This window comes from Rickettsia rhipicephali str. 3-7-female6-CWPP, assembly GCF_000284075.1.
Lineage (GTDB): Bacteria > Pseudomonadota > Alphaproteobacteria > Rickettsiales > Rickettsiaceae > Rickettsia > Rickettsia rickettsii.
The window spans coordinates 634,388-692,058 of sequence record NC_017042.1; the positions used below are offsets into that span (position 1 = coordinate 634,388).

Sequence of the window (57,671 nt, forward strand, 5' to 3'; positions counted from 1 at the left end):
GCTTATCGAATAACAGTATAATAGAGCTGATTAATGCTTATGCTTATCAAATCGATTTTCAGCGTCAAATAAAAAGCGGTGATACTGCAACCGTAATAACGGAAAAATACGTAACAGAAGACGGTAAATTTTCCCACCACGGTAAAATTCTATATGTTTCATTAAATCTTTCAGGGAAAGAATATAATATATATCGTTATTCTCATGACAATGACGCAAATAATCATGCATTTTTTTCCGAAGACGGTAAAAGCGTAAAAAGAAGCTTACTTAAAACTCCGCTAAAAGTTATAAAAGTTTCTTCACATTACGGTAATAGAAAGCATCCGATACTCGGTTATACTAAAATGCATAAGGGGGTTGACTTTGCAGCTCCAACCGGTACGCCTATATATGCCGCAGGAAACGGAGTTATAACAGAAATAGGTTGGAAGTCGGGTTATGGAAAATTTATTCAGGTAAAACATAGCGGTACGCTATCTACTGCTTATGCGCATGCTTCAAATTTTGCAAAAAATTTAAAAGTGGGAAGTATCGTAAAACAAGGACAAATCATCGCATATGTCGGAAGTACCGGCAGAGCTACAGCTCCACATTTACATTATGAAGTTAAAATTGATGGCAAACATGTTAATCCTATGTCAGTTAAAACAACACCGGGTATAGAATTAAACGGAAAAAATTTAGAGAAATTTAAACAATTTAAAAAAGAAATAAAAACTTTAAATGTTAAGCTTGATAAGGAATTGCAAGCTGATAAAGCAGCCACAGTTTCATTGTAGAGTGAATCCTTGTCATATCGTAATCAACTTGGTTGTTGTACGACTCTTATGTCATTGCCGCGAAAGCGGGAATTTAGTAAAATCTATAAAAAACTTGTTTTGTATAGGTTTATTTTATCAAATATATAATTTTGTATTAATATTAAGGTTGTTTTTTTCTGGATTCCCGCTTTCGCGGCAATGACATTTACAATTATGCTCCCACTACTAAAAAAACTATATCTCACATTTGCTCGTAGTAGTCGTATAATAATAACCTTAGTGATTATTGATCAGTTAAGTAAATGGTGGTTTATTGAGAATTTGAGATGGAAGCCGGGCTTAATGCTTAAGGTTACTTCTTTCTTAAATATGGTTTATACTTGGAATTACGGTATTAGCTTTGGTCTAATGCGTGAATATTATCAATATAGCAATGCTATTTTCTTAATAACGAACACGATTATTGTCTGTTATTTATATTATTTGATGATACGTTCAAAAACGATCGGAAGCTTTGCCGGTTATAGCTTTGTAATCGGCGGAGCTGTTGGTAATCTAATTGATAGATTTTTTAGAGGAGCAGTTTTTGACTTCATCCATTTTCATTATCAGAATTATAGCTTCCCCGTATTTAATTTAGCTGATTGCTTTATTACAATAGGAGTAATTATCTTAATAGAAGATTATTATAGTACTAAAAAAGTTATTGAAGAAAAGGCTAAAGGGAATTATGATAATGCTAAAATTGAAGCTATGGCTGAAAAAATTCGTAATACCGATAAGGGTGGTAACGATAAAATAGACTCCTTGCAAAATTAAACTTATAGAGAGGAATTTGAAGGAAACACGGAACGCAGAACCGTAGCGTAGTAGACCTACGTGAGGATTCGAGTACCGGATTGACGTACAAATTACCTCTAGAAGTTTATTTTGCAAGGAGTCTATTATAATTTAGATTTATAGGTGTTTAAGTGAAAAAAATTTTTTTATTATTTACTGTTTTATTAATTACTTCTGCTTGTAGTAAAAAGTTAAAAGAAACCGTAGGTATATCAACAGCTGGACCTAATGAGTATCAAGTACAGCGTGCTAAAGCACTAGAAGTTCCGCCTCATTATTATTTACCTGATCCTGGGCATAGCAAAACAACTTACAGTAATGTAAAAGGACAAGGTGAATTTAATGAAGGTGAACAAGCATTAATGCAGGACATGAATTAGTATACTCGATCAACTTCAAAAATTGGCTACGTCGTTTTACAAGATCTGCGGTGCTCACGTATTAAGTATACGCTCCGCTCCTCGAATTGTAAACTCCTTGCTCTTTTTGAAGTTGATCTTCATATACCTGTTCTTGAATACTAAGACTGCAATGTTCTTTCAAATTAATTCATGAATTCTCATACAAAACAAAAAATAGGTGTTTTTGGACTTGGTAAAACCGGTATATCGGTTTACGAGGAATTGCAAAATAAATATGATGTAATTGTTTATGATGATTTAAAAGCAAATAGAGATATATTTGAAGAATTATATAATAAAGCCGCTATCGCTGCTTTATCTGATTCAAGATGGCAAAATTTAGATACAATTGTCTTAAGTCCTGGAATTCCTTTAACGCATGAGATAGTCAATATTGCAAAAATTTTTAATATTCCAATCACTTCCGATATAGACTTATTATTTGCAAAATCAAAAAACTTAAAATTTATAGCTATAACTGGTACAAACGGTAAAAGTACTACTACTGCTTTAATAAGCCATATCTTAAATAGTAGCGGTTTAGACTATCCGGTTGCCGGTAATATTGGAGTTTCTGCTTTGCAAGCTAAAGCAAGTAAGGATGGATATGTACTTGAATTGTCTTCTTTTCAGCTAGATCTAGTCAAAACCTTTACAGCTAAAATAGCTGTGCTTCTTAATATAACTCCCGACCATTTAGATAGACATCAGGATATGACCTGCTATATTGCAGCAAAATCTAAGATCTTTGATCGAATGGATCAAGAGAGTTATGCGGTAATTAATATCGATAATGATTATTGTCGTGAAGTCTTTATAAAATTGCAGCAAGAGCAGCGTATAAAGCTAATTCCTTTTTCGGTTACTAAAATTCTTGAAAACGGTATTTCGGTAGTTGCTGATAAAATTAGCGCTAATTTTTTTGATGATATAAGTTTTGAATTACAGCGTAATTCAGAAAGTTTTAGACAAGATGAATTTCAAGGTGAGCCTGTAGAGCGTATAAAAATACGTGAACACAGGCGAGACCTACAAAATTCGCTTGTATCAAGCTTTATGCATTATGCTGTACCTTTTAATAAAAACCTGCAAGGAGTTCATAATTGTGAGAATATTGCAGCAAGTTATGCAGTAGCTAAAATAATAGGAGTAGAACCTAAAAAAATACTTGAATCTATAAGTAGTTTTCAAAGTTTACCTCATAGAATGCAATATATCGGTAGTATAAATAATATAAGTTTTTACAATGATAGTAAAGCGACAAATGCCATATCTGCCGTGCAATCAATTAAAGCACTCGATAATATTTACTGGCTTGCGGGAGGAATCCCTAAAGAGGGTGGTATTGAGGAAATAAAGCCTTATTTCAGTCAAATTAAGAAAGCTTATTTTTATGGTCAAGCTAAAGAAATATTTGCAAATACTGCTAAGAATATAGTAGATTTTGTAATATGTGATAATCTTGAGCAGGCTTTCGATCTTGCTTATAAGGATGCAGTAGGTGATAACGCGGAGGTAAAAAATATCTTGTTAGCACCTAGTTGTAGCTCATATGATCAGTTTAAAAATTTTGAAGAGCGTGGCGAGTTGTTTATAAAATTGTGTAGTATCCTGTCACCCTGTGGCTTGACCACGGGGTCTAGTTAAAAATACTAAATAATATTAGTATTTTTTATTGTTTTTCTGGATATCGTGGTCAAGCCACGGGGTGACATCGAGGGTGTTTTCCGATCCATGCAATAACATTATAAATATAGCCATAATTGCATAACTATAATATGAATAACGAAATATCTAATAACTTTATAAAATTATGGTGGCGGAGTACCGATAGGCAAATAATAATTTCTTTAATTATCTTATTTGCTTTTAGTCTAATGCTTGTTACTACCTCAGGTTCAGCAGTAGCAAGTAGAATAGGTCTTGAAGAAAGTTATTTTGCATCTAGACAAATATTTTATTTAGCTGCCGCTTCAGGACTTATATTATTATTTTCATGTCTTAATAAAAAATGGTTAAGGCGTTTTGCAATAGTTGGATTTATTGCTAGTATAGTTTTATTAATAGCAGTTAAATTTTTTGGCTATGAAGTAAAAGGCGCAGTGCGATGGATTAATATTCTAGGTCTATCTATTCAACCTTCGGAATTTATCAAACCGTTTTTTGCAGTTGTTACGGGCTGGATATTATCGCTAAAATTTAATGATGATTTTCCAAGTTTTACGATTTGTGTAATACTTTATTCTATTGTTGCTATTCTCTTGATTATTCAGCCGGATTTTGGAATGCTTGTAATGATTACGGCAGTTTTCGGTATTCAACTGTTTATTGCGGGTATGCCGATATTTTGGATTGTTTTAGCCGGTTTTTTAGGAATGATAGGAGGAACTATTGCTTATTTTTGGTTACCGCACGTAACGCAAAGAATTAATTCGTTTTTAGATCCAGATAGTAGCGAGAATTATCAAGTTAGTAAGTCTCTTAAGGCTTTTGAGCATGGCGGGTTATATGGACGAGGTCCAGGGGAGGGGGCAGTAAAGCAGGTACTACCTGACTCGCATACGGATTTTATTTTTGCTGTAGCAGGTGAGGAGTTTGGAGCTATTATTTGTCTTATTGTTATAGGTATATTTGCTTTTATAGTATTAAGAAGTCTTATTAAGTTATTAAACGAAACAGATAAATTTGTACAATTCGCTGCTAGCGGTATAATTGCACAATTAGGGCTTCAGGCAATAATTAATATGGGCGTGACTTTACATTTACTTCCTACTAAAGGTATGACATTACCGTTTATTAGTTACGGTGGTTCTTCAACGTTTGCAATAGCTATCGCTACCGGTATGCTTCTTGGCTTTACAAGACACCGAACGCCGTTAAATTCGTACAAAATTCGTAATATTGAAATATGAAAAAAATCATTTTGGTAGCAGGAGGGACGGGGGGACATTTTTTTCCGGCAGTTGCTCTTGGAGAAGAATTAATTAAACGTGGCTATGAAGTTCATTTTATTACTGATTTAAGATGCAAACAATATATAAAGCAGGATATGAAAGTAATTTTTCATATCCTAGATTTAAAACGCTCAGGTAATATTTTCTTGTTTTTACCTAGGTTATCAATTGCAGTTTTAAAGGCTATTAAATTATTATATAATATGAAGTCTGCCGTCACTGTAGGGTTTGGCGGTTATCCTGTTATAGCTCCAATGTTTGCGGCAATTTTTTTAAGAGTACCGATTATAATTCATGAACAGAATTCTTACCTTGGAAAAGTTAATAAATTTTTTGCAAGCTTTGCTAAAAAGATAGCTATTTCTTATGAAAAAATAAAGAATTTACCGGAATTTGCGAAAAGTAAAATAGTAGTTACCGGTGGGGTAGTTAGAGAGAATATTAGGGAATTAAAGGTTATAGAAATGTCGTCCTGTGGCTTGACCAAGGGGTCCAAAAAGTCTTTAATAAAAGCACTGGACTCCGTGGTCAAGCCACGGAATGATAAGCTTTTTACAATATTCATCTTTGGCGGTAGTCAAGGAGCTAAGTTATTTTCAGAGCTGATACCTGTAAGTATCCAAATTGTGATGCAAAAACAGCCAAGTCTTGAATTAAATATAATCCAGCAAGCAGCATTAGATGATCAAGTAAAAATAGAAGATATATACTCGAAATTAAACATTACTTATGAATTTGCTGAATTTTTTGATAATATGGCATTGCAATATAAAGAAGCCGATTTAGTGATTGCAAGAGCAGGAGCATCTACTATAGAAGAATTGACCTATATAGGGTTGCCGGCAATCTTTATTCCACTGCCTAGTGCTGCGGATAATCATCAATATTACAATGCAAAATTATTGGAAGATAAAAACGCAGGATGGTGTTTAGAGCAGAATAATATTTCTGCAGGAAAATTAGCAGATAAAATACTCGATTTGATAAGTAATCCAAAAATATTAGAGGATGCTTCACAAAATTTATTAAAAAGAAGAAAAGAAGGGCATAAGCTATTAAGTAACCTAATAGAAGAGGTGATTTAGATTTTGTTTTCCGTCATTGCGAGGAAAGATTGTAAGTTTTGACAAAGCAATCTCGTGCTAAAGTCCTGAGATTGCTACGCTCCTTTTAGTCGCTTGCAATGACAGGGTGGAAGACATATAACAAGACCAAAAATACCTCAGAATAACAATAATTTAATTAAGCACATAGCAGTTCGGCTCTTTATTCCTTGCAAGTTTGGCTATTATGTGGCATTAATCATATTAGACTTTCTGCATAACTTGCTTCTAAGGGTAATTTGTGCGTTGATCCGGTACTCTCGCATCCTCACGTACCAAAGCGTACGCTGCGGTGCTGTGTTCCGTGTATCCTACAAATTCCTCCTTATTAGCTAAGTTGTATAGGAAGTCTAATAAAAGTTTTGGAATAATATAAATATATGTTATATATGTTAAAAAAAATTATAATATTATTTTTAGGAATGTTTTTACTTTCAGCTTGTACAGATAATTTTAGAAGCTATTTTCAAAGATCAGCAAATAACAGATTGGTTGATAGCAAAGGTGCTAAAGGCGGCAAGAGAAAACCTGTATATAATAATAAATATATTACTTTGGCTAAAAAGAATATATTAGAAGATAATCTTGATTATGATAACGACGATGATGATGACTATGATAGCGATGATAGTCCTTTAAGAGGAGAAAGAATCGATCCTGTAAAGAGAAATCGTGAAATGTATCTTAAGATGATTAAAAGGGATATAGCAAGGCAAAAAGCAGAAGCCGGCTTCGCTGAATCCGATGATGATATGACTTTAAGGAGAGCGAATAAAAAGGTTAGAAAAGACGATAGCGAGAAAGAAAAAAAGATACAAGAGGAATTAAATCAGATAAAAGCCATGCTTAGAGAAACTAAGCGTGATATATCAAAATATACTTGTCCAAATGCTGTAGTAAATCAAAATTATGCTCCGCCCGTTACGAATTATGAGCCTGTAAATTATCCACCGGTAAAAAATAGTAAGCCGTATAATAACAATTCTAAGGTAAAGCAAAAATTTATTCGTGAAGATGATGATAACGGCAGTAATGCTTGTTCGATATAATAAGCCTATTCTTAGCTAAGAGCTGAAATCTTTAGTCTTTAGATATATACAGCAATCTCTGATGTGATATATTTATCACTATCAATAGGTTTATTATTTTTTAAGTAAGATTATTATTTATTAATAAAAATTAATATTTGAATATAGAAATATGTTCAATTTATTAATAGGTATAATATGAAAAGTAAACTCTCAGCCAAGTACTGCTAGTCTTACCTTTATAAAAGGCCTTCAAAACCCTATTGTTACTGAAATAAAAGAATAAAAATTACATTTTAAAGATCAAGAGCTTGAAAAAGCTTACGGGATGGCTTCAGATGATATTTCTATTCAAACAACAAGAGAACAGATATTATATGCTTTAAGAGCTATGGAATCTGCAAAACAACATTCAACAGACAAGACACAAGCATTTATTAAGTGACTACGGTATTTGTGTTGCTTACTCATTTGCTAATTATAAAAGAAGCGGTAAGGACATACTAGAATTTGTATCACCTTATTTATTAAAAAACGCATATGATATGGAATATATTAAGGCATATATTCCTGAAGCATATATAAAAGAAAGTAATAAAAATGATGCTATGGAATTGCTTGGTAAACGAGAAGTAAGAGACTATTTAGATCAAAAGTCTTCTGAGTTAGTAAGCACATCGTCTGTACCGTCTACTCCTTCTACAACGGACACATTTAATTATGATAGTGATGAAATTACGGTTACTGGAGAAGAGAAAACGACGCCGAATACTGAACAAGCTTGATACCACTGTCACGCTGTGGCTTGTCCACGGGGTTTAGTTAAAAATACTAATAATATTAGTATTTTTTAGTTGTTTTTCTGGATATTGTGGTCAAGCCACGGTATAATACCAAACGAGTTTCTCGCGCCATACAACAACATTAAGATTTCCAATTTAATTCCGGATAGATTGCTAATTTCAGCTTTATAATTGCTATGCTTTAACCATTTCTTAGCTGTTTCTAAATATAGGCAAATTATCGGTGTGATGTAAAGAGTAAGTAATTGCAATGTGAGTAAACCTCCTACTACTGCAAGCCCTAGTGATCTTCTCTATGCTCCTGTTGCTCCGACTCCAAGAGCAATAGGCATAGCTCTCATTAAGGCAGTTAGGGTAGTCCTCATAATCGGTCTGAATCGTATTATACATGCTTCATAAATTGCTTCATGCGAAGATTTATTGTCAGTTCTTTCAAGTTCTAAGGCAAAATCAATAATCATGATAGCGTTTTGCTTCACTATACCGATTAACATTATAAGTCCGACAAATCCGTACATATCAAGTTCGCTATTAAATATTAGTAGAGTGAGTAATGCTCCAAATATAGCGGTAGGTAGTCCTAAAAGTATAGTTATAGGATGCACAAAACTTTCATATAACATGCCAAGGATGATGTAAATAACTATAACGGCAAGTTCAAGCAATAAGCCAAGATCGGAAAAAGACTACTGACATGCCTGAACTGTTCCTTGGAAGCTTCCCGTAATCGTAGCCGGCATTTGTAACTCTCTTATTGCTTGATTAACTTTTGGAACGGCATCACTAATTGAATATCCATCTTGCAGGTTAAATGATACCCCGTAACTGAAGGTAATTGCCCGAAATGTGAAATACTAAGTGGGCCAACAGTATTAACAATTTTAGCAAGGGTAGTTAGCGGTACTAAATTGCCGCTTGCGGAGTTAATATTGACTAAAGATAACATTGACGAATCTGTTTGATATTTAGGATCTAGCTCTAAAATAACGTCATATTGAGCTGTTGGGGTGGTATATAATGTAGAAATCTGCTCAGCACCGTAAGCTGCATATAAGATATTCTGGACGTACTCGACTGATATACCGAGTTTTGCAGCCTTATATCTATCAATCTGCACTAAAGTTTGTGGCTGTGCTATTTGTAAATCCGAAGTTACGTCAATAAAACCTGGCAGCCGTGCGAACTTGTCCTTTAATTTCGGTGCAAAGCTAAATAGCACATCTTGATCGAGTTCTTGCATAGTATATTGATATTGGCTTTTGGTTGCTTGTCCGTCGATCGTAATAGTAGGTACGTTCTGGATATATACCCTTAAACCTACTAAATGATTTAGTTTTGAACGTAACTGATCTATAACGGCGTCAGCTCCTATTCTTTGATCACGAGGTTTTAAGCTAATCAAAATCGTACCCTGATTTACGGCAGAGTTTCCACCTGAAACACCTACGGAAAATGAATCTATATTAGGATTTTTAAGTAATACATCACTTACTTGTTGCTGTTCTTGCACCATCGCATCAAAAGAAATAGTTTGAGCGGCGTCGGTAAAAACTAAGATTTGTCCCGTATCGGAATCAGGCATAAAGCCTTTGCGTACTTTCCCAAATAAATAAGCCGTTGCGATGATTACTAAGAGAAATATAAGCATAGTAGTTTTTGAATGCTCTACTACTGTTTTTAGACTGCTACCATATTTTTGTTTGACATATTCAAAGGCTTTTTCGGTTAGTGGTAGGTCGTCATTGCGAGGCGTCAAAGACGCCGTGGCAATCTCGGTTGGTTGCCCTGAGCGTGCTTCGTCACTACGTTCCTCGCAATGACGATCCCTCAAAAACACATTACATAACATAGGAGTTACGGTTATCGAGATAACTCCCGAAAGCAAAATAGCGGTAGTAATAACAACGGCAAGTTCGTGCAGTAGCTTCCCTAAAATTCTGCTCATAAATAATATTGGGATGAATATCGTCATTAGGGATAAAGTCCTTGAGACGATAGTAAATCCTATTTCTTTAGTATCGTTAATACATGCTGCTATTTTACTCTCGCCTTTTTCCATATGTCGTGTGATATTTTCAAGCACTACTATTGCATCATCCACGACAAAACCCATCGCAAGCGTTAGAGCCATTAAAGACATATTATCGATGCTATAACCGAATAGATACATAAAGGCAAAAGTACCGACAACTGATAAAGGAAGGGCAATAGTCGGAATAATCACGGACCGTCAGTTATGTAGAAAGAGAAATATAGCAATCACTACGAGTATTAAAGCGAGTAGCATAGTAAAATTGGCATCATTTACCGATTCTCTGATAGAAATTGACCTATCAAACATGATATTAATATTAATGTCCTCAGGGATTTGCCTGCGAAGCAACGGCAATACTTCTTTTATAGAGTCGACTATTTCAATAGTATTAGTATCCGGTTGTTTTTGAATAGCAAGTATTTACCCCCGGCTTATCCTTATACCAAGCGGCGATTTTATTATTAGCTACGCTATCAATGGCTTTCCCGATATTTTTAAGAAAAAGCGGATTACCGTTTTTATAAGTTAACGCGAGTTTCGAATTAATAGAACATAGAATTTAGGCTAGCAAGAGAGATGTAATAGAAGGTTTATTATCAGACATTTGATAATTTATCAGTGCTGCAATCATATGAACAAAGGCATTTGTAACTGATCTATGCCTTGAATGCTCAAACTTACTCAATAGTTTAATTTTGCTAAAAACAGATTCTATCAATGATCTTTTAAGCAATAATATTTTATCCAACATAGACATAAGCTTATTTTTCATATTTTTCTTTACTCTAGTTACTATAAAAACTCCTTGCTCTAAAAGTTGTTGAAATAATTTTTGTGAAATATAATCACGATCTCCAAATATTTTACCAAAAAGATTTTTTATCATCAATTCTAGCTGTTTTCTATCATCCTTATTACCAGGACTAAAAGATGCTTTAACTTATACCACCAGCTCTATTAATTATTAAATGTAGTTTGAGTCCATAGAACCAACCTTTTGTTGTTGCACCACGTGCTGCTATACCAGCAAACACTTTATGCATTGAAATACGATATTTCTTGCATACCTCTATACTACTTGAATCTACAAATAGATAGTCCGTCACGCTGATTCAAAATAGAATTTAATATTAATACGAAACTCGCGTAAGTTAATATTAACTCATTATATTCTTTAGCATTTTGTAATTGTCCAGGGGCTCTAATGCTTGAGTAGATATCTTTACCGTATAAAGCTCCGGTCGGTAAATTAACATTAGCAGAGCTGATAATGTTTGATACTTAGTCAAGCCCTATATTATTTGCTGCCATTTTAACAGGGGCAACCTGCACACGCACTGCATATTGTTGTGAGCCGTAAACTTGTATCTGTGCAACACCCGGCAGCATAGATAAACGCTCAGCCATAATTGTTTCGGCGTAATAGTCCACGGTATATAAGGGGGAGAGTATCAGAGGTTAAAGATAAATAAAATATAGGTACGTCGGCAGGATTTACTTTACGATATGAGGGCGGGGTAGGTAAGGCGTTCGGTAGCTGCTTGTACGTCTTGTGCCGCTGCATCTATATCTCGGTCTAAATTAAACTGCAAAGTAATTTGAGTAGTACTGTTACTATTAACCGAACTCATCGAGTCAATATCTGATATCGTCGAGAATTGTTTTTCAAGCGGTAATGCAACTGAAGATACCATAGTAGTAGGGTCAGCTCCAGGCAAGCTTACTGAAACCTGAATAGTTGGGCAGTTGATGTCAGGTAAAACGCTTACCGGTAATAGCCTATAGCCGAATGCTCCAAACAGCAAAATAGTTGCCATGAATAAAGTAGCAAGAACCGGACGCTTAATAAATATTTCTGAAATACCTAATTATTTTTTTCCTGTTTTATGGATTTTTTCCGTCATACATATTGTCATTGCGAGCGACTGTAAGAAGCGTGGCAATCTCATGAAATAATGACAAACTCCTAAGATTGCTTCGTCAATTACTTTGTAATTTCCTTGCAATGACGCCTGCTCGCAATGACGATTTGACACTACTCCTCCCCTAACACTCACCTCTGCTCCGTTAGATAATCGTAGCTGTCCGTTGGTGATTACCGTTTCTCCCTCATCTGTAACGCTTTTAATAACAATAAAATCATCATTAGAAAACACTATATCTATATTCTTGACCACGGCTTTATTATCTTGATCGACAACAAATACATAAGGACCTTGATCGTTAGTTTGCATGGCTTTAGACGGAACTATATACGATCGAGATATTTTTCAGGTACGGAGAAGCTGACATAAATAGGCGAGATAGTATTTATAGTTACTAGACTCACAAAATCCGGCGATACTAAATCACCTGCTTTTACTTCTTGTCCGTCATCAAAATTTACACTTAATATTTAGCCCATAACTTAAGGTTGAATATCGGCGCTTTGGTAAGTTTCAGCTACTCCTGCAAGTTCTATCACATCAGGTACGTCTTGTCTGATAACTTGTGTTACCTCAACCGGAGCTGCTATAGTGATTTGTTTACTGCTTTTATGATGATGTTTTATTGCCTAAACCACTAATAATTAGTATTGGTAATGTTATCAATATCAAATTCCGCATTATTGTTTTAAGCATTGTTATTTGCCAAAATCAAAAATAGGTCCTGCTGTGTTGTTGCCTACCTGCCAAGTCTCAGCTGAGTTAGTAAACAGAGTATTAAGTTTATTGCTACCGAATCCTAATAAGCCTGTTAAAGAAATTTATGGAAAATAAGTAGCTTTTATTGTTTTTAAGTTTGCATCTGCTGCTAGTAAAGTCTGCTCTGCGGCTTTAATATCCGGTCTTTGCTCTAAAAGCTCTGATGGTAATATTTTAGGTAATACCGGTAGAGCAGGGAAGTAATCTATTGGTTTATCACGATAAATTAAGCCGTTTACTATATTTTCAGGAATTCTACCTACTAAAATTTTTAAAGCGGTTTCCTGCTCATGTCTTTGTTGTTTTAAAGGTTGCAATGATAACTTAGTAAGTGCAAGTTCGGAAGCAGCTTCACTAACCGATATTAAATCACCTACGCCAAGATTATATAATTTCTGATTTAATTTATAAATTTCCGTTTGAGCCTCAATTAGCTTTTCAGTTAGATAGATTTGTTTGTCTAATGCTAAAAGATTAAAGTAACTTATAGTGACGTTACTTATAACCGATAAACGTACCGCTGCCTTGCTATACTTACTTGCAAGAAAAGTTTTTTTTAGCCGATGCGCTAGCGTTGGCGGCTGCCCCCATAAATCCAGCTCGTAATTAAGCACGTTTGCTAGCCCAAAATTATTAGAGAATTTCGGCTCATTCGGTGCTTTTGTTTCTTTACGATTTGCTCCGCCTCGTAAATTGATTTATGGAAATCTATAAGAATTAATAAGGTTAAGCTATGCTTTCGCTGCTAGCACATTACTCATTGCCAGCTCAATATCGGAGTTACCGGTTAAAGATTCTTCGATTAGGTTATTTAACACCGGATCGTTAAATTGCAGCAACCACTTGGAGGATGCATTATTATTTTGTTCTAGAGAATAATTATTCCAAGTAGTAGGTAATGAGAGTTTAGGGGGAATATTATCGTGTTTTGTATTACAACCACATAGAAGAAATGATAAAATCGATAAAACTAGAATATATTTTAAGTAAATGAAAAATCGGCATACGAAGTTCATCGAGTAGGTTCATTAAAATAAATTCATATTACTTAATATTAATTATGAATCTTTAAACTATGAATCTTTAAACCGCTATGTCATATAGACTATTATTTTTTCAACTAACTATTTTTATAATTACGTAATAATGTTGCTACAGCATATTTTAGAAAGCTTGATATAAGTGAATTTTGCAGGATTCGCTTGTGTTCACTCACGTATTTTTATACGCTGTGTAGGATCACCCTTAAATTCATCTTATCTGAAGCTTTCTAAAATATGCTGTAACTTTTCAGAAACAACTTTAATGTCATAATTTTGTTTGAGAGTAAGGTAGGCGTTTTTAGAAAATTCTTTTACTTTTATAGGGCTCTCTATTAGATAGACAATTTTTTCTGCTAAATCTTCAGCAGAGCCGGCTTTACAAATAAGCCCGTCTTGCATGTCGCTTAAGATTGCTGCAGGCCCTTCAGTATCTGTACTAACGATAGGCACGCTTGCCTCCATTGCTTCAAGCACTATAATTCCAAACGGTTCATGAAGAGACGGTAAGCAGAAAATATCTATTTGTTTAAAGAATTTATCTCTATTGTTAACCCATCCCGTAAATGATATTTGATCTTGTAAATTAAGTTTATGTGCTAAAGCAATTAAATTATCTTTTTCCTCGCCGCTTCCACCTATAACTGCATGAAGATCATATTTTTTTTCTTTTAAAATTTTGATAGCTTTAATAAAAACATCAACACCTTTCTTAGCTACAAATCTTGCTAGTACACCAATTACGACAGGTTTTCTATATGTTTTATTTGGAATAAAGTCTTTAGCAATATTTATCATATTCGGTAGGATGCATATCCTAGATTCGGCAAAGTTATTTTTTAGTAAAAATTCTTTCATATGATGAGTCAAGGCAATAACAAAATCACATTTACGTAGTCCTTTTAAACTATAATTATGAGCGATACCGATTAATTTTATATTTTGTGATTTAGCAAATTTACTAAAATTTATTGCTCTATTACCGTGTGCTATAATTATATCGGGCTTAGTCTTATGAATTATATACTTAAGAATAAGTACCGAGAGTAAATCAAACGGTACTATATTAGGTAGTTTTAAGCTTTGTTTGTGTAGAAAGGAATTTATTTTTGCCTTGTAAGAAGTGATATTTATAACCTCAATTTTTTGCATCTCTAAAGCAGTGCTATAATCTAAAAATGCTTGTTGAATGCCGCCAAGGTCACGACTTAGCATAATATTAAGGATTTTCATTACTTTAATTGCTCGATTTCTTTTGCTGTTAAACCGGTAAAAGCTATAATTTTATCTAAAGGTTTATTTTTTGCTAACATTTTTTTAGCTATAGAAATTTTTTGTCTTGCTTTCCCTCTGGTTTCCCCTTTAGTTTCAGCATCCATAATTTTCTGCTCTTCTACGGCTAGATTATCCATTTCGGTTTTTATCATTTTTTCATAAGTATTTAACTCTTTTTCAGACCAACTAGCTTGATCCAAAGCATAAAAAGCTTTTTTAATAATAAAATCATGACTATCAAATTCTCCATTTCTTCTAGAGTGCTTTCATGTGCATGTTTAAAGAAATATGCCCATTTTTCTTGAAGGTTCTCTAATTGATCTAATTCTTTATTAAATTTCTCAAGCTCTAAAAAGATAAAATAAAAATCTTGTAGGTCGTTCTCATAAGTTTTAGTATCAAGTAATCTATGATCTGATCTCCAATCTTTTTTATCGGGCAATAAAATAAAATCGGCAATAGCTAAGAATATTACTCCTCGAAGTTTTGCATATACTGCCATTTTTTATGATCTTCATCTTCTTTTGTTATTTGTCTTGAATAGGCCTTTGTTGCATAAAGCTGAGCTCGTTTTCCAAAACCTGAATGTTTGCTGACCTGCATCTCTACAATAAATTGAGTACCGTATTTATCTCTACATAATATATTAACTATAGATTGTCTATAAGCAGCGATATTGTGATCTTAGATTTTTTTTAAAAAAGTAACCTCGGTAATTACTTCTTTTCCCGTATAACCTAAAATGTCATTTAGAAAATGAGTAAGTATATCCTTATTTTTTTCTGTACCGAAAATTTTAAAAAATGCATAGTGATTTTTAGGGTCTAAGAAACGTGAAATTAGCATAATAGTCTATATTTTTATATATCATCACTTCATTATAGCAAATTCCAAGAAATTTGCTATAATACAATTTCCTAATATGTAAAACATTATGATTAGTAAAATTAATTTTGTAAAAATGCATGGTCTCGGTAATGATTTTGTTATTGTTAACAAAAGAGATTTATCAAGTTCATATGATTTATCGCAGTTAGCAAAAAATATGGCTGAGCGTCATACAGGTATCGGTTGCGATCAGTTTATTATTTATGAAGAGCATAATGATTTTTATGAAATGATTATATATAACATAGACGGCTCTAGTGCTAAATTATGTGGTAATGCTACAAGATGTTTAGCCAAGTTAATTTATCTTGATACGGGAAAGAAAGATATTACTGTAATGGTAGGCAATAAAAAATTGCTATGTAATGTCAATGATGAAAATAATATTAGCGTTAATGTAGGAAGCGTTAGTTTTAATGAAGCTTGGATGCCAAGTCGTGATAAAGTTTGGGCATTTGCAGAGCGTTATATGATTGATTTAAAGGAAACTATTTGCGTTGATATAGGTAATCCGCATTTGATTATTTTTAGTAAGTTAGAACCTCAAGATCAAAAAATTGTCGGTGAAAAATTGCAGGCTAAGGAATTATTTGCAGATGGAGTAAACGTTAATTTTGCTGAAGTAAAAGATAATAAAATCTATTTATCCGTTTGGGAGCGGAGGGCAGGGTTAACGCTTGCTTGCGGAAGCGGAGCTTGCGGTAGTTTTGCTGCCGGTTTAAAGCTCGGTTTTATCCATTCACCAAGTACTATAGTCTTTAAGCACGGTAACCTTACTATGAAAGAAGAAAACGGTAATATAATAATGCAAGGGGCAGCTATGCTTGTAGCACGTGGGGAATATTATTGTGAGCAATAATTTAAGACAAGACGTAGTAACATTTGGCTGTAGACTTAATATTTACGAAAGTGAGATAATACGAAAAAACTTGGAATTGTCGGGTATCGATAATGTGGCAATATTCAATACTTGTGCGGTAACTAAAGCAGCTGAGAAACAAGCAAGACAAGCTATACGCAAGGCTAAAAAAAATAATCCTGATTTAAAAATTATTGTTACCGGCTGTAGTGCTCAAACAAGTCCGCAAATGTACGGTAATATGCCGGAAGTTGACAAAGTTATAGGTAATGAAGAGAAGTTATTACCTAATTACTACCAAATTACCGATGCAAAAATAACAGTTAACGATATAATGTCGGTGAAAGAGACGGCAAGTCATTTAGTAAGTAGCTTTGACGGTAAGTCTCGTGCTTTTATTCAGGTACAAAACGGTTGTGATCATTTTTGTACTTTCTGTATTATCCCTTATGGTAGAGGAAAAAGTAGATCAGTAGCAATAGGAGCTATAGCAGCGCAGGTAAAGCATTTGGTATTAAACGGCTTTAAAGAAGTAGTTTTTACCGGTGTCGATGTCACGGCTTACGGTAGTGATTTGCCGGGAAATCCAACATTCGCACAAATGATTAAACGAGTGTTGAATTTAGTCCCTGAATTAAAGAGGCTTAGATTATCTTCAATAGATGTTGCAGAAATAGATGATGAACTTTTTGAGCTTATAGCTTATAGTGAAAGGATAATGCCGCATTTTCATATTAGCTTGCAAGCAGGCGACGATATGATATTAAAACGTATGAAAAGACGTCATAATAGAGCAAACGTAATAGAGTTTTGTCGGAAGCTGCGGGCAATAAGACCGGAAGTATCTTTTGGTGCGGATATTATAGCTGGTTTCCCGACTGAAACCCATGAAATGTTTGAAAATACAAGAAAATTAATTTCAGAAGCGGAATTACAATATTTACATGTTTTTCCTTATTCGGAAAGAGAAGGAACGCCTGCAGCACGTATGCCACAAGTACCTAAAAATATAAGAAAAGAAAGGGCAGAAATTTTAAGGCAAGAAGGGCAAAACCAGTTGACCGAATTCTTTAAAAAATATATAGGACAGAGAGTGGAGTTATTAGTAGAGAATAGTAATATTGCCCATACCGAAAATTTTATTCCGGTAAAGCTAGATAAACCTTTAGAAATAGGGCAGATATTTAAAGCGAAGTTGGTGGGGATAGAAGAGAATTATATGAAGTGTATGTTGATTTAACGTCATTATGAGGAGCCGTAGGCGACGCGGCAATCCAGAAAATAATTAAAAAAATTCTGTAAATCAGAATTTTTAACTGGATTGCTTCGTCAATTGCTATGCAATTTCCTCGCAATGACACGGATAAACAGGTCCACGCAACAATGCCTCCTCGCAATGATGTTCTACCGTACAATAAAAAATCAAAAACAAAAAACAATCATGGAAAATATAGAAACAATATTAAGGCTTGCTGAGGACAAAATCTTATTAGTACAAAACTTAAAAGCTCTGCAAGAATATAAAGTAGAATTTTTAGGCAAGAACGGTATAGTGACCGGTGAGCTTAAAAAATTAGGTAGTTTAAATGAACAGGAACGTAAAGAATTTGGCTTAAAAATCAATAAATTAAAAGATAAAATACAGAATATAATAAAAGCAAAAGAAGAAATTTTAGAGGAGCAGGAACTAAATTTTAAACTTGCTGCCGATAAAATTGATTTAACAATCCCTGCACGGAGATATAAACAAGGTTCTATTCATCCAATAACACAATGTAGTGAGGAGTTAATACAAGTATTTTCGCAGTTTGGTTTTACTATAGAAAACGGACCGAATATTGAGAATGATTTTCATAATTTTACCGCTCTCAATTTTGAAGATGATCATCCCGCAAGGCAAATGCATGATACTTTTTATTTGAAAGGTCAGGAAAATAATAAGCCGCTGTTATTACGTACTCATACCTCAACAGTGCAGATTAGAGCTATGAAAAACGGCAAACCGCCTTTTAGGTTTATAGCACCGGGTAGGACTTATAGATCGGATTCGGATATGACGCATACGCCAATGTTCCACCAAATAGAAGGGCTTGTTATTGATAAAAATATCAATATGGGACATTTAAAATATGTTATCACGGCATTTATAAAAAGCTTTTTTGAAAATTCTAATATTGAATTACGTTTTAGACCCAGCTTTTTCCCATTTACCGAACCTTCTGCCGAAGTTGATATTCGGATGAATAAAAACGATAAATGGCTTGAGGTCCTCGGTTGCGGGATGGTTCATCCAAACGTGCTTAAAAATGTTGGTATCGATAGCAGCGAGTATCAAGGTTTTGCTTTTGGGCTTGGAGTAGAGCGTTTTGCAATGTTAAAATATAATATCAAAGATTTAAGACAATTTTTTGAAGGAGATATGCGTTGGCTTAAACATTATAATTTTGGGAGCTTTGATATACCGAATTTAGCAGGAGGGCTTACGAAATGAAATTTACGTTATCATGGTTAAAACAATTTTTAGAGACATCGGCTTCAGTTACTGAAATTGCCGAAGCCCTAACAGCTATTGGCCTTGAAGTGGAAGAGGTGATAGATAAAGCGGCGGAGTTACAAAAGTTTGAAGTAGCGTATATTACAAATATTAAACCTCACCCGTCAGCTGATAAATTAAAGCTTTGTAATGTTGAGACTAAAAGTGGTATGCTGCAAATAGTTTGTGGTGCGCGTAATGCAAGAGCAGGTATAAAAGTAGTACTTGCAAATATCGGAATAGAAATACCAAACGGTAAATTTAAGATTAAGGAATCTGTTATTAGAGGCGAAAAAAGCTGTGGTATGCTTTGCTCTGAAGAGGAATTACTGCTAGCTTCAGAGTCTGAAGGGATTATAGAGCTATCTGAAGATGCCGTAGTTGGAGAGAAGTTTACTAAATATTACGGTTTAGATGATCCTATATTTGTTATTAACGTTACTCCTAATCGTGGTGATGCACTTGGAGTGTACGGCATCGCAAGAGATTTAGCAGCTAAAGGAATAGGAATACTTAAAGAGCTAGAAATTTCGGAAATAAAGAGTACATTTTTTTCTAAAATGAAGCTTAACGTGCAAGATAAAGAAGCCTGTCCGTTATTTACTTTTAGAGAGATAAGAAATTTAAAAAATAAACCAAGCCCTGATTGGTTACGGAAATTATTAAAAAATGTTGGGGTAAAAACTATTTCAAGCTTAGTGGATGTAACAAATTATATTTCCTATAGCTTTGGGCAGCCGATGCATGCTTACGATGCAGATAGGATAAAAGGGGGAATTACTGTAGCACGTCATTGCGAGAAGCGTAGCGACGAAGCAATCTCAGGACAACAAAATGAGATTGCCACGGCTGCTTTGCAGCCTCGCAATGACATAGCTAAATGCCACGCCCTAAACGGCAAAGAATATTTACTTACCGAAAATGATTTAGTTATAAAAGATGAAAACGGTATTCAAGGTCTGGCCGGTGTCATTAGCGAGGCTGATAGTAGTTGTACTGATAGTACGACTAATATAATACTTGAGGCTGCTTGTTTTAATGCTAAAATGGTTGCAGCTAGCGGGCGAAGATTCCAAATTGATACGGATGCTAGATATCGTAATGAGCGTAATATCGATAGAAATTTTACGGAAAAGGCTTTGGACATAGCAACTAATCTTATTTTGTCAATATGCGGAAGCGGTGAAGTATCGGAAGTAGTGAAAGTCGGTGAAAAAGAGTCACAAAAAAAAACTTTAGATTTTTCAGCATGTTATTTAGAAAAAATTACAGGAATTAAACTAAATATCAAAGCGATAGAAGCCATATTAAATAAACTAGGATTTATTACGGATGTTAAAGGTGAGATTATAAAGGTAATAGCTCCTTCTTGGCGTCACGATATAACTATTTTAGAAGATATAGCTGAAGAAATCGCTCGTATTTACGGTTATGATAAAATAGAGAGTATAAAATTACCCGAACTAGACCAAGATAATAATAAGCTAAGAGAGCATAAAAGAATATCTAGTTTTAAAAGGATATTAGCAAGCAAAGGCTATGATGAGGTAGTAACTAACTCTTTTATGAGTAGTGAAGATGCAAAGTTGTTTGCTGAATTAAAAGAAGAATTATTTTTGCTTAATCCTATTAGCATAGGAGACAATTATATGCGTCCTACTATACTGCCGAATTTGTTAAGTATAGTAAGTAAAAATCTAGCACGCTCTATAAAAGATATGGCTTTTTTTGAAGTTGGACCAAGTTTTATAGATTTAAATACGGAAGCAACTTATTTGACGGCAATTATAAGCGGTTCATATAATAATAAAAATCCTCATTCGCTTGGACGAAGCTATGATGTTTTTGATCTTAAAGGCGATTTAGAGTTGGTAGCTGATTATGCAGGACTATCTATAGATAAATGTATAGCAACAAATGGGATAGCATTGCCACAATATTATCATCCAACTAGAGCAGTAAATATAGGGCTTGGTAAAAATTTATTAGGTCATTTTGGGCAGATACACCCTAAAATCTTGAAATATTACGATATTAATCAGGAAATATTTGCATTCGAGCTAAATATTACGAATTTACCGTTGATAAAAGCTAAATTCGGTAAAAGAGACGAATTTGCAGTATCGGATTTCCAAGCTAATTTTAGAGATTACGCATTTATTGTTGATCAAGATCATAGAGTCGGTGAAATAATATCATATATAAATAATTTTAATAAAAAGCTTGTCAAATCAGTTATATTATTTGATATTTATAGCGGTGATAAATTACCTGAAGGTAAAAAATCTATAGCGGTTAAAATAGAGCTACAAGCAGATGATCGGACGTTATCTGATACTGATTTAAATTCGTTCAGTAAAGATTTAGTTGCTACCATCTCACAAAAATTTCAAGGAACATTAAGAGAATAACGATATGTTAAAATTAATAGTTGAAACAAAAACGTTAGTTCAGTCCCTAGGGTTTGCAAGTTCCGTTGTTGAAAAACGTAATGTAATACCTGAATATGCAAATATTAAATTATCGGCAAAAGACGGCAATCTAGAGCTTAGTTCTACTAATATGGATTTGTACTTAAGTCAAAAAATAGCAGTACAGGTAGTAAGTGAAGGTGAATTTACCGTTTCTACGAAAACTCTAAATGATATAGTCCGAAAACTTCCGGATTCCGAGCTTACATTAACAGATCGTGGTACAACGGGACTTGAGATCAAAGGAAAAAATTGTAAATTTAATTTATTTACTTTGCCGGTTAGTTCTTTTCCTGCAATGGATAGTATTAATCCTGAAGCAAGTTTTAAAATTTCCTGCACGGATTTTGCTAAAATAATCGAATCGACAAAATTTTCGATTTCTTTAGATGAAACTCGTTATAATTTAAACGGTGTTTATTTACATATAAAAGACAAAGAGTTTTGTTCGGCAAGTACCGATGGGCATAGACTTTCGATTTCATGGGTAACATTAGAAACACAAATAAAGAATTTTGGAGTTATATTACCGCAAAAAAGTGCAGAGGAAATTTTAAAAATCGTTAAAGATCCTAAAAATATAAATGAAGATATAGAAATTTTATTAAGTAGCAATAAGATTAAATTTATATGTAACGAAAATACTATTATGCTATCAAAGCTTATAGACGGTACTTTCCCTGATTATAGTGCTTTTATTCCGGAAAGCAGCAGCTCAAAATTAGTAATTAATCGAAAAATATTTGCAGATAGTATAGAAAGGATAGCGATAATAACCGTTGAAAAATTTAGAGCAGTAAAATTATCGTTATCTCGTGAAGCCTTAGAGATTAGTGCCGTTGGTGAAGCAAGAGGTAACGCAAAAGAGGTTATTAATTCTTCACAAGATAAGGAAAGTTTTTATGAATATAATAGTGATGAGTCTTTAGCTATAGGCTTTAACCCGCAATATTTGGAAGATGTCTTAAAAGCAGTGAAATCGGATTTAGTAGAACTATATTTTTCAGATGTTTCAGCACCGGTACTTATTAAATTTCCTGAGAATCCTAAAGATATTTTTGTCGTCATGCCTGTTAAGGTGTAAGTTTTATGAGAACCGGAATATATAAGCATTACAAAGAAAAATTATATCAAGTTATAGATACTACAAAATATACTGAAACTTTGCAAGAGTGAGTAGTTTATAAAGTATTATATGATAATTTCCAGCTTTGGGTAAGGCCGCTTGAAATGTTTAATGAAAAGGTTTTATTACACGGCAAAAATATTCCGCGTTTTGAATTTATTTCTGAGAAATAATTGAATCTGCCCTATGTCATTCCCGCGTAGGCGGGCATGACATCGAGTGGGTTTTTTGAGCCATATAACAATGCCAAAGAACGGTGGGAAGAAATAATTTTTGACTAATAGCTAAAGCTTCTCTATTATTTCCCTCAAGCACACTAATTAAATATTGGTTATGAAGAAAATTATCGGATTATTTTTTGTAATTATACTTAGTGCAATAAGTACTAGTATCTTAGCGGGTGATTATCCAAAAACAGAACGAGAGCAGAAATGGGACGAAGTAGGTTCTATAGCAGGTGAAGAAGGATTAGTTTTTAGACCGGGTAGGGTTAAGAATGAATCTACTAAAGCTGTAGGAGGTTCAGTTAATAAATATCTCTGGCAAGCAGCATTAGAGACTATAAGTGTTGCTCCTCTTGCATCAGCCGACTCAAACGGCGGCGTGATTATTACGGAATGGTATAGCCCACGTTCTAATTCTAATTTTCGATTTAAAATAAATATATTTATTAAAGACGATGTAATAAGCCCTGATTCAATCGAAGTGACAGTATTTGAAGAAATGCTTAAAAATAAACAATGGGTACTTAATGAAAACACCTCAAATCTTGCTATCACGCTTGAAGATAAAATTTTAAGAAAAGCTAGAGATATATATATTAATAGTGTGAGGTAATAACAGTATTTCCGTCATTGCAAGGAAATTACGGAGTAATTGACGAAGCAATCTCAGGATATTTGATGAGATTGCCGTGCAGTCTACGACTGCTCGCAATGACGATACAGTATATAAATTAAAAAAATATGAACCAAATAGAACAAAAATGGCAGCACATTTGGCAAGAAGAAAAAGCTTTTGAGGTATCAAACGCGAGTAGCAAGCCAAAATATTACGTACTTGAAATGCTGCCTTATCCTTCCGGTAAAATCCATGTAGGTCACGTACGCAACTATTCTATAGGTGATGTTATTGCAAGGTTTATGACTATGCAAGGTTTTAATGTGCTTCATCCGATGGGCTGGGATGCTTTCGGGCTACCTGCCGAAAATGCCGCAATAAAAAATAATTCTCACCCAAAAAAATGGACATATTCTAATATCGAGAATATGAAAAAGCAGCTAAAATCTATGGGCTTTTCTTATGATTGGTCTAGAGAGATAAATAGTTGTGATCCTGAGTATTATAAACATGAGCAGAAATTCTTTTTAGAGCTTTATGAACGAAATCTTGCTTATCAAAAAGAATCGCTTGTTAATTGGGATCCGGTTGATAATACCGTACTTGCGAATGAACAAGTTGTAGACGGGCGTGGTTGGCGTTCAGGTGCAATAGTTGCAAAACGTTATTTAAAGCAATGGTTCTTAAAAATCACCGATTATGCTGAAGAATTATTAAACGAAATTCAGAATTTAAAAGAGTGGCCTGAAGCTGTTCGGTCTATGCAAGAGAAATGGATAGGTAAATCGATAGGTGCTAATTTTCATTTCAAAATTAAGGATAATGAAGAGACTACTATAGAAGTATTCTCAACTAAACCTGAAACCATTTTTGGTGCTAGCTTTATAGGAATTGCCTTTAATCATCCGATAATAGAGCGGTTAGTTTCTAAAACACCTGAAATACTTGCTTTTATAACTAAATGCTCGCATATTACAGGAAGTAGCGAACTAGAAAAGGCTGAAAAGGAAGGTGTATTTACCGGTCTTTTTGTTATTCATCCTTTCGATTCAAATATAGTTTTACCGGTTATTATTACTAATTTTGTGCTAATGGATTATGGCACTGGTGCAATATTTGGTTGCCCTGCTAATGACGAACGTGACCATGAATTAGCTGTTAAAATGAATTTATCTATTAAACAAGTAATTAAAGCAGATATGGATGTACAAAAGACCGCTTATACGGAAGATGGAATTTTAATTAATTCGGATTTTCTAAACGGCTTAACTAGTAACGAAGCAAAACAAGAAGTCATCGGAAAATTTGAGAAACTAGGCATAGGTAAACGCAGCGTAAATTATCGTCTAAAAGATTGGGGGATTTCAAGGCAGCGCTTTTGGGGATGTCCTATTCCTATGATTCACTGTGAAACTTGTGGCATAGTTCCTGTACCTTACAAAGACTTACCCGTTACTTTACCTGATGATGTAAATTTTGACGGTCACGGTAATCCGCTTGATCATCATCCTAGTTGGAAACATGTTAATTGTCCGAAATGCGATAAGCCGGCTGTGCGTGAAACCGATACTTTTGATACATTTTTTGAATCATCTTGGTATTTTACGAGATATTGCAATAGCAATGCTATAGAGATGACTGATAAAAAAGCTTGTGATTACTGGCTACCGGTCGATAAATATATAGGCGGCATTGAACATGCGGTAATGCATTTATTATATGCAAGGTTTTTCACAAAAGTAATGAACGAACAGAAGTACGTAAGCGTTCGAGAGCCTTTTAAAGGGCTATTTACTCAAGGTATGGTGCTGCATGCCACTTACAAAGATGAACATAATAATTGGTTATATCCTGAAGAAGTAGTTAAAAAGGGTAATGAATTTTTTCATAAAGAAAGCAATAATAGAGTAGTGCAGGGACGCATTGAAAAGATGAGTAAGTCTAAAAAGAATCTCATTGATCTTGAAACAATGCAAGAGCAATATGGGGCAGATGCTATTAGGCTTTTTGTACTGTCCGATAGTCCGCCTGAGAAAGATCTAGAATGGTCGGCAAGCGGTATTGAAGGCTGCTCACGTTTTATTAATAAGCTTGAGTATATGTTTAAGGCGATAGATTCTTTAAAAGATGATGTGAATAGCGAGATTAATAAAGAGCTTAATAGGTTAGTACATTTTACAATAAAGCTCGTCGCCGAAGATATAAAGCATTTTGCCCTAAACAGAGCAATAGCACGTATGCGCGAGCTTTCTAATGCTATATCTGCTGAAATATCCAAAGATAAAATTGATGTTAAAACCGTAAGGCATGGCTTTAATGTTTTAGTACAGCTACTAAATCCTTTTATCCCGCATATTACGGAAGAAATTTGGCAGAAGCTTGGCAATAAAGAGCGATTATATAATTCGTCTTTTCCTGCATTTGATGAATCAATGCTAGAGTTAGATACATATATTATGGCAGTGCAGGTTAACGGCAAACTCCGTGATACCTATGAGTTTAAAACTTCCGTGAGTGAAGATGAAATAAAGCAAGTTACCGTCAGTCTGCCAAAGGTACAAAAGTTCTTAGAAGGGAAAGAGCCGAAGAAGATTATCCTCGTTCCTCGTAAAATTGTGAATATACTCGTTTAATTTGGCAAATTGGCTACGTTGTTTTGGTAAGTCCTCGGATGCTCACGTATTAATATACGCTCCGCTCCTCGGCTTACAGACTCCTTGCTCTTTTCCAAATTAAACTGTGTCTATCTACTTTTCATTTATCAGAAGTATATTATTTTTTGAATCTGTCATCCCGCGACTTGATCACGGGATCTAGTTAAAATACTAAAATTATTAGTACTTTAAGTTGTTTTTAAATACCGTGGTCAAGCCGCAGTATGACACCTAGCATACTTTTATTGTATTACCACCATACTAACCCAAAAAAAGTAGTAGTATTACCTAAAACTACTTCCTTATGTTTATCTAATGAAGAGTCATAATGCTGCTTCGTCTCATTTATAAAATTACTGCAATTATTATGGTAAGTACCTTTTGAAGCACCCTTATAACTCTGATAAGATGAAGTTTCATAATGCCTCTTCTCTAAGGTAATAGTAAATATTGTATGTTATTAGCATTAATACTTTATCTATTATATAATTAGTTGCCCACCAAAATGCGGCAAAAACACCGCCATCAATACTTAAAGTGTCTTCTTCTGTTTCACAAGTTATAACTAACAGAGGTTTGCTATACTATCTAGACTTAGATTTAAATCTGACTCTAAATCTAGCACTTCTATTTTTTTCTATTAGTCATAAAGATCCCCTTTTTAGTTACTAATTAATTAGACTTATTGTATAACTTGTGTCTAAGGGTAAATTTGTATGTCAATCCGGTACTCACATCCTCACGTATTTTATGTACGCTGCGGTGGCAAGTGCTTCTGTGTTTCCTTCAAATTCTGCCTGATTTTATACCTGAAGTCAATAAATGGTATTAATAAATTAATACATGAAAATATCGATTTCATTCCAACCGATAAGGTCTAAATTAGCTCTTGTCGGTAAAAAACGGAAAATATCTTGGGCAAGTTCATACCTATTTTCTTTAAGTAGCATTTTTTGTAAAATATCTTTTAACTGATGCAAATAAAGCACATCTTTTGCTGCATATTCTTTTTGTTCTGAAGATAAATTATCAGCACCCCAATAGGAAGATTGTTGTTGTTTTGAAATATTTATATTAAGCAATTCTCGGCACAAATCCTTAAGCCCATGACTATCGGTATAAGTTCTAACTAGTTTTGAAGATATTTTAGTACAAAAGATATTTTCTAAATCTATACTTAAATATTTTTTTATGGATGCTAGATCAAATCTAGCAAAATGAAATATCTTGCATCTAGTTTTATCTAGTAATAATGCTTTTAAATTAGGAGCTGTATAATCTTGATTTGTAAAATGAACAAGATGAGCTTCACCATTGCCGTTACTAAATTGTAGCAAACATAGTTTATCTCTATGTAGATTTAGCCCCATTGTCTCGGTATCTATAGCTAGATCTCCTTCAAGTTCAAAATTATTAGGTAGGTCGTTTTGATAAATTTTTATAGTCATAAATGATTTTTAATTCCTTTTAATCAATAATGTTGTTGTGCGGATCGAAAAACGCGTTCTGTGTCATACCGTGGCTTGACCACGGTATCCAAAAAAAATTAAAAAAGACTGGATCCCGCGATCAAGTCGCGGGATGACAACAAAGTTTTGTTATTGGTGATTAAACACCTGCTCATTTGGAGCAGCTAATCCTAAAACTTTCTTTGCTTGTTCTTCTAACATATCTTTATTTAGAGATTCCGTTCGAAGTAATTTGACGTTATGCTCAAGTTCTACTCTTGCGGCTCGTAAGCCTTTTAGTTCATCATAAGCTTTTTCAAGCTGCCTATTTACTTTTAAATATGCAATAATCCCTTTGTTACCATATATGCAATGAAAAACAAAATATCCAAGCAGTAAAGCTAAAAAGATATTTAAAATTATTTTTTTAGAATGATTATTTAAATGTATTATCATAAATATATATTCATAAGAAATAATATCGGAGCGGTTAAAATAATACTATCAAATCTGTCTAGCACTCCTCCATGACCGGGTATTATATGACTGCTATCTTTAATATTAAATTTTCGCTTAAAATATGAAATAACTAAATCACTTAATTGAGCTATTAATGCTAATATACAACTAATTATAAACAAATAAATTTTATTTGAAAAATAGTAATTTGCAATATGAAAGTTTGGTATAAAACTAACTAATACCGCAACTAAACCTGCTGATAATACTCCCGTCACTAAACCGCTCCAGGTTTTTTTAGGACTAAGTTTCGGAGCAAGTGTTGCTCCTTTAAAAGTTTTGCCGCCAATCATAGCGAAAGTATCTACTGACCACATTATGCAAAAATAAAGCATAATAAGCCATTTATTGGTATCTTCTATACTTAAAAATATTAATAGGCTTATAGGAATCGGAATAATAATTAGCCCGCTTAATAGATAAGGAATAGAAGAGTAGGTCATATTATACCATTCACTTAACATTCCTGTACCTACTAATATCATTAGAATATAGAATAAAGGCTTACACCATAATATAGCTACGACAAATAACGGAACTAAAACTATACCGGACAGGATTCTTAAATATATGTTTGATTTTTGTTTATCTTTTGCCAAATGTTCTTTTCCTTTTTGAGTAATCATTTATAGCTTCTTGTATATCATCTTTATTAAAATCAGGCCAATATTTGGGTGAGAAATATAATTCAGCATAAGCTGCTTGCCAAAGCAAGAAATTACTGATGCGATAAACCCCGCCCGGTCTTATTAATAAATCTACATCCGGCATTTCAGGATCATATAAAGCGTGTTGTATATCGCTGTCACTGACTGCTTTTTTACCGCTTGTAATAATTGTTGTGCAGGCATCAACTATTTCTTGACGACTTCCATAACTAAAAGCTATACAAAGTGTTATTTTATTATTATTTTTTGTTAATTCTATAGCATTATTTATTTGTTTTTGCAATGAGATACTTAATAAATTAAGCCTACCTATTACTTTTAGTTTAACGCCGTTTTTATGTAAAGTATTTAATTCGGTTTTTAAATAAATACTTAATAGTTTTATTAAGAAATCTACTTCCGTGCTTGAGCGTTGCCAATTTTCGGAAGAGAAAGTATATAAAGTTATATAAGGTATGTTAAGGTTAATAAACTCAGGCAGTAATTCACGAATTTTATCGGCTCCTGCTTTATGCCCTTCAGATTTTGTTACGTTATGCCGATCTGCCCAACGAGCATTACCGTCCATTATTATTGCTAAATGTTTTATGTTAGTCATTATTTTATATTTTAGATGTTGCTGCATGGGTCGATTTTTCCATCATTGTGAGCGACTGCAAGGAGCGTGGCAATCTCATGAAACAATATAAAATTTCTGAGATTGTCACGCTCTCGGCCTTGCCTCTCTCCTCGCAATGACGATTTGGTATCTACACGGGAATGACATCAGTAGTCATATTTTAGGTATTTCGATTCTTACCGATAGCCCGCCTAAATCCTTGCTATCTTCTAAATAAATAGAGCCTTTATGATCGTTTATTATTTCTTTAGTAATAGCAAGCCCAAGTCCTACGTTACTTGCATTATCAAGCTGTCTTGCTTTATCCGATCTATAAAACGGTTTAAATACAAGGTGTGTTTCCGTATCATCTATACCGGGACCGTTATCCTCAATAATTATAGCTACGGTAGATGAATTATCTTTTGAGGATATCTTAATTTTAGTTCCATATTTTATAGCGTTACCGATTAAATTAGACAAGGCTCTTTCAAAAGAATTCGGCTTAATGCGTACTGCTAGTTTATCTAAATTAGTAGATTTTATAAATTCAATATTTACATGTGACCATTTGTTAAAAAAACGTTCCATCCAAGGTAATAATAAAATGTCTTCAAATTCTTCTGTACTTTCACCTTTAGCAAAATCTAAATAAGAATTTATCATTTGCTGCATAGTTAATATATCTTGTTTTAACCCTTTGCTTTCTTCGCTTTCTTCCATCAATTCAAGTTGTAGCTTCATTCTTGTTAAAGGAGTTCTAAGGTCATGAGAAATCATAGCAAGCATAGTGGTTTTTTTAGTAATTTGTTTTTCAATACGAGCTTTCATTTTTAAAAAAGCAAGCCCTGCTTTTCTTATTTCTAAGGCTCCTGAAGGTTTGAAATTTTTGCCTTTTAAAACACCTCGACCAAATTTATCCATGCTATCCGCAAGAGTGAGTATTGATTTAATTTGATTTTTGGAGAAAATAATAGAAACAGAAAGTAATATAACAGTTAAAGATATAATCCATAAAACAAATATATATACTGTAGGATTAAGTAGTAACTTTGCAGGAAAAGTAATATATAATACTCCATCTTTTAATTCTAAAAATACTTCAATTTTATTTTCCTTATTTAGTTTAACTATATTTTTTTCATGGATTTTTGTAGCTAAAATATTTTTAAATATAGTTAAAGGTTCACCTAATTTAGGCTGTTTTATAGATAACTTTTTATTAAGCTGAAACTGATAAGATAAATTAAGATAATTTTCCGATAAATGGGTTATCTCTCTTGAATTATTTCTATGTTCTTTAATCAATGATTCTATTTCATTGATAATAATAGTACTAGTATAATATGAAACATTATACCAATGACGATCGTAAAACAAAAATATAGCAACGATTTGTCCTATTAAAATCGGAATGATTATAATAAACATAAACCGTACAAATAATGTTCTCGGTAAAGCATATTTCAAAGAGCTTGATACAAGCGAATTTTTCAAGACTCGTCTGTGCTCACGTATTTTTATACGCTGTGCAGGCTCGCTTTTAAATTCATCTTGTCTGAAGCTCTTTGAAATATGCTGTAATAATTTAGATATAAAGTGCATAGCCTTCATTACGCACGGTTTTTAAATATTTCGGCTCTTTTGGGTTGTCTTCTATTTTGTTTCTTATTCTTGTAATTTGTACATCGATAGAACGCATACTAAGCCCTCCCATTATTTTTGACAGTTCAAAACGACTAGTAGATTTACCGGAATTTTTTATTAATATCTCAAGTAATTTTTGTTCAGTAGAGCTAAGAGATACAATTTGATTATTCTTGGTAAATTCTTTTGTATCGGAATTATAAAAATTATTGCCGAATTTAATTATATTCGTTTCTTTTTTAAAGTTATTATAATTATTGATTAAGTTATTTATCCGAAGTAATAATTCTCTCGGTTCAAAAGGTTTAGTTATATAATCAGAGGCACCGGCTTCAAGTCCTTTAACACGGTCATCGGCTTCCGATAAAGCAGTAAGCATAACTATAGGAATATTATTACCGGCATCCCTTATAGTAGTAGCAAAATCAAGTCCTGTTATTTCAGGTAACATAACATCTAAAATAATTAAATCATAATTAGAAGTTTTTAATAGATTTTTAGCTTCTATGACTGAGCTTGCCGTTGATACTAAAAACGCGTTTTTATTTAAAAATTGCTTTAAAAGTGCTAATATTCTGCTATCATCATCAACGATTAAAAGATGTGCTTTGTATGTATGCATGTATACTCGTTTAATTTAAAAAAATTGTATTTCACTATTGTCATCCCGTGGCTTGACCACGGGATCTTATGTCGCAGGCTGTGTTCTGAGATCCTGCGATCAAGTCGCGGGATGACGTTAAATGCTACTGGATTCCTGCTTTCGCGGGCATGATATAAGAGCTACGGCCGTATAGCTCATGACGATTGACAATACTTTAATATAAATATAGGTTAATGACAATGATAAAACTAGAGCAAATTTTTTGGCATGTTTGGATTAACGGTGATTTAGTTCCTTATCAATTTGCAAGGATTCATGTTTTGACTCATAGCCTGCATTATTCAGGATCGGTATTTGAGGGTGAGAGAGCTTATAACGGCAAAGTTTTTAAACTAAAAGAACATACGGCAAGATTAATAAAATCAGCAGAAGCATTAGGTTTGAAAGTACCTTATAATATAGACGAGATAATAAAAGCTCATGAACTTGTAATAAAACAAAATAATATTAAGGATGCATATATAAGACCGCTTATTTGGTGCGGAGACGAGTCGCTAAATATCACTAATCAGTATTTATCTACTAATCTTTTGATTGCCGGTATTCCATCTATGCCGAGGTCTTTTGAGAAAGGTATAAATTTGCATGTAAGCCGCTGGCGTAAAGCAATGCCTGATAGCACCCCGGTACAATCTAAATCCGCCGCTCAATATAATATGGCAATAACGAGTAAAAAAGAAGCTAAGGCTCTTGGCTATGATGATGCATTATTACTTGATTATGAAGGGTATATTGCTGAATGCACTACAACAAATATTTTCTTTGTTAAAGATAAAATATTATATACTCCAATTGCCGATAGGTTTTTAAACGGTATAACAAGACAGACTATTATTGAAATTGCAAAAGATTTAGGTCTAGAAGTAAAAGAAGAGCGTTTAAAATTAGAGCAAATAGAGGATTTTACCGGATGTTTTGTTACAGGCACGGTAATTGAGGTACAAAATATTGATTCTATAGATCTTGGCAATAAAAAGATTATTTTTGATGATCATAAAATTGCAGATCGTTTGAAAGAAGAGTATGGGCGTGTTGTTAGGGAGTAGAAGAAACGTCATTGCGAGGAGGTATTGCCTGTGTATGGATACCGAGTCGTCATTGCGAGCAGTAGTAGACTGCGTGACAATCTCATCACATAATAACAAACTCCTGAGATTGCTGCGTCGAATTACTACGTAATGCTGCTCGCAATGACGATGTAATAAGCTAAACAATTAAAATCAAAAAAATCATGCATAACATATTTAAAGGTTTAATTACCGCACTTATAACACCTTTTAAAGATAATAAGTTAGACTTATATGCTTTAGAGAGAATTGTAAAACATCAAATAAAGTATGAAGTCGATGCATTATTAATTGCAGGCTCAACGGGAGAAAGTAGTAGTTTAAGCTTTGAAGAATATAAATTATTACTGCAAACTAGCGTAGAAATCGTTAATAAATGTATTCCTATAATAAGCGGGTGTTCATCAAATAATACTACTTATGCAAGAGCACTTGCAGCGGAATCTACAAAAATCGGCGTAGATGGTTTTATGGCTAGTCCACCATCTTATGTCAAACCTACCCAACACGGGATTTATAAGCATTTTGAAGCATTGCATGAAGCGTGTAATCTACCTATTATGTTATATTCAGCTCCAACTAGAAGCGGAGTAGATTTTTCTGATGAGACAATATTGAGACTTAGCAAGCTACCGCGTATTTTAGCATTAAAAGATTGTGGTGTAGATTTAGAACGTCCATTGCGGATCAGATCAACAGTTAAAAAGGATTTCAATATTTTAACCGGTAATGATGAAGTAGTCTTAGCTTTTAACGCTCAAGGTGGGGTAGGGTGGACTTCTGTAGCCTCTAATATTGTTCCTAATATATGTAAAGAGCTATTAGAAAAATGGAATAAGAACGATACTAAAGGAGCATTAGAAATCCATCAGAAATTACTACCTTTATATACAGCATTATTTGTAGAATCTAATCCGATTCCGATAAAATATGCTGCACATTATTTAGGTTTATGTGAAAATGAAATTAGACCCCCATTAACTGAAGCAAGCGATAGTGCCAAAAAACAAATTGAAAACATCATAACATCACTATCTATAAAAATATGACCGAATATAAGAAAGTTATTGCACAAAATAAGAAAGCCCTTTTTAATTATTTTATTGAAGAAAGATTAGAAGCGGGTATTGTATTAAAGGGTAGTGAAGTACAGTCTCTGCGTCAAGGCAAAGCTTCTATAGAAGAAAGTCATGCGACAGATACCGGACATGAGGTATTTTTGTATAACTGCCATATTGCAGAATATGAAAAAGCGAATAGATTTAATCATGCTACTCGTAGACCGCGTAAATTATTGTTGCATACTAAAGAGATAAAGAAAATTATCGGTAGAATTAGAATAAAAGGCTATACGCTAGTAGCTCTTTCTATGTATTTTAATAAAAAAAATAAAGTGAAAGTTGAACTTGGTATTGCTAAAGGTAAGAAATTACATGATAAAAGAGAGTCAATTCAAGAAAAAGACTGGAAAAGAGATCAGAGCAGATTAATAAGACAGAAGTAATGGACTTTGCTACACCGGATGACAAGCCGGCTTTGTTACAATAGCTCGTTATATGTCATTCCCGCGAAAGCGGGAATGACATATAGAATTACTTAGACTTTAGGAAGATATTAAATTTTAAAAAAAGGTATTTATGCAGCATATTATAGGTAAAATATTGGTTATATTTGTAGTTGTGATAGGAGTTTTATTTGTTTTCAAAACAATGCAAACTTATTCTACAAATCCGGTTTCCGTTGAGGTTAAACAAAGCGAAGATGCAAGAAAATGTGAAGAGGAAAGAGTACAAGAAATAATCAAAGATTATTTGCTTAAAACTCCGGAAATAATAATAGAATCAATAGAAGGGTTGCAAAAACGGAAAGTACAGGAAAATGAGACTAAAGTTAATAACTATCTAAAAGATAATAAGTTAGGTATTGAAGATAGCACAAGCTTTCCTGTTATAGGAAATAAAGACGGTGATGTAACAATAATTGTTTTTTTTGATTACAATTGTTCTTATTGTAAAAAAGGCGATGTTTCTATAAATGAATTATTGCAAAACGATCCAAAAGTTAAAGTTGTATTACGACCGCTTCCTATCCTTGGAGATGCTTCCGAATATCTTGCAAGAATAGTTTTAGCCGTTTATAAGGTTAATCCAAGTAAATTCAAAGCTGTTCATGATGAATTAATAAAAATAAGAGATGTGTCTAAGGAATCTATAAAAGAATTATTAACTGAGAATGGCTTAAATGCTACGGAAATTGAAGAAATTGCCGATAGCAATGAGATTAAAGATTTAATTACTCAAAATATGAAAATAGCTAGAAGTCTTAGAATTCAAGGAGTACCTGCGTATATAATTGATTCAAAATTAATACCTGGGTTAATAGATTTCCCACAATTACTAAATATAGTTAAAGAAATTAGGGATAATAAGAGTTCTTAAGAATTGTTGCGTAGACCAGAAGTGCATGTTATTCCCGCGAAAGCATTGTTGCATGGATACCAAATCATCATTGCGAGGAGCGAAGCGACGTGGCAATCTTGTCAAGCATCCTGAAATTGCTTCGTCAATTACTTACGTAATTTCCTCGCAATGACGACTTTCAGTCTCCACGCAACAAGGTCTGGTAGGAATGACAGCAATTGCTCTTGAATCACTTTAGCCTTTATTTAGTAAATCTAACATAGTTTTACCGATATCTGCAGGGGATCTAGTGATAGTTACGCCGGCACTTTGTAGAGCTTCAAGCTTATCTTTGGCACTTCCTGTTCCTCCGGCAATAATAGCTCCGGCATGTCCCATTCTTTTACCTGGAGGTGCTGTAATACCTGCAATAAAGCTTACTATAGGTTTCTTGATTTTTGACTGCTTGATAAACTCAGCTGCATCTTCTTCTGCATTACCGCCAATTTCACCGATCATAATAATTGCTTTTGTTTCATCATCTTTCAAAAACATCTCAATACAATCAACAAAATTAGTGCCGTTAACAGGATCGCCGCCTATACCGACACACGTAGATTGTCCAAGTCCTACTGCTGTTGTTTGCGCTACTGCTTCATAAGTTAGAGTACCTGATCTTGAAACAATACCTATCGTTCCTCTTTTATGAATATGCCCAGGCATAATACCGATTTTACATTCACCCGGTGTGATAACTCCAGGGCAGTTAGGACCGATTAATCTAGTTTTAGAACCGACTAAAGCACGTTTTACTTTCACCATATCAAGCACCGGAATTCCTTCCGTTATACATACTACTACTTCAATTTTGGCATCGATTGCTTCTAATATCGAATCAGCGGCAAAGCCGGGCGGAACATATATAACGCTTGCATTTGCACCGGTTTTTGCTTTTGCTTCATGTACGGTATTATATACAGGTAAATCAAGGTGAGTATGACCGCCTTTGCCGGGTGTAACACCGCCAACCATGTTAGTGCCGTACGCTATCGCTTGTTCAGAGTGAAAAGTTCCTTGTGAACCAGTAAAACCCTGACAGATAACTTGTGTTTTTTTATTTATTAATATTGCCATGTTAAATAATTTTTATTGTTTTTATTTTACTTTGATGTCATCCCGCAACTTGATCGCGTGATCCAGTCCTTTTTTAATTTTTTTATGGATACTGTGGTCAAGCCACGGTATGACACTGAACTGGTTTTTCGAGCCATACAACAAGGTCAATGCCTGCATAGCTCATGACGGTTATCGTATCGCTTCAACTATTTTATTTGCCGCATCTGCTAAATCATGTGCCGGTATTATTTCTAAACCGGAATTTGATAAAATTTCTTTGCCTTTTTCAACGTTTGTACCGGCTAAACGAACTACTAACGGTACTTTTATACCTATGTCTTTTGCAGCTGCAATAATCCCTTCTGCTATAATATCACAACGCATGATACCGCCAAAAATATTAACCAGAATCCCTTGTACTTCTTGATCAGATAAAATTATTTTTAAAGCTTCTTTTATACGCTCACGATCAGCTCCACCACCGACATCCAAGAAATTAGCAGGTGAAGCACCGTAAAGTTTAATAATATCCATAGTGGCCATGGCAAGACCGGCACCGTTAACCATGCAACCGATATTACCGTCCATTTTTACATAGCTAAGTCCTGCATTTGCTGCTCTAGTTTCTAGAGGATCTTCTTCATCATGATCACGCATTGCCGTAATATTCGGATGCTGAAATAAGCCGTTATCGTCAAAAGTAATTTTTGCATCTAAAGCTAATAAGTTCCCGTCGCTATTTACAATTAATGGGTTGATTTCAATTTGTGTTGCATCGGTTTCAATAAAAGCATTATAGACTGATTTTACTATTTCTTTCATCTGTTTGGCTTGGTTATCCTTAAAGCCTAACTCATAAGCTATGCCTCGCATATGAAAATCTTGTAAACCGGTTGCAGGATCAACGGAAAATTTAATAATTTTTTCCGGAGTTTTTTCTGCTACTTCTTCAATATCAACTCCTCCTTCTGTAGAAGCTATGAAAGTAATACAGCTAGCCGATCTATCAAATACTGTACTAAAATAATATTCTTTTAAAATATCACAACCTGATTCGATATAAAGACAGTTTACTTTTTGTCCTTGAGGTCCTGTTTGATGCGTTACTAAATTAATACCAAACATGTCATGAGCAACTTTTTTGGCTTCTTCCTTACTCTTAACAACCTTAACACCGCCTGCTTTACCTCTACCGCCGGCATGTATTTGTGCTTTAACCACATATACTTCCGTATTTAATTTATCTATGGTGTCATTAATCTTTTCGGTTTTCGTAACAACTAGCCCGGTGGAAGTAGGTACGCCGTATTTTCTTAAAATCTCTTTTGCTTGATATTCATGAATATTCATTTTAAATAATTTATTAAATTGCTATTAATTTTTATGAATAAGATGCATTTTTAACTTCTCTTACTATGTCTTTATCAAAAGTGCTAAACTTATTAGCACTATTGACTTCTCCTTATATAATCGGCAAAGTCTGCTTTACCTTTAATATATTTCTCAGCAGTTGATATTATTATGTCTTGATGCCCAATGATAAAGCCGGAATTATCAATAAGATTAATTACTGCTTCATAAATTTCCTGGCGAGTAAATTTATTTACTTTTAGCACCCATACAAATTCATGCATATGATGCAATAAAAATCTTATTAGTGATGTTATTTTTTAAGAAATTTTGAGCTGCTTTACCTTGTATTTCATCATCTTCAAGAAAAGTACGAGTTAAGATATTAGTGTCAATTCCTATCATTTTCGATAACCGCAATACTAATAGCTTCATCTACATCCACTGGACCGTTTTTAGTTTTATGTTTACCTTTACCAAAAAAGCTATAGATATCTTTTTTTATAGGAAGCAATTCTAATGTTTCATTTTTTTTGTAGTTAATTATTAACTCAGAGCCTGAATGTAAACCAAGTTTATTTCTTATATATTTAGGTATAACTACCCGTCCTTTCGATGAGACTACTACTCTGGCACTTTTACTCATAATACTAACATAGTAAGTTATCTGATCTTACTTTGTATATAAAACACAATTTATTATATGTCAATAAGTTTATAATGAGGTTACTCATTCAACATCCTCTTTAATACGTTATCTTTCCTAATAAAGTGATGATATAATGCAGTTAGTATATGCAAAATAATTAAAGTAGTAAATAAGCAGCCTTTTTATGGATTTTTTTAAAGATTTTGGCAAATTGTAAATCTGGAGCAAAAGAATTTATAGTAAACAAACCATAAAAATCAATATGATGGTTTGATAAAATAGTCATTAGAAGCCGCTTATCGGCATTAATAACATTAAAAGCTATAGCAAATTTATATTAATATTAGCGGCTTTTTTTGCCAATTCGGCATATCTTCCGGTAGCAAAACATTAGCATTATAGAATTTCTATAAAAGCCTTATTATTACTAAAGATAAAACAACTATACCGGTTGCTTCATGTATCCCGTATAATTGTCATTTTAAAGGAAGTTCTACGAAATCATCCATTAAGAAACCGACAACGAGCATTACTATAACTATAATGCTCATGTCATGATCCAGTGAAAAAGTTTTGCAATTAAGCTGTAAGAATTTTCAGTATTTGTAAGTAGCATTACTCCAATAAATTATTCTGAACTTACTTAATGTCATTTTCGCTCTTCTATGTCATTCCTGCGGAAGCAGGAATCTAAAAAACAATATAAAATTATTAGTATTTTTAACTAGATCCCGTGGACAAGCCACGGGGTGACACCGAGTCGCGGTATGATAGTTTCTTCTTAATTCCCAACTACCGTATCTATAATCTTTTCTGCCTCTGTACCGCTAATTTTTTCTTTATCATTCAGAATGAGATTAGCATTCTTTAAGTCATTTCCTATATGTTCCGCTCTTCCTTTTAAAATCTTAGCTAAAAACTGCTCGGCAAGAGCGTAATATGAGATTCTATTACCGGGTTTTGCAAATCCATGACCTTCATCTTTGTAAAGTGCATAAAGTACCGGTATATGCTTTGCTTGCATGCTGTTTACAATCTGTTCTGATTCTGCCTGCACGACTCTCACATCGTGCACACCTTGTGCTATAAATAAAGGCTTTTTGATATTATCAACAAAATTAATCGGTGATCTTTGTCTTAAAAACTCTTTTTCTTCTTCAGTATCCCAAGGTCCTATACGTGTTTTATATATACTTAACAATGGTGTCATATAAGGAGCTTTAGATTGCACATGAGTTAATAAATTAGACATACCGATAACGTCAACACCGCAAGCAAATACGTCAGGCGTCATGGTAAGACCTACAAGCGTTGCATAACCTCCATAGCTTCCGCCCATAATACAAACTTTATTAGAATCAACTATATTATTCTTAATAGCCCAGTTAACACCATCAATTAAATCGGTGTGCATTTTACCGGCATATTCTAAATTACCGGCGTTTAAGAAATCTTTCCCAAAACCGGTAGAACCACGGTAATTTATACTTAAAACTGCGTAACCACGATTTGCAAGCCACTGATGTTCAGGATTGTATCCCCAGCTATCACGTACCCATGGACCGCCGTGGACATTTAAAATTAGAGGTACTTTTCTATCGGGTATATTATTTTTATCGAGTTTTACATCATTTGGAAAAGTGATATAGCTAACTAAATCAAGCCCGTCACGTGACTTGATAATTATCGGTATCATCTTAGCAAGATTATATTGCTCAAGTTCTTTGCGATTAGTAAATAAAAACTCAGCTTTTTTATTTGCCCTATCATATTTATAATATTTCACCGGTGCATTATCAGCCATATAAGCAACGATCCAAGTTTTATCGTCTAGCGTCCTACTATTAATAATTAAATCACCGCGATCAATAGATTGCAAATATTTAATATCATCTTCAATATCTTTATCTAATATTTTATATGAGACTCTATCATAATCTATAGATACTGCTTGCGGAGTTTGCTTTGTGGGATGAACTGTAAATAAGCCAATATCGGCTTTTGCATCTTCGGCTAATATTTCTTCACTACCTGTAGCTAGTGTTATAGCTTTAAGTGCAGAGGTGTTACGATTACGTCCCTCTAGCATATATAAAGTTTCACCGCTAGCATCAAAACCAAGTATGGAAGTGTTAAAAGAATCTTCCATTGATATCTTAGTAAATAACTTTGGTTCTCCGTCTTTTAATTCATAATATTCAACAGCTCCGTTTTTATCTAGTAAGCTACCGAATCTTAAATTTAAATTTTCATCGGTTACATAATCAGTAAATCTATCATTTTTATAAATCAGTTCTTTTTCTAGAGTATCTAGATTTAATTTGTAAATATCAAAATATTCAGGATTACGCTCATTTAAATATATTAATATCTCATTTGGCTTCTTATGACTTGCTCCGGCTATTTCGGCTTTAACTCCTTTTGCGGGAGTAAGTAATTTTGTCTCTTTTGTCTCTATGTTATAGCTGTAAATTCGGTCATTTTCATCACCGTTAAAATCTTGGGTATATAAAATATTTTTATTATTATAAGCTTTAGCATAAGACCAAATACCGCGTCCTTTGTCATGGGTTATGGCTTCTGCTTTACTAATATCATCTGAGGGTGCTAGCCAAATGTTTAATACACCGTCTTTCGGTGCAACATATAGAATATATTTGCCGTCGTGGGTTAGAGAAACCCTTGCTTTATCAGGGTTACCGAATAAAACTTTTCTGGGGATTATTTGATTATTATCCGTTATCGTTTGCGTTTGAAACATAAAAATACCGACACTTATTATTAATATAGTGCCTATAATATAGAAAATTTTACTCATTACTAATAGTTTGTTATTTAGTTTTGTAGTCTTTTGATGTCATTCCCGCTTCCGCGGAAATGACATTCAGGTCATAAAATATAATTGCTACACTCTCTCAATATTGCTTAAAAACCAATCAACTTCTTTGGTATTAGCATTACGTGTAAATGTCCATTCTTCTTTTAAATCTTCGATTTTGTCAACTACATTTTTACCTTGAAATAGTAATTTAATAAATATGTTATTACCGAACATGTAAATTTCTGAATATTTTGCACTTAAAGCCGATGAGTCAAAAAAATCACCATAGGACGGTGTTATTTTTTCAAATTCTTCCAAGTATCTTTTATCTATCAGCTCAGATAATTCTTTAGCATCTTTTTTATAAGCAGCTTCTATAATCATTTGAAAAGCAGTTTTAGCATTATTTATGAATTTAACCGGATCAAAGGAGTAAAGGCGTTTATGGACTTGTTCCATTCCATCTACGACCGCAGTTATATTATGTTCCACTATTATATCTTTAAAAGCTTTAATATCTTGGGTTGTTGGAATATTTTTTTCTTCTTTATTAGATTTAACTGTACTGTAAGTTACGTCCTTAATAACCGGTTCGCCAAAATAAGATTTTTGATTTGTTTGTTCCTCTTCTGTAGAACCGAGAGTCGTAATTAATTTGTTGATAATGTAAAAGGTAATAACGGCAAAAATTAATAACTCTATTATTTGAGGAGACATTTTCTATTTATTTTTATTAAAAAATTATTCTTATATCTTAATATAAAAAAATAATCTTTTAAAGTTATTTAATAAAAATAAGGATTTATTTTTATTTGAGTTAAACTTAAAGTTTAAAAAATAACTAAAATATCTTGATTATTTTAATTATTATGATATTATCGTTTTGTAAATGATGTTTAAACTCCATCATTGCAAAACATTTATAGCCTTTAGTCCCTTTATGCTAGGGGGCTGTTGTACTAAAGCTTAATTTTTAAGCGTTTTTAGTATAACGGATAATTATTGTTTGCAATGATTGAGTTTATCCCCTAGCACCTATCTATCTATTCACTTTTAATTGACGAATGAATTAGCGAGCTGGTAATTCAAATTATATAATGCAAAATAGTAGCTATTGTAACCGAAGTAGCAAATTTAAGCCATAAAGGAGTTGGATAAATCCAGTAATATGCTACAAAAAATTCTGTAGTTAAAGCAGCAAGGTATAAAGCATATGAAATTTGACCTAGAAAATATGTTATTGGATTACCGAAAATAAGTTTACTTAATCCTGAATCATTAGATGTTCCAATAATTATTAAGGATGAGCCAACTGCAGGCCACCAAAGTGTTTCTGCATTAATTATAATAAAAATATAAGCAAAAACAGCAATTCCTACAAATGTAATAATATCATAAATAATATATAATTAAGTTTCAAAGATTTTATATGTTTTGTAATAAAAAATGTTATACAACTAAAAATAAATACACCTAAAAACATTATTAAGCTTTTACCGTAAGCAAATTGTACTCTTTCGTTACTAATATATGGGGCTGCAGCCATTGAAAAGCATAAGAAGCAGAAATTATCCAATAAGATATAAATAACAAGATTATCAATTAATTAAGTTATTGATAATCTTTGCATTAATGATATTAAAAAAGGAAATAATTAATATGCAAACATTTCCGTACTTATTGAACATGAAGGTTGATTCCAAGATACTAAATCCGTGAACCCCCATGCTTGAATAAGGAACACATTAAGAAGAAAAGTATAAGAATTATCGGAGGGTGAAAGAATTTCTGGAAAAATCGACTCTGCATTAATATGCATAAAAGCATAAATAAATGTAAGGGATAAACTCTGGCAATACGTGCAAATAAAAAACTTTTATAACTAACGGTATGCGTATAAAATAAAGCCGGATAACACAAAAATATTACGCCCCCAAGACCGCCAAGTCTTGCTATATTCATTCCAATTGAGTTACCTAGCCAATTATATGTGGCGTGTAAGAAGAATACCCATAATGCAGCTATATCCGCGTAAACCTGTTAATCCTTTTATTTCTTTTAAGTTATCTATTTTGTTATGCATATTTAAGTTATAACATTACTGATTAAAATATGGCATGATACAATAACCTAAATATTAAAATAATTTTTTAATAAATTATTAGATTCTTATATTCAGAGATCTTTATAATAAGTGTGCCACTTTTATAGCATTATCAAATCCGTGATCGTAATGAAATCTTATATCAGGCGAGAATTTCATATTTATTTTATTAGTAATAAAATTTCTTATAGCATTTTTAGAATTATTTAATGCATCCATAATTTCATCTATTGTTAGTTTAGTATTAAAAGGCAAGAAATAACAATTAGCTATTTTGAGATCAGCAGTAACTATAACTTTCGTAATAGTGAGAGGACAATCAAAAAGTCTGCTATCCAGCATTTTGCCACGCCTTAGAATTTCTATTAATGCTTCATTTATAATGCTTGCTAATTTTTGTTGTCTATGAGAATTAGTTTTGGTTAATTTTTTCATGAGTTAAAATATATACAATTCTAAGGCATAATAGCATGCTTTTGCCAAACAACCAATACCTAAAAATTTTAGAAATTTTGTTTTAAAAAAACCGGAGAATAAAGCAATGAAGCTTCCCCAAAAAGAAAATGCCATTAAGAAAATTATAAATATCTCATATTTATAATATAGTTTTGTTAAATTTTTATGTCTTAAAATATTTTGTGCATTTTTGGAAGCATAAAAGATATTTAAAACTATTCTTCCAAAAATATAATTGACTGCATTACCGCTAAGAGAAGCACAAATAGCTACTAACAGCATTATTAAACTATTATAGCCTCCGAACATTTTCATAGAATGAAATATTAATTCATTCTGAAAACCTATAACAAGATTTGAGACAAAACTATCAACAAATAATAAACTATATGCTTCAAATTGATTCATGAATGTAATATATTGAATTTTGATTAGGGGCATTAATCGTCATTGCGAGGAAAAACTATAAGTTTTGACGAAGCAATCTCATGCCAAAATCCTGAGATTGCCACAACCCTTACTATCTAACACCAAAATAAAGTAACTGGTAATGAAAAAGCAAATTATTTATCCTGATTTTATAGCACGAATTTTTTCTACGGCACTTGATTTATCATTATTTGCCTTTATAGCAATTCCAATATCACAATTTTGTTCTTTTAATTTATTATGGTTGTTCTTTAATGATTATTTCCTTAGCATTAACATTAATCTTCATAATCCCAATGCAATGTTTAACTCGGTTATGAGTCAGGAATTTTATGAATATCTTAAAGCAGGAAATTTTAATAAATATATTTTGTTTAATATTTCAATTTTTGCTACTAATATATTAGTAATAGGCTCATATTTCATAACGCTTTGGTATTATAAAGGTGCAACGCTTAGTAAAATGTTTTTACGTATGAAAATCGTAGATGCCGTAACATTAAATCGTCCGACTTTAAAGCAGTTAATTAAAAGATTTTTAGGGTATATGACTTTTCCTATCGGTATTTTTTTCATACTTTTTTCTTCTAAAAAACAAGCATTACATGATAAAATAGCTGGAACTGTCGTTATTAAGTCTTAAATATACTCCTAAGTAATAGACGAAGTTTAATTTGGACAAGAGCAAGGAGTATATAAGGCGAGGAGCGGAGCGTATACTTAATATGTGAGTACCGCAGTTCTTATAATACGACGTAGCTCATTTTTCAAATTAAACGAGTATATTTATGAATGAAACAAATGATAATGATATAGATCAGCTAATTTATCTTTTTTCAAAATTACCCGGTCTTGGTAGTAGATCGGCAAGGCGTATAGCGCTTTACCTATTGCAAGATAAAGAAGTAAGGTTAAAAAGCCTGATTAATAATCTTGTAGAGATAGATAAGAAAATACTAAAATGCGAGATTTGCGGTAATATGGATACGGAAAATATTTGCCGTATTTGTTCTTCTGAATATAGAGATAAATCAATTATTGCTATTGTTGAAACAGTGGCTGAATTATGGGCAATGGAGCGTAGCGGTAATTTTAAAGGTTTATATCATGTACTCGGTCATAATTTATCGGCAGCTAGTAGACAAAACCCTAGCATACTTCGGTTACCTGAACTACTTAAAAGATGTTTTGCAGAAAATATTAAAGAAGTTATTATTGCTACTAATTCTACTTTAGAAGGTCAGACTACTGCTTATTTTATTACAGAATATTTAAAAGAGCATCCTGCTAAAATTTCTCGCCTTGCTAGCGGTATACCTATCGGAGGTGAACTTGATTATTTAGACGAGGGTACCGTATCTGCCGCTATTAACCTACGCCAACCTTTTGAGTAAAAATTAATAATTTTATTAAAGTTATAGTGAATCTTGATGAAATTCTAGATGATGTTCGCCGGCGAGTTTTATTACATCATTATGATTTCCTTGATGATCAAAATTTATCAGTAATGCACCTTGTTCGTTTGAATGCAATATATTTGTGAATAAACGCTGGTCACCATCAATTTTAATTTCAACTGCTTTTTTACCGATAAATTTAACGCCGTTATCACCCTGTTGTCTATATATTATATCTTTCTTTAAGGCATTTATAAATTTATCACATTGATTCTTATCTAATTTTTCTTGTAATTTTTCGCTAATTCTTCCATAACATTCAAGTCCTTGATATTTGCCTAAAGCAGTAGTGTTATTACTTGTAATTTCTCCTTCTTGATTAACTTTCCAATTGCTGTAACTAGGAATAACCTGCCCGATAGTATGAAGTAAATGTGCATTTTTTATTGATTGATAATATTCATGAATTTCTATAGGATTTTGATTTTCATACTGCTCTAGCTCTTCTTTAAGTGATAATAAACCAATATATTCCTGTATCTTTTCGTGATCATTAGCTAGCCTTGCAGCTGTGAGTCCATTCTCAATGGCTTCTTGATTTTTATTATCATATTGTAAAATTTCCTTAACTTTCTTTAACGCTAAGTCGTATTTCTTAATTGTGATTAAACAAGTGATAATCTTATTAATTTTTTCTATAGCTTGTGCTTGTGCAAAATTAAGGTTGCTAACAAGAGCTTCGATATGAATTTGGTTAATATATTCTTCAGGATTTAATAAAAATTCTATTTCCTGGAAGATATTACTGAGATATGGAGTTATTTTATTTTTAGGTATTTTTTGTATAAATTGTTTAGCTAATTCATATTGTTTGGTATATAAGGTTGTTGTAGATAGTAATATAGCACCACCAATAGAGTTGCTAATTTCGATTCACTCATCCTTTAGGTTTTTTTCATTCACAATTTTCTCAGCAGCAGAATATTGATTGTATTTGGCAATATATCGAAAACATCGAAACTGTTCTTTACTATCTTTAGATAAATTGTCTTGGTTAATTAGATTTAATTTAGCTTCAGCAATTTCAGCTAAATTAAAACTCATTGCTGTCAAAATTTTGATATCTGTAGGAGCATTTTTGATTAAATTTTTTGCTTCTGTTGCCCTTTTGTTAAGTAAATAAATATTAAATAAGCTATAGATTGAATCGCTATCGTTTGGTCGATCCTTTAAAATGCGTAATAATTGCTCTTCGTCTAATGATAATTTTCCTGTATTATTTTATTATAGGCTACTGATAGATTATAACGGCAAAAATAGATGAATTTACTTTCCTGTTTTTACTCATTGTTTACTAGATTCGCTAGTTGTGGTGCAAGTAATGTTATTATTGCATCATATTTTTTGGTAGCAAGCAATATTTCAGAAAAAGAGCTTAGAATAGCAAAATCTTCTATATTTGCTAATTGTTTAATAATATCAGGTTGAAATTCAGGTTTTACAAATAATAAAATTTCTGCAATAAAATTTAGATATTTTGATACCATTCTTCTTGAGTTTTAAGTAAATATAAAACTATAGGTGCTGATTTAAGTATGTCTTTAGCTACTTCTTCCATTAATGAAATATTCTTTTCTACTACGGCTAAATGAAAAATATTTTCCTTAGCGATAAATTTATTGATAATCTTAGTGATAGGGTTAGAAGAATTGGAGCTAGGTTTGTATTCAAAAAATATTTCTACTTTAGAATTTTTATTAATTAAAGCATTATATTCACTAATCTCATAATCTTTAAATAACTCATGATTTTTAAGTTCTTCGTAACTGTAATTTTTTAATACACATTCCAATAGCTTTTTTGGGGTTTTTACCTCTTTTATCTTCTTAATTGCTAAATTAGCAAATTCTGAAGCTAAGTTTGAATTTTTTATTTCTTCAATAGTTCTTAAATAATTATTTTTTATATCAAAATCTTTAACTATTGCTGAGTACAATTCTATAGCTGTATTTAAGGTAATATTGCGAGCTTCAAGTGGTAACCATAAAATATGGTTATTTTCAGAAAAGTTAATAGAAGACTTTTTTGATTTCATGTATGATGCCTAGTTATTTTTAACAAGGCATCATACATTAGTTTAATTCTTAGTCAAAAAATTATTAATATTTTTTAATAATTACCCACCGAATTGCTCTTTAATAATTCTATCTTCCAGCGTATGGTTTTTATTAAAGAGCAGTTTGATAGGCTTATCCTTAGTAGATTTAACGGTAACATTTGTGATATTATGAAACTCCTGAAAGTCGGCCGTAGCATTTACCGGTCGTTTATTTGTATTAAGTATTTCAAATTTAATCGTAGCAGATGAAAGCAGTAAAGCACCGTGCCATCTACGCGGTCTAAACGAGCAGATAGGGGTTAGGCATAACATGTTTGACTCAAGCGGTAAAATAGGACCGCCAGCAGATAAATTATAAGCACTACTTCCGGCAGGTGTTGCAACTAAAGCTCCGTCTGCCACTAATTCGCTCATTCTCTCTATCCTGTTTACGTCTATTCTAAATTTAGCAGCTTGATTAGTTTTGCGAAATATCGATACTTCGTTAATAGCAAGTGCCGTATATATTTGACCGCTCGTATCTTCGACTTGCATAAGAAGAGGATTTAGGATAGAAACCGTACTTTCATGTATATTTTGTAATAAATTTTTGGTATCTAAAGGATTCATTAAAAAGCCGAGGCTTCCTAAATTAACTCCGTAAAAAGGTATATTAAGATGCATATAGCGGTGAATATTATGTAGTAATTCTCCATCCCCGCCTATTACGATAATTACCTCCGCTTCCTCTATTTTACAATAATTATAGAGTTTTTTTATTTCCTCTATAATAGCTAAATGTTTGGAATTTTTGTTATAAATCAATGCTATTTTATTTATATTCATTATATGAATTTCTTTTTTAATATATAGACGCTTAACTAATAATAAGTTATAAGAATAAAGTAATAAAATAAATATTAAGTTAAATTATGTCATCATTCAACATCAAAAAGCATAAAAATGATCTGCTATTTGTACCGCTAGGGGGATCTAATGAAATAGGTATGAATCTTAATCTTTACCATTATCAAGGTAAATGGTTAATGATTGATTGTGGTAGCGGTTTTGCCGATGATTATTTACCCGGTGTTGATATGATAATTGCTGATAGCAGCTTTATTGAGAAATATAAAAAAGATATAGTAGGTCTGATTTTAACTCATGCTCACGAGGATCATTTAGGTGGAGTCCAATATTTATGGAATAGCCTTAAATGTCCTATTTATACTACTACTTTTACAGCAAATTTTTTAAAATTTCGTTTAAATGAATATGATTTTGCTAAAAATATAAAAATTCATGAAGTAAAACCCGGTAGTAAAATAAATCTAGATCCTTTTTCCTTAGAGATGGTGCCACTGACTCACTCGGCTCCTGAAATGCAAGCAATTATGATCCGTACGGATGCAGGTAATATTTTACATACGGGAGATTGGAAATTTGATAACGATCCGATACTTGGGAAAAAAGCCGATGAGGAGTTTTTAAAATCTTACGGAGATGAAGGGGTTCTTGCACTTGTTTGTGATTCAACTAACGTATTTAATAAAGGAAGCTCAGGTTCTGAGGGGGATGTTAGAAAAAGTTTAGTAGATATTATAGCCGGTTGTCTTCAAATGGTAGTAGTTTCAACCTTTGCCTCTAATTTAGCACGGCTTGATACAATAATTCATGCTGCAGGGCTTGCGGGTAGAAAAGTAGTATTAACCGGTAGAAGTTTACACCGTATGATGCTTGCTGCGCAGGAAAGCGGCTATTTGAAAGATATTGCTCCTCTAATTAGTGAACGTGATGTTAGCAGATTTAGAAGAGAAGAATTATTAGTAATTGCTACCGGTTGTCAAGGTGAGCCTATGGCTGCCACCGCAAAACTGGCTAGTAATTCTCACCCGTCTATAAAGCTTGTTCCTAAGGATACAATGATTTTTTCTTCAAAAATTATTCCGGGTAATGAAAAGAAAATATTCAGGCTATTTAATATATTTGTTAAAGCCGGTGTAGAAGTTATTACTGAGCGAGACCATTTTGTACATGTTTCAGGACATCCATCGATTGATGAGCTACAAAAAATGTATTCTCTAGTTAGACCGAATATTTGTATACCTGTTCACGGTGAGCCTGTACATATTCATGAACATGTTAAGCTTGCTAAGAAAAACGGCATAAAACAGGCAGTAGAGGTTGAAAACGGTAGTGTAGTACTGCTTGAACCTAATAATGCAAAAGTAATTTCAAAGGTTGAAAACGGTTATTTAGCTGTTGACGGTAATTATTTGCTGCCCGTTGAATCTCCGATTTTCAAAGCTAGAAGACGTATGCGTGAGTCAGGTATCGTGGTAGCATCAGTAGTCATTGATAAAAAAGGACTGCTTGCTGCAAACCCAATGCTGTCTATGCCCGGGCTGCTTGATCCGAAAGAGGATATGGCATTAGTTAACCTCATTAAAAACGACATTAAAGAACTTGTTACTATTCAAAATAAACAGGCTAAAAAAGTATTGTCGGATGAACAAGTAATCGAGGCAATAAAAGGAACAATCCGTAAAACCTTAAAACAAGAAATTAATAAGTCACCCGTTATAATAGTAAATCTTGAGAAAGCTGTGGAGTAGAGAAATTGTTATTGTGAGTAGGTATTGTTTTATGGCTCAAGAAATTCGCTCGATGTCACATTCCTGCGGAAGCGGGAATCCAGAAAAACAACTTCAATATTGATACAGAAATTACATATTTGATAAAAAAACCATATAAAAACAAGGTTTGATATGGTTTTACTGGATTCCCGCCTTCGTGAGAATGACATAAACAAGCCAAGCAACGATACCTACAAACCTGCAAGTGACAAAGAAAAAATAAGCACATGAACAAATTTAAAAATATTGCGGTTTATGGGGGAGGGAGTTTCGGTACTAGCCTTGCTTCTTTAGCAGCACAAAACTGTAATAACGTTACTTTATTTTTACGTGATGAGGCAATAGCAAAGGAAATTTTACATAACAAAACTAACGTAAAATATTTAGGGGATATTAAATTACCTGCTCATTTACAGGCTACTACAAACTTAGATATAATTAAGGATTTTGAACTAATTATTATTGCAGTGCCGTCTTACGCTTTTGATGACTCAATAAAATTATTAAAAACTCACAGCATTTCTAAAGACAATACTCTTCTAATTGCAACAAAAGGCTTTGCCCGTAATCCTACTGCATTATTTTCAGATAGGTTAAAAACTCTATTACCGCATAGCCCTACAGCGTTTTTTGCAGGTCCGAATCTAGCAAAAGAACTTGCTAAAAATTTACCTGCTTCGGCAAGTATTGCAAGTTTAGATATAGATATAGCAAATAAAATAGCTTATAACCTAAGTGCAAAAATTTTTACTACTAATGTGTCAAGCGATATTGTAACATTACAGGTAGCAGGAGCTTTAAAAAATATTTTTGCTATTAAAAGCGGAATTGATTTAGCAAGAAAGCAGGGCGAAAATGCAAGAGCAACGCTTATAGTAGCTGCCTTAAAAGAAATTGCTATTTTATCGCAAGCTTTAGGTGGTATGCAAAAAAATTCTGATATTTTACTAGAAGTGGGAGTGGTAGGCGATTTAGTGCTTACTTGTTATTCGTTAGGCTCACGTAATACAAAATTTGGTTATGAACTTGGAATTAGTAGCGATAAAAAGAAATTTTTACAGGAATATAAAGAGCTAGTAGAGGGAAGAGAAGCATTAAAATTAGTTTTGGATTTGATAAAAAAATATAATTTACATATGCCTATAATTTCCAAAGTAGCTTCGTGTGTTATTCCTTATGTCATTCCTGCGAAAGCAGGAATTCAAAAAAAAGTATAAATACAGCAAATTTTTGAAATTAAAAGCTCGATTCATCTCGCTTTATGCTGGATTCCTGCTTTCGCAGGAATGACATATGACTCCACGCGAGCAATACCAATCAAGTATTACAGCAATCTCTTCATCTGTTCTTGCTCTAATTTTTCTTCTTTATCTAGTTTGTTTAACAATTCTTTATAAAAACCGTTTGTTATATATACAAGTTCCATTTCGGTATTTAATTCAGAAGATTCAAGTATGATTACACATTCACCATCCTTGAAAGTAACCACTTTATCATTTTCTTCTTCTAAACTATATTTATCTTTTAAAATGTAAAACTCTTCAAATTTATTTTGATCTATAGTTAAAAATAACGGCTTCTATTACATTAAAATCATTACATATCACTAAAGCTTTAGATATAGTTTTTGTATTTGGTTCTATATAATAATTATATCCTTGCCAATAATTAGGTTCTTTATTGATGATTTTGTATTTTTTTGTTAGATCTATATTGGTAGTTTTATTTAATTCAAGACCAAGTGGCATAGGATTAGAATAGATATTTAAACAAAAAAATATAATGAATAAGGATAATAGATTTTGCATAAATAATATGAAAATTTTATATTACATTAGACACCTTAAATAACATAAGATTTTTAAAATTTCAATTAGAAATTTATTTTGGTCTGATGAAGTAAAAATCTTTACAAAATTTAGTGAAAAAAAATAAAACCTCATATATTATAAGTAATTATATCTTTAGCTCATTACATGATAATCTTTAGTATAGTTTTTTTTAAAACCGTTTCGGTATTATTAAGTGTAGTAATAGGATTTTTAGCAGGTAAATATTCAAATGTTGAAAGAGATAGTATCTCGTCGTTACTATTCTATTTTATATCGCCTATAGTATTTTTTACGATACCTGCTAGTACAACCTTAACACTTGCGGCATTAAGCGTTACGGTCGTAACATTTGTAATTGCAACACTCTTATCGCTCTTTTCTTATTATTTTTTTGGTAAATTTTGGCAGGATCATACACGTAATATTATAGCTTTGTCTGCAGGTACGGCAAATGGCGGGTATTTTATGTTGCCTATAGCTGCAGCACTTTTTGATGATTATACATTAAGTATTTACATGATGGCTGTTATAGGAGTGAATATTTATGAATGTTCCGTCGGCTTTTATATTTGTATGAGGAGCTTTGCTAATACCACCGATAGTATATTAAAAGTAGTAAAATTACCGATTTTAAACGCTTTTTTCTTGGGATGTTTATTTAGTTTTTGCGGTTTTACTTTACCGGATTTTTTAGATGATTTTATATATAATATGAAAGGTTCTTTTTCGATACTCGGTATGGTGATGGTGGGTCTTGCTCTTTCGTCTCTACAAAAATTTGAAGTCGATATCAAATTTACTCTTGCTACTTTTGCTGCTAAATTTCTATTCTATCCTTTGGGAGTAGGGTTATTTATCATATTTGATCATTTTGTAACAAAATGGTATAACAATGATTACTATAATGCCCTAAAACTACTTTCTACGGCACCACTCGCAGCAAATACTATAGTTATAGCGAATTTACAGAAATTTTACCCTGAAAAAGTTGCAGCTACTGTGTTTTTATCTTTACTTTTTGTAGTTATATATATGCCGACCATGGTCAGTATATTTTTAAGTGACTTAAATTAATAACATGATGACAATGATTTTTTTAAAATTTATTCTAAATTGGTATTAATAGGTTCATATGAAAATTAATTCAATAAAAATTGGTCCCTATATTAATTTATTACCTCTTCAATATATACCGAAACATAAAATTTCTTATGTGGAATTCGGTGATCCTAAAAATAAAAATATAATAGTATGTGCTCACGGTTTAACTAGAAATGCTCATGATTTTGATAAAATAGCTAAAGAGTTGAGTAAAAATTATAGAGTAATTGCAATAAATTATCCCGGTCGCAGTGATAGCGAAAATTTTAAAAAAGCTAATCATTATAACTATACGACTTATATTAAAGATACGTTATTTTTTTTAAAAAGGCTAAATATCAAAAATCCTATTTGGCTTGGTACTTCAATGGGCGGTATTATAGGTATGGTACTTGCCAGTAAATATAAAAATATTTTTAAAGCCTTAATATTAAATGATATAGGGGCGTTTATTGATGCTGCTCCTTTAATTAAAATTGGAGGTTATGCTAAAAAAACGATACTCTTAGATGATTTGGCTAGTGCAAAAGAGCATTTAAAACTTATTTATGCACAAAGCGGTATTAAAGATGAAGAAGATTGGGATTATTTAACAAAATATAGTGTAATTTCTACATTCGGCGGAAAATATAAAATGAATTATGATCCTGCTATAACAAAAGGAATGAAAAATGCTAGTAACCAGGAAGATATTAATCTATGGTCTGTATGGAATAAAATAAAATGTAGAATATTAGTAATTCATGGGATGAAATCTCAAATTTTAACAAAATCTACTATTAAAAAGATGAAAGAAACAAAAATTTTTGATCTTTATGAAATAAAATATGCTGGTCATGCTCCTTCTCTAATGAACCCTGAAGAAATTAACTATGTCAAATCTTGGTTAGAAAAGAAGTCTTAGATTGTGTGACCTTGTGTTGTACGAACGTTCAGGATGTCATTCCCGCGGAAGCGGGAATCCAGAAAAATAACCTTAATCTTGGGACAAAAATTACATATTTAATAAAATAAACATATAAAAAAAACTGTTTTTTATATGTTTTGTTGGATTCCTGCTTTCGCATGAATGACATAGGCATCATTTAAATTAATAAATAATAATTATGAAAATTACTACTAAAGTACTAATAATAGGTTCAGGACCTGCGGGCTTAAGTGCCGCTATTTATACAGCTAGAGCTGCTTTAAAACCAATATTAATAAATGGTATGCAGCCAGGTGGGCAGCTTACAATTACCACCGATGTTGAGAACTATCCAGGATTTGCGGAAACGGTGCAAGGACCTTGGCTTATGGAGCAGATGTCTATGCAGGCTAAAAATGTCGGTACGGAAATTGTTAGTGATTATGTAGAAAAGGTGGATTTATCAAAAAGACCTTTTAAAGTATTTACAGGAGCAGGAAATGAATATGAAGCGGAGAGCATAATAATTTGTACCGGTGCGGAAGCAAAATGGCTTGGTATAGCTTCAGAGCAGAAATTTCGTGGTTTTGGTGTTTCGGCATGTGCTACTTGCGATGGTTTCTTTTTTAAGAATCAAGAAATAGTTGTAGTAGGGGGAGGAAATAGTGCAGTAGAAGAAGCTTTATACTTAACCAATCATGCTAGCAAAGTCACTATAGTGCATAGAAGAGATAGTTTTAGAGCTGAGAAAATATTGCAGGATCGATTATTTAAAAATCCTAAAATATCAGTAATTTGGGATCATGTAGTAGATGAGATTGTAGGTAGCAATAAACCAAAATCTGTTACCGGAGTTAAAATTCAAAATGTTCACACCAAAGAGATTAGTTTATTGAATTGTAGCGGTGTATTTATAGCTATTGGGCATGCACCGAATACGGGGCTATTTACCGGACAAATTGTAATGGATGACGATAATTATATCATCACGAAGTCAGGCACTACTAGAACTAGTGTAGAAGGTGTTTTTGCTGCTGGTGACGTTCAGGATAAAATTTATAGACAAGCAGTAACTGCTGTAGGAACAGGCTGTATGGCGGCTCTTGAGGCTGAAAAATTTCTAAATAAATAATTTAGATTTTTTAGCTGTAAATTAACATATAAGTTAATAAAAATTAATAAAAAATTGTTGCATTCAGTAAGACACTTATTATAGTCATTGTGTATTAATTTAATTAGGTACAAATATAATGACTTGGAACATAATAAATAATAACCACCACCAAAACAAAATATTGATACATATCCATTACTTATGAAATTGTTAGTTAGACATTTTACTTAAATCATTTTTATCCAAATAGCCAAAGTGTAAAATTTACAGAGCTAGAAATAACCGGAGTTAGATATGATCAAGTGATAAAGGCTCCTGATATTAGGTTAGCTACTGATAAGCCTACAACTACTAATATATTTAAAAATTTTACTTTTGACTCAATGTTACATCAGAATTGGATTTTTAATGGATATGACTCAAATGGTTGGCTGTTAGCAAATATAAATCTTAATAAAGGCGGTTATTTAAAATAACTTAGGAAAAGTATTTCTCTCAGCGGTGATCTCTTTAGAGTCACAATTAATAAATCCTAAGAAAAAATATTACTCTGATATTTCATCTGAGGTTATTGAGTATGCATGGGGAAATATTAAAGGAGTTAAAGGTAATTATTTAGAGCCATGCAATAACGCCAATGTTCGCTCGCAATGACGATTTTAGTATCCACGCAGGTAATGAGAAATATATGAACTTACTTAAAAACATTACGGGAAAGAATTATATAAACGGTGAATTTATAGAGTTCGGGAAACAAATATCCGTTATTAATCCTGCGACCTTAAAAGAAATTGCTACAGTTCCGAATTTGGGATTATCTGAGATTAATTCAGCGATTAATAATACGGTGACTAGTTTTTCTTCATGGTCACAAAGCTCATTTGAAGCGAGAATAGCGATTCTTAGAAGATGGTATAATTTAGTCATCGAAAATATTGAGGAGTTAAGTCATATATTAACCCTAGAGCAGGGTAAAGTACTTGCTGAATCAAAAAAAGAAATTTTATATGGAGCCTCTTTTATTGATTGGTATACATATGCTATACATAATATTCATTCGACTATCAAACCCGGTAATAGTAAAACTCATAAAATTGTTACGCAATATGAGCCTGTAGGACCTTCTGCTGCTATAACTCCTTGGAATTTTCCAAATGCAATGATTACTCGCAAGGTAGTACCTGCAATAGCTGCGGGTTGCAGCGTTATATTAAAACCGTCAAGTCTTACGCCTCTATCAGCTTTAGTACTTGCGAAATTTGCATGCGATGCCGGTTTGCCTGCCGGAGTATTTAATGTAATTACAGGTAGTTCAGATATTATAGGTAAGGCTTTTTGTGAAGATTTTAGGCTTCGGAAATTATCATTTACCGGCTCTACAAATGTCGGTAAAATTCTATATCAAAATGCCGCAAATACTCTAAAACGTTTATCTTTGGAACTTGGCGGCAATGCTCCTTTCATTATAACGGCAGATAATAATTTAGAAAAAGTAGTAAGTGATTTAGTAATCGCTAAAACTAGAAATAGTGGACAGTCTTGTACTTCACCTAACAGAATATTTATAGAAGAATCTATATATGAAAAATTTATAGAAATTCTAAAGGCTAAATTTACTAAGTTTAAAGCCGGTGACGGATTTGATAAGGAATCGGATGTAGGTCCGTTAATTAATTCTGCTGCCATAACAAAAATACAAAAGTTACTCGCTGATGCACAAAGTAAAGGAGCTAAATTAATTTGCGGCGGTAAAGCTGTTGATAATTTTATTGAGCCTACTATTATTATTGACTGTTTGGATAATATGGATATCTTTAGAACAGAAATATTCGGTCCGGTAGTTGCTTGTTATAAATTTAAAGATTTGGATGAAGTAATAGAACGTGCAAATAATACCGAATACGGCTTGCAAGGATATGTTATATTCAAATAATATATCTGTGGTACAAATGATAGCGTCTAAGCTTGATTTTGGTATGGTATCGATTAACGACCCGTTACCTGCAAATGCAAAAGCACCTTTTGCAGGACGTAAAGCTTCAGGTTTTGGAGTTGAAGGCTCATTTGAAGGGATATTTGAATATCTAAATACGAAATATATAAATTTACAGAATTAAGAATGCCCGCACGGTTCCTTTTATGTCATTCCTGCGAAAGCAGGAATCTAGTAAAGAATATAAAAAATATAATTCTTTGTAGCAGTATTAAGATTATTTTTTCTGGATTCCCGCTTTCGCGGGAATGACATAGAAAATATAATAATCTAAGTAATAAATAGTAAAAATTATACCAGTACTTGTAGATAATATTGAAGTACAAATTGAAAAAATTTATGAAGTATTTGATTTAATAG

54 protein-coding genes and 11 pseudogenes (2 of these 65 running past the window's edge) are annotated in these 57,671 nt (G+C 32.8%); 30 read left to right on the forward strand and 35 right to left on the reverse strand.

What is annotated here, in order from left to right; all coding sequences use genetic code 11:
* The 6 genes from MCC_RS03460 to murG form a co-directional block, all read left to right on the forward strand.
* Positions 1–782, forward strand: partial view of a M23 family metallopeptidase gene (locus MCC_RS03460; protein WP_014408554.1) — the 3' portion only. It extends 583 nt beyond the left edge of the window; the window shows 782 of its 1,365 coding nt (coding positions 584–1,365); its start codon lies off the left edge, out of view; it ends in the stop codon at positions 780–782.
* Positions 783–977: 195 nt separating this feature from the next.
* Positions 978–1,583, forward strand: coding sequence for a signal peptidase II (gene lspA, locus MCC_RS03465; protein WP_014408555.1), 606 nt, complete (start codon positions 978–980; stop codon positions 1,581–1,583).
* 152 nt (positions 1,584–1,735) lie between these two features.
* Positions 1,736–1,984 carry a DUF3035 domain-containing protein gene (locus MCC_RS03470; RefSeq protein ID WP_014365878.1) on the forward strand — a complete coding sequence of 83 codons (249 nt, stop codon included), beginning with the start codon at positions 1,736–1,738 and terminating at the stop codon, positions 1,982–1,984.
* A 171-nt stretch (positions 1,985–2,155) separates the two neighbouring features.
* A complete protein-coding gene (murD, locus tag MCC_RS03475) occupies positions 2,156–3,652 on the forward strand; it encodes a UDP-N-acetylmuramoyl-L-alanine--D-glutamate ligase (protein WP_014408556.1) in 1,497 nt (498 codons plus the stop codon).
* Between the two features lie 131 nt (positions 3,653–3,783).
* Positions 3,784–4,917: a putative lipid II flippase FtsW gene (gene ftsW, locus MCC_RS03480; protein ID WP_014408557.1), complete on the forward strand. Its 1,134-nt coding sequence runs from the start codon at positions 3,784–3,786 to the stop codon at positions 4,915–4,917.
* The gene (murG, locus tag MCC_RS03485) at positions 4,914–6,044 is read left to right on the forward strand and encodes an undecaprenyldiphospho-muramoylpentapeptide beta-N-acetylglucosaminyltransferase (protein WP_014408558.1); all 1,131 of its coding nucleotides are present in this window, start codon (positions 4,914–4,916) and stop codon (positions 6,042–6,044) included. The genes ftsW and murG overlap by 4 nt, the downstream gene beginning before the upstream one ends.
* Positions 6,045–6,279: 235 nt before the next feature.
* Here murG and MCC_RS07885 read toward each other — a convergent pair.
* A pseudogene (locus MCC_RS07885) lies at positions 6,280–6,416 on the reverse strand (palindromic element RPE1 domain-containing protein); the annotation flags it as partial.
* A 35-nt stretch (positions 6,417–6,451) separates the two neighbouring features.
* Between MCC_RS07885 and MCC_RS03490 the strand changes: the two are divergent.
* Both MCC_RS03490 and MCC_RS09465 read left to right on the forward strand, forming a co-directional pair.
* Positions 6,452–7,111 carry a hypothetical protein gene (locus tag MCC_RS03490; RefSeq protein ID WP_014408559.1) on the forward strand — a complete coding sequence of 220 codons (660 nt, stop codon included), beginning with the start codon at positions 6,452–6,454 and terminating at the stop codon, positions 7,109–7,111.
* A gap of 524 nt (positions 7,112–7,635) precedes the next feature.
* Positions 7,636–7,875, forward strand: a complete 240-nt coding sequence (locus tag MCC_RS09465) for a hypothetical protein (RefSeq protein WP_014408561.1) — start codon at positions 7,636–7,638, stop codon at positions 7,873–7,875.
* A gap of 311 nt (positions 7,876–8,186) precedes the next feature.
* Here the strand turns inward: MCC_RS09465 and MCC_RS10850 are convergent, their stop codons facing one another.
* The 10 genes and pseudogenes from MCC_RS10850 to MCC_RS11660 all read right to left on the reverse strand — a co-directional run bounded on the left by MCC_RS10850 (position 8,187) and on the right by MCC_RS11660 (position 15,773).
* A complete protein-coding gene (locus tag MCC_RS10850) occupies positions 8,187–8,558 on the reverse strand; it encodes an efflux RND transporter permease subunit (RefSeq protein ID WP_196792975.1) in 372 nt (123 codons plus the stop codon).
* 86 nt (positions 8,559–8,644) lie between these two features.
* Positions 8,645–10,348, reverse strand: a pseudogene (locus tag MCC_RS10235) (efflux RND transporter permease subunit).
* A gap of 139 nt (positions 10,349–10,487) precedes the next feature.
* Positions 10,488–11,062, reverse strand: a pseudogene (locus tag MCC_RS11655) (IS982 family transposase); the annotation flags it as partial.
* A 147-nt stretch (positions 11,063–11,209) separates the two neighbouring features.
* A complete protein-coding gene (locus MCC_RS10860; RefSeq protein WP_269208669.1) occupies positions 11,210–11,335 on the reverse strand; it encodes a hypothetical protein in 126 nt (41 codons plus the stop codon).
* A gap of 92 nt (positions 11,336–11,427) precedes the next feature.
* The gene (locus tag MCC_RS10865) at positions 11,428–11,745 is read right to left on the reverse strand and encodes an efflux RND transporter permease subunit (RefSeq protein ID WP_050987080.1); all 318 of its coding nucleotides are present in this window, start codon (positions 11,743–11,745) and stop codon (positions 11,428–11,430) included.
* Positions 11,746–11,796: 51 nt separating this feature from the next.
* On the reverse strand, positions 11,797–12,162 hold the full coding sequence (locus tag MCC_RS10250; protein ID WP_014408564.1) for an RND family transporter membrane-fusion protein: 366 nt from the start codon (positions 12,160–12,162) through the stop codon (positions 11,797–11,799).
* 512 nt (positions 12,163–12,674) lie between these two features.
* Positions 12,675–13,226: a TolC family protein gene (locus MCC_RS03535; RefSeq protein ID WP_014408565.1), complete on the reverse strand. Its 552-nt coding sequence runs from the start codon at positions 13,224–13,226 to the stop codon at positions 12,675–12,677.
* A gap of 117 nt (positions 13,227–13,343) precedes the next feature.
* Positions 13,344–13,628 (reverse strand): hypothetical protein, encoded by a 285-nt coding sequence (locus tag MCC_RS09490; protein WP_196793008.1) that lies wholly within the window; start codon positions 13,626–13,628, stop codon positions 13,344–13,346.
* A 240-nt stretch (positions 13,629–13,868) separates the two neighbouring features.
* Positions 13,869–14,885: a glycosyltransferase family 4 protein gene (locus MCC_RS03545; RefSeq protein WP_014408567.1), complete on the reverse strand. Its 1,017-nt coding sequence runs from the start codon at positions 14,883–14,885 to the stop codon at positions 13,869–13,871.
* A pseudogene (locus tag MCC_RS11660) lies at positions 14,885–15,773 on the reverse strand (Rpn family recombination-promoting nuclease/putative transposase). Before MCC_RS11660 ends, MCC_RS03545 begins: the two are co-directional and overlap by 1 nt.
* An 88-nt stretch (positions 15,774–15,861) precedes the next feature.
* Between MCC_RS11660 and dapF the strand changes: the two are divergent.
* The 8 genes and pseudogenes from dapF to leuS all read left to right on the forward strand — a co-directional run bounded on the left by dapF (position 15,862) and on the right by leuS (position 26,277).
* Positions 15,862–16,674, forward strand: coding sequence for a diaminopimelate epimerase (gene dapF, locus MCC_RS03560; protein WP_014408570.1), 813 nt, complete (start codon positions 15,862–15,864; stop codon positions 16,672–16,674).
* Positions 16,649–17,914, forward strand: a complete 1,266-nt coding sequence (gene mtaB, locus MCC_RS03565) for a tRNA (N(6)-L-threonylcarbamoyladenosine(37)-C(2))-methylthiotransferase MtaB (RefSeq protein WP_014408571.1) — start codon at positions 16,649–16,651, stop codon at positions 17,912–17,914. Before dapF ends, mtaB begins: the two co-directional genes overlap by 26 nt.
* A 201-nt stretch (positions 17,915–18,115) precedes the next feature.
* Positions 18,116–19,165, forward strand: a complete 1,050-nt coding sequence (gene pheS / locus MCC_RS03570; RefSeq protein ID WP_014408572.1) for a phenylalanine--tRNA ligase subunit alpha — start codon at positions 18,116–18,118, stop codon at positions 19,163–19,165.
* Complete coding sequence (gene pheT / locus MCC_RS03575) at positions 19,162–21,618, forward strand: phenylalanine--tRNA ligase subunit beta (RefSeq protein WP_014408573.1); 2,457 nt, start codon at positions 19,162–19,164, stop codon at positions 21,616–21,618. Before pheS ends, pheT begins: the two co-directional genes overlap by 4 nt.
* A gap of 4 nt (positions 21,619–21,622) precedes the next feature.
* Positions 21,623–22,762, forward strand: a complete 1,140-nt coding sequence (gene dnaN / locus MCC_RS03580; protein ID WP_014408574.1) for a DNA polymerase III subunit beta — start codon at positions 21,623–21,625, stop codon at positions 22,760–22,762.
* A gap of 5 nt (positions 22,763–22,767) precedes the next feature.
* Positions 22,768–22,977, forward strand: a pseudogene (locus MCC_RS07925) (DUF1653 domain-containing protein).
* Between the two features lie 160 nt (positions 22,978–23,137).
* Positions 23,138–23,641, forward strand: coding sequence for a DUF3576 domain-containing protein (locus tag MCC_RS03590; protein ID WP_014408576.1), 504 nt, complete (start codon positions 23,138–23,140; stop codon positions 23,639–23,641).
* Positions 23,642–23,769: 128 nt separating this feature from the next.
* Complete coding sequence (gene leuS / locus MCC_RS03595; protein WP_014408577.1) at positions 23,770–26,277, forward strand: leucine--tRNA ligase; 2,508 nt, start codon at positions 23,770–23,772, stop codon at positions 26,275–26,277.
* On the opposite strand, the gene MCC_RS07930 is transcribed toward leuS, so the two are convergent.
* The 7 genes from MCC_RS07930 to MCC_RS03625 form a co-directional block, all read right to left on the reverse strand.
* Entirely contained in the window at positions 26,274–26,375 is a 102-nt protein-coding gene (locus tag MCC_RS07930; protein WP_014408578.1) for a palindromic element RPE5 domain-containing protein, read from the reverse strand. The genes leuS and MCC_RS07930 overlap by 4 nt on opposite strands.
* A 759-nt stretch (positions 26,376–27,134) precedes the next feature.
* On the reverse strand, positions 27,135–27,746 hold the full coding sequence (locus MCC_RS03600; protein ID WP_014408579.1) for a ribonuclease D: 612 nt from the start codon (positions 27,744–27,746) through the stop codon (positions 27,135–27,137).
* A 150-nt stretch (positions 27,747–27,896) separates the two neighbouring features.
* A complete protein-coding gene (locus MCC_RS03605) occupies positions 27,897–28,202 on the reverse strand; it encodes an FtsB family cell division protein (protein WP_014408580.1) in 306 nt (101 codons plus the stop codon).
* The gene (locus MCC_RS03610) at positions 28,199–28,891 is read right to left on the reverse strand and encodes a phosphatidate cytidylyltransferase (protein ID WP_014408581.1); all 693 of its coding nucleotides are present in this window, start codon (positions 28,889–28,891) and stop codon (positions 28,199–28,201) included. Before MCC_RS03610 ends, MCC_RS03605 begins: the two co-directional genes overlap by 4 nt.
* Positions 28,851–29,558, reverse strand: a complete 708-nt coding sequence (gene uppS / locus MCC_RS03615) for a polyprenyl diphosphate synthase (protein WP_196792939.1) — start codon at positions 29,556–29,558, stop codon at positions 28,851–28,853. The genes MCC_RS03610 and uppS overlap by 41 nt, the downstream gene beginning before the upstream one ends.
* A gap of 147 nt (positions 29,559–29,705) precedes the next feature.
* Positions 29,706–31,136 (reverse strand): palindromic element RPE3 domain-containing protein, encoded by a 1,431-nt coding sequence (locus MCC_RS03620; protein WP_196792941.1) that lies wholly within the window; start codon positions 31,134–31,136, stop codon positions 29,706–29,708.
* Positions 31,120–31,800, reverse strand: a complete 681-nt coding sequence (locus MCC_RS03625; protein ID WP_014408584.1) for a response regulator transcription factor — start codon at positions 31,798–31,800, stop codon at positions 31,120–31,122. Before MCC_RS03625 ends, MCC_RS03620 begins: the two co-directional genes overlap by 17 nt.
* Before the next feature lie 215 nt (positions 31,801–32,015).
* Between MCC_RS03625 and MCC_RS03630 the strand changes: the two genes are divergently transcribed.
* The 4 genes from MCC_RS03630 to MCC_RS03645 all read left to right on the forward strand — a co-directional run bounded on the left by MCC_RS03630 (position 32,016) and on the right by MCC_RS03645 (position 35,347).
* Positions 32,016–32,888 (forward strand): branched-chain amino acid transaminase, encoded by an 873-nt coding sequence (locus tag MCC_RS03630; protein WP_014408585.1) that lies wholly within the window; start codon positions 32,016–32,018, stop codon positions 32,886–32,888.
* 185 nt (positions 32,889–33,073) lie between these two features.
* Complete coding sequence (dapA, locus tag MCC_RS03635) at positions 33,074–33,958, forward strand: 4-hydroxy-tetrahydrodipicolinate synthase (RefSeq protein WP_014408586.1); 885 nt, start codon at positions 33,074–33,076, stop codon at positions 33,956–33,958.
* Complete coding sequence (gene smpB, locus MCC_RS03640; protein WP_014365853.1) at positions 33,955–34,413, forward strand: SsrA-binding protein SmpB; 459 nt, start codon at positions 33,955–33,957, stop codon at positions 34,411–34,413. Before dapA ends, smpB begins: the two co-directional genes overlap by 4 nt.
* 133 nt (positions 34,414–34,546) lie before the next feature.
* Entirely contained in the window at positions 34,547–35,347 is an 801-nt protein-coding gene (locus MCC_RS03645; RefSeq protein WP_014408587.1) for a DsbA family protein, read from the forward strand.
* A gap of 216 nt (positions 35,348–35,563) precedes the next feature.
* Here the strand turns inward: MCC_RS03645 and sucD are convergent, their stop codons facing one another.
* The 11 genes and pseudogenes from sucD to MCC_RS03695 form a co-directional block, all read right to left on the reverse strand.
* Positions 35,564–36,442, reverse strand: coding sequence for a succinate--CoA ligase subunit alpha (gene sucD / locus MCC_RS03650; protein WP_012152767.1), 879 nt, complete (start codon positions 36,440–36,442; stop codon positions 35,564–35,566).
* Positions 36,443–36,613: 171 nt separating this feature from the next.
* Positions 36,614–37,774: an ADP-forming succinate--CoA ligase subunit beta gene (gene sucC / locus MCC_RS03655; protein ID WP_014408588.1), complete on the reverse strand. Its 1,161-nt coding sequence runs from the start codon at positions 37,772–37,774 to the stop codon at positions 36,614–36,616.
* Positions 37,775–37,805: 31 nt separating this feature from the next.
* Positions 37,806–38,179 (reverse strand): annotated as a pseudogene (locus MCC_RS11140) (PIN domain-containing protein).
* A complete protein-coding gene (locus MCC_RS03665) occupies positions 38,166–38,420 on the reverse strand; it encodes an AbrB/MazE/SpoVT family DNA-binding domain-containing protein (protein WP_014408589.1) in 255 nt (84 codons plus the stop codon). The pseudogene MCC_RS11140 and the gene MCC_RS03665 overlap by 14 nt, the downstream one beginning before the upstream one ends.
* Positions 38,421–38,500: 80 nt before the next feature.
* Positions 38,501–38,575, reverse strand: coding sequence for a hypothetical protein (locus MCC_RS11145; protein WP_331270638.1), 75 nt, complete (start codon positions 38,573–38,575; stop codon positions 38,501–38,503).
* 5 nt (positions 38,576–38,580) lie between these two features.
* Positions 38,581–38,738: pseudogene (locus tag MCC_RS11150) on the reverse strand (cytochrome B).
* Positions 38,739–38,755: 17 nt separating this feature from the next.
* Positions 38,756–39,039: pseudogene (locus tag MCC_RS10265) on the reverse strand (cytochrome b).
* 165 nt (positions 39,040–39,204) lie between these two features.
* Positions 39,205–41,241, reverse strand: coding sequence for a S9 family peptidase (locus tag MCC_RS03675; protein ID WP_014408590.1), 2,037 nt, complete (start codon positions 41,239–41,241; stop codon positions 39,205–39,207).
* Positions 41,242–41,328: 87 nt separating this feature from the next.
* Positions 41,329–41,961, reverse strand: a complete 633-nt coding sequence (locus tag MCC_RS03680; RefSeq protein ID WP_014408591.1) for a Tim44 domain-containing protein — start codon at positions 41,959–41,961, stop codon at positions 41,329–41,331.
* Between the two features lie 1,468 nt (positions 41,962–43,429).
* A complete protein-coding gene (gene rbfA, locus MCC_RS03690; protein ID WP_014408593.1) occupies positions 43,430–43,783 on the reverse strand; it encodes a 30S ribosome-binding factor RbfA in 354 nt (117 codons plus the stop codon).
* A gap of 3 nt (positions 43,784–43,786) precedes the next feature.
* Positions 43,787–44,212, reverse strand: a complete 426-nt coding sequence (locus MCC_RS03695; RefSeq protein WP_014408594.1) for a YqaA family protein — start codon at positions 44,210–44,212, stop codon at positions 43,787–43,789.
* Positions 44,213–44,354: 142 nt separating this feature from the next.
* Between MCC_RS03695 and MCC_RS03700 the strand changes: the two genes are divergently transcribed.
* Complete coding sequence (locus MCC_RS03700; RefSeq protein WP_014408595.1) at positions 44,355–44,876, forward strand: RDD family protein; 522 nt, start codon at positions 44,355–44,357, stop codon at positions 44,874–44,876.
* Between the two features lie 145 nt (positions 44,877–45,021).
* On the forward strand, positions 45,022–45,627 hold the full coding sequence (gene recR / locus MCC_RS03705; RefSeq protein ID WP_014408596.1) for a recombination mediator RecR: 606 nt from the start codon (positions 45,022–45,024) through the stop codon (positions 45,625–45,627).
* A gap of 936 nt (positions 45,628–46,563) precedes the next feature.
* Here recR and MCC_RS09495 read toward each other — a convergent pair.
* The 4 genes from MCC_RS09495 to MCC_RS03725 all read right to left on the reverse strand — a co-directional run bounded on the left by MCC_RS09495 (position 46,564) and on the right by MCC_RS03725 (position 48,574).
* Entirely contained in the window at positions 46,564–46,734 is a 171-nt protein-coding gene (locus tag MCC_RS09495; protein WP_014408597.1) for a hypothetical protein, read from the reverse strand.
* Positions 46,735–46,970: 236 nt separating this feature from the next.
* A complete protein-coding gene (locus MCC_RS09500; protein WP_041405411.1) occupies positions 46,971–47,177 on the reverse strand; it encodes a hypothetical protein in 207 nt (68 codons plus the stop codon).
* The gene (locus tag MCC_RS10270) at positions 47,159–47,725 is read right to left on the reverse strand and encodes a hypothetical protein (RefSeq protein ID WP_231288643.1); all 567 of its coding nucleotides are present in this window, start codon (positions 47,723–47,725) and stop codon (positions 47,159–47,161) included. Before MCC_RS10270 ends, MCC_RS09500 begins: the two co-directional genes overlap by 19 nt.
* An 81-nt stretch (positions 47,726–47,806) precedes the next feature.
* Positions 47,807–48,574, reverse strand: coding sequence for an NAD kinase (locus MCC_RS03725; RefSeq protein ID WP_014408598.1), 768 nt, complete (start codon positions 48,572–48,574; stop codon positions 47,807–47,809).
* An 86-nt stretch (positions 48,575–48,660) separates the two neighbouring features.
* Between MCC_RS03725 and MCC_RS03730 the strand changes: the two genes are divergently transcribed.
* Both MCC_RS03730 and MCC_RS03735 read left to right on the forward strand, forming a co-directional pair.
* A complete protein-coding gene (locus MCC_RS03730) occupies positions 48,661–50,343 on the forward strand; it encodes a ribonuclease J (RefSeq protein ID WP_014408599.1) in 1,683 nt (560 codons plus the stop codon).
* Between the two features lie 248 nt (positions 50,344–50,591).
* A complete protein-coding gene (locus MCC_RS03735) occupies positions 50,592–51,581 on the forward strand; it encodes an NAD(P)H-dependent glycerol-3-phosphate dehydrogenase (protein ID WP_014408600.1) in 990 nt (329 codons plus the stop codon).
* 107 nt (positions 51,582–51,688) lie between these two features.
* Here the strand turns inward: MCC_RS03735 and MCC_RS09505 are convergent, their stop codons facing one another.
* Together MCC_RS09505 and MCC_RS03740 are read right to left on the reverse strand one after the other, a co-directional pair.
* Positions 51,689–51,853, reverse strand: a complete 165-nt coding sequence (locus MCC_RS09505) for a hypothetical protein (RefSeq protein ID WP_014408601.1) — start codon at positions 51,851–51,853, stop codon at positions 51,689–51,691.
* A 58-nt stretch (positions 51,854–51,911) separates the two neighbouring features.
* A complete protein-coding gene (locus tag MCC_RS03740; RefSeq protein WP_014408602.1) occupies positions 51,912–52,172 on the reverse strand; it encodes a hypothetical protein in 261 nt (86 codons plus the stop codon).
* Between the two features lie 168 nt (positions 52,173–52,340).
* Between MCC_RS03740 and MCC_RS03745 the strand changes: the two genes are divergently transcribed.
* The 6 genes and pseudogenes from MCC_RS03745 to MCC_RS03770 form a co-directional block, all read left to right on the forward strand.
* Positions 52,341–53,270, forward strand: a complete 930-nt coding sequence (locus tag MCC_RS03745; RefSeq protein WP_014408603.1) for an AEC family transporter — start codon at positions 52,341–52,343, stop codon at positions 53,268–53,270.
* 58 nt (positions 53,271–53,328) lie between these two features.
* Positions 53,329–54,201 (forward strand): alpha/beta fold hydrolase, encoded by an 873-nt coding sequence (locus MCC_RS03750; RefSeq protein WP_014408604.1) that lies wholly within the window; start codon positions 53,329–53,331, stop codon positions 54,199–54,201.
* Positions 54,202–54,403: 202 nt separating this feature from the next.
* A complete protein-coding gene (gene trxB / locus MCC_RS03755; protein ID WP_014408605.1) occupies positions 54,404–55,336 on the forward strand; it encodes a thioredoxin-disulfide reductase in 933 nt (310 codons plus the stop codon).
* 203 nt (positions 55,337–55,539) lie between these two features.
* A pseudogene (locus tag MCC_RS11155) lies at positions 55,540–55,756 on the forward strand (hypothetical protein); the annotation flags it as partial.
* A 250-nt stretch (positions 55,757–56,006) separates the two neighbouring features.
* Positions 56,007–57,435: pseudogene (locus MCC_RS03765) on the forward strand (NAD-dependent succinate-semialdehyde dehydrogenase).
* Positions 57,436–57,604: 169 nt separating this feature from the next.
* Positions 57,605–57,671, forward strand: a pseudogene (locus MCC_RS03770) (hypothetical protein) (it continues 280 nt past the right edge of the window).

Excerpts from the sequence above, each read along its gene's own strand:
- smpB (WP_014365853.1), top strand. The coding sequence starts at position 33,955 with ATGACCGAATATAAGAAAGTTATTGCACAAAATAAGAAAGCCCTTTTT.
- murD (WP_014408556.1), top strand. The coding sequence starts at position 2,156 with ATGAATTCTCATACAAAACAAAAAATAGGTGTTTTTGGACTTGGTAAA.
- MCC_RS10270 (WP_231288643.1), bottom strand. The coding sequence starts at position 47,725 with ATGAAATCAAAAAAGTCTTCTATTAACTTTTCTGAAAATAACCATATT.
- MCC_RS03725 (WP_014408598.1), bottom strand. The coding sequence starts at position 48,574 with ATGAATATAAATAAAATAGCATTGATTTATAACAAAAATTCCAAACAT.
- MCC_RS09495 (WP_014408597.1), bottom strand. The coding sequence starts at position 46,734 with ATGAGTTTTAATTTAGCTGAAATTGCTGAAGCTAAATTAAATCTAATT.
- dapA (WP_014408586.1), top strand. The coding sequence starts at position 33,074 with ATGCATAACATATTTAAAGGTTTAATTACCGCACTTATAACACCTTTT.
- uppS (WP_196792939.1), bottom strand. The coding sequence starts at position 29,558 with ATGCAGCAACATCTAAAATATAAAATAATGACTAACATAAAACATTTA.
- MCC_RS03740 (WP_014408602.1), bottom strand. The coding sequence starts at position 52,172 with ATGCAAAATCTATTATCCTTATTCATTATATTTTTTTGTTTAAATATC.
- leuS (WP_014408577.1), top strand. The coding sequence starts at position 23,770 with ATGAACCAAATAGAACAAAAATGGCAGCACATTTGGCAAGAAGAAAAA.
- MCC_RS03605 (WP_014408580.1), bottom strand. The coding sequence starts at position 28,202 with ATGATAATACATTTAAATAATCATTCTAAAAAAATAATTTTAAATATC.
- murG (WP_014408558.1), top strand. The coding sequence starts at position 4,914 with ATGAAAAAAATCATTTTGGTAGCAGGAGGGACGGGGGGACATTTTTTT.
- rbfA (WP_014408593.1), bottom strand. The coding sequence starts at position 43,783 with ATGAAAAAATTAACCAAAACTAATTCTCATAGACAACAAAAATTAGCA.
- MCC_RS03490 (WP_014408559.1), top strand. The coding sequence starts at position 6,452 with ATGTTAAAAAAAATTATAATATTATTTTTAGGAATGTTTTTACTTTCA.
- pheT (WP_014408573.1), top strand. The coding sequence starts at position 19,162 with ATGAAATTTACGTTATCATGGTTAAAACAATTTTTAGAGACATCGGCT.
- MCC_RS09490 (WP_196793008.1), bottom strand. The coding sequence starts at position 13,628 with ATGAACTTCGTATGCCGATTTTTCATTTACTTAAAATATATTCTAGTT.
- MCC_RS03735 (WP_014408600.1), top strand. The coding sequence starts at position 50,592 with ATGAACAAATTTAAAAATATTGCGGTTTATGGGGGAGGGAGTTTCGGT.
- MCC_RS03750 (WP_014408604.1), top strand. The coding sequence starts at position 53,329 with ATGAAAATTAATTCAATAAAAATTGGTCCCTATATTAATTTATTACCT.
- MCC_RS03675 (WP_014408590.1), bottom strand. The coding sequence starts at position 41,241 with ATGAGTAAAATTTTCTATATTATAGGCACTATATTAATAATAAGTGTC.
- ftsW (WP_014408557.1), top strand. The coding sequence starts at position 3,784 with ATGAATAACGAAATATCTAATAACTTTATAAAATTATGGTGGCGGAGT.
- MCC_RS03745 (WP_014408603.1), top strand. The coding sequence starts at position 52,341 with ATGATAATCTTTAGTATAGTTTTTTTTAAAACCGTTTCGGTATTATTA.
- MCC_RS03695 (WP_014408594.1), bottom strand. The coding sequence starts at position 44,212 with ATGAATCAATTTGAAGCATATAGTTTATTATTTGTTGATAGTTTTGTC.
- MCC_RS10865 (WP_050987080.1), bottom strand. The coding sequence starts at position 11,745 with ATGGCAACTATTTTGCTGTTTGGAGCATTCGGCTATAGGCTATTACCG.
- MCC_RS03665 (WP_014408589.1), bottom strand. The coding sequence starts at position 38,420 with ATGAGTAAAAGTGCCAGAGTAGTAGTCTCATCGAAAGGACGGGTAGTT.
- MCC_RS03590 (WP_014408576.1), top strand. The coding sequence starts at position 23,138 with ATGAAGAAAATTATCGGATTATTTTTTGTAATTATACTTAGTGCAATA.
- MCC_RS03700 (WP_014408595.1), top strand. The coding sequence starts at position 44,355 with ATGAAAAAGCAAATTATTTATCCTGATTTTATAGCACGAATTTTTTCT.
- MCC_RS03620 (WP_196792941.1), bottom strand. The coding sequence starts at position 31,136 with ATGCACTTTATATCTAAATTATTACAGCATATTTCAAAGAGCTTCAGA.
- MCC_RS03680 (WP_014408591.1), bottom strand. The coding sequence starts at position 41,961 with ATGTCTCCTCAAATAATAGAGTTATTAATTTTTGCCGTTATTACCTTT.
- MCC_RS03545 (WP_014408567.1), bottom strand. The coding sequence starts at position 14,885 with ATGAAAATCCTTAATATTATGCTAAGTCGTGACCTTGGCGGCATTCAA.
- pheS (WP_014408572.1), top strand. The coding sequence starts at position 18,116 with ATGGAAAATATAGAAACAATATTAAGGCTTGCTGAGGACAAAATCTTA.
- MCC_RS09500 (WP_041405411.1), bottom strand. The coding sequence starts at position 47,177 with ATGGTATCAAAATATCTAAATTTTATTGCAGAAATTTTATTATTTGTA.
- MCC_RS10860 (WP_269208669.1), bottom strand. The coding sequence starts at position 11,335 with ATGGCTGAGCGTTTATCTATGCTGCCGGGTGTTGCACAGATACAAGTT.
- recR (WP_014408596.1), top strand. The coding sequence starts at position 45,022 with ATGAATGAAACAAATGATAATGATATAGATCAGCTAATTTATCTTTTT.
- MCC_RS03630 (WP_014408585.1), top strand. The coding sequence starts at position 32,016 with ATGACAATGATAAAACTAGAGCAAATTTTTTGGCATGTTTGGATTAAC.
- trxB (WP_014408605.1), top strand. The coding sequence starts at position 54,404 with ATGAAAATTACTACTAAAGTACTAATAATAGGTTCAGGACCTGCGGGC.
- MCC_RS03610 (WP_014408581.1), bottom strand. The coding sequence starts at position 28,891 with ATGATTACTCAAAAAGGAAAAGAACATTTGGCAAAAGATAAACAAAAA.
- MCC_RS03645 (WP_014408587.1), top strand. The coding sequence starts at position 34,547 with ATGCAGCATATTATAGGTAAAATATTGGTTATATTTGTAGTTGTGATA.
- MCC_RS03600 (WP_014408579.1), bottom strand. The coding sequence starts at position 27,746 with ATGACTATAAAAATTTATCAAAACGACCTACCTAATAATTTTGAACTT.
- dapF (WP_014408570.1), top strand. The coding sequence starts at position 15,862 with ATGATTAGTAAAATTAATTTTGTAAAAATGCATGGTCTCGGTAATGAT.
- sucD (WP_012152767.1), bottom strand. The coding sequence starts at position 36,442 with ATGGCAATATTAATAAATAAAAAAACACAAGTTATCTGTCAGGGTTTT.
- MCC_RS03625 (WP_014408584.1), bottom strand. The coding sequence starts at position 31,800 with ATGCATACATACAAAGCACATCTTTTAATCGTTGATGATGATAGCAGA.
- sucC (WP_014408588.1), bottom strand. The coding sequence starts at position 37,774 with ATGAATATTCATGAATATCAAGCAAAAGAGATTTTAAGAAAATACGGC.
- lspA (WP_014408555.1), top strand. The coding sequence starts at position 978 with ATGCTCCCACTACTAAAAAAACTATATCTCACATTTGCTCGTAGTAGT.
- MCC_RS03730 (WP_014408599.1), top strand. The coding sequence starts at position 48,661 with ATGTCATCATTCAACATCAAAAAGCATAAAAATGATCTGCTATTTGTA.
- dnaN (WP_014408574.1), top strand. The coding sequence starts at position 21,623 with ATGTTAAAATTAATAGTTGAAACAAAAACGTTAGTTCAGTCCCTAGGG.
- MCC_RS10250 (WP_014408564.1), bottom strand. The coding sequence starts at position 12,162 with ATGCAAACTAACGATCAAGGTCCTTATGTATTTGTTGTCGATCAAGAT.
- MCC_RS09465 (WP_014408561.1), top strand. The coding sequence starts at position 7,636 with ATGGAATATATTAAGGCATATATTCCTGAAGCATATATAAAAGAAAGT.